The organism is Enterobacter sp. NFIX58 (assembly GCF_900110475.1).
Taxonomy (GTDB): Bacteria; Pseudomonadota; Gammaproteobacteria; order Enterobacterales; family Enterobacteriaceae; genus Enterobacter; species Enterobacter quasiroggenkampii.
In genome coordinates this window covers 93,202-148,700 of sequence record NZ_FODW01000002.1, presented here as the reverse complement: position 1 = coordinate 148,700, position 55,499 = coordinate 93,202, and the positions used below count along the sequence as shown (strand labels likewise).

Genomic DNA, 55,499 nt, shown 5'->3' with positions numbered 1-55,499 from the left:
TCTCGTTCAGGGATCACGGGTAGGAGCCACCTTATGAGTCAGAATACGCTGAAAGTTCATGATTTAAATGAAGACGCGGAATTTGATGAGAACGGAGTAGAGGCTTTTGACGAAAAAGCCTTAGTAGAAGAGGAACCCAGTGATAACGATTTGGCTGAAGAAGAGCTGTTATCGCAGGGTGCCACACAGCGTGTACTGGACGCGACTCAGCTTTACCTTGGGGAGATTGGTTACTCCCCACTGCTAACGGCCGAAGAAGAAGTCTATTTCGCACGTCGTGCTTTGCGTGGTGATGTTGCCTCGCGTCGTCGCATGATTGAAAGTAACCTGCGACTGGTCGTGAAAATTGCCCGCCGTTACGGCAATCGTGGTCTGGCTCTGCTGGATCTGATTGAAGAGGGCAACTTAGGTCTCATCCGCGCAGTTGAGAAGTTTGACCCGGAACGCGGGTTCCGTTTCTCAACCTACGCGACCTGGTGGATTCGTCAGACCATCGAACGGGCTATTATGAACCAGACCCGTACGATCCGCCTGCCGATCCACATTGTCAAAGAGTTGAACGTCTATCTGCGCACCGCACGCGAGTTGTCCCATAAGCTGGACCACGAGCCAAGCGCAGAAGAAATTGCCGAACAACTCGATAAACCGGTTGATGACGTAAGCCGTATGCTGCGTCTCAACGAGCGCATTACCTCCGTTGACACCCCGCTGGGTGGCGACTCCGAAAAAGCGCTGCTGGACATCCTGGCCGATGAAAAAGATAACGGTCCGGAAGACACCACGCAGGACGATGACATGAAACAGAGCATCGTCAAATGGCTGTTCGAACTGAACGCCAAACAGCGTGAAGTGCTGGCACGTCGTTTCGGTTTACTGGGGTATGAAGCTGCGACACTGGAAGACGTCGGCCGTGAAATTGGCCTGACCCGTGAACGTGTTCGTCAGATTCAGGTTGAAGGTCTGCGCCGCCTGCGTGAAATCCTGCAGGGGCAAGGTCTGAATATCGAAGCGCTGTTCCGCGAATAAGCAACCTTTCGTCAAAAAAGGCCCGTCGTGAGACGGGCCTTTTTCTTTTGTGTTACGGCTATGCCGCCGTCTCGTGCAGCAGACGCCACGTTATGTTGTCGCCTTCCTGACTGAGCACCGCGGTCGACCAGCGCACGTTGACGGGCAGGTCTGGACGGATTTGCGTCTCCCGGTAGTGAAGCACTGCACCCCGTTCGCCGCTTTGGATCGTGGTTAATTCGTCAATGACAATTTTCAGCCCGGGACGGCTTCCGCGCTGTTTTTCCAGAAAACTGGCCAGGCCGCGATAGTCGATCTGCACACCGCCCGGCGGGATCATCAAAAAATCGGGACGGAAACGGGCGAGCAGGGCGTCGGGATCGCCTTCACCTTTGCCTAACCAGTCTTCAAGCGCAATGTGGAGGTCGATAATGTCGTGTTCGAAAGGCGTCATGAATTCTCCTGTCGCAGCGGGTTTAGCACCTGCGTATTGTTAAGACGAAAAACGTACAGTACAGGCAGCAAGGTCATGCCTGCAGCAAAAATAAACATCCCGTGCCAGGCGGCGTGAGGTGTCAGCCACGCCTGCGCCAGGTTCAGCACCTGCGCAAGCAGCAGGGCACCGGCAAAAAAGCTCAGCTGACGATTGAGATTCCACAGCGCGCTGGCATCCGGCATCTCGTCCCGGCGCGTTGTCAGAAACGCGCTGCTCTGAGCCGTACTGCTGCACAGGCTTCCTCCCGCGCCCATCAGGGTAAACGCGACGGCAGGCAACAGTGTTGACGAGCTGACGTCAATCAAAAGCAGAATACCCGCCGCCTGCAACAGGCAGCCGATGACGATCAGCGGTCGGGGGCCGATACGGTTAAAATAACGTCCCGTCGCCGTGATGGCGAGAAACGATGCCACAGACCACGGCAGCATGAGCATTCCCGTTGCGGCTGGGCTCATGTTCGCCTCGTGCTGAAGATAAAACATGCCCGTGACGTTCACCCCAATAAATATGCCGGGGACGCATAAATAGACAAGCATGGAAAAACGCAAAAGCGGGTCCGCGAGCAAGGTCAGGTTTAGCAGTCTGGCCGCGTTCATCGTGGGTTTTTCGTGTTTAAGCCACAGACAGGCCAGAATAAAGGTCACGATAGCCAGCGGGAGCGTGGCGAAAAAGATCCATCGCCAGCCCAGCGTCTGCACCAGCATGCCGCCGACAGCCGGGGAGCAGGCCGGGGCAAGCAACGCAACCAGCATCACCGCTGAGGAGAGTCGGGCCCGCTCGTGCGGCCTGAACTGTTGCCAGGTCAGCGCCTGTCCGACCGGGATCAGTAAGCCTCCTCCTACGCCCTGAAGCACTCGCCAGGCGATCAGACTCTCAAGCGTTGCCGACGTGCCTGCCGCAGCAGAGGCGGCACTGAACAGAAAAAGCGAAAACAGGATGACGCGCTTTGGCCCGATGCGGCGCGTGAGCACGCTGCTGAACGGGATCACCAGCGTCAGACCGGCAATATACCCATTACTGACCCAGGCAAGCGCAGAAGGCGTGGCAGTAAAGGCGTGAGCCATTGCCGGAAAGGCGACGCTGGCAATAAACATGTTGATCAAATCAAGAAAAAAGCCCAGCAGATAGACAACGGCAATTTTGCTGCGATACGTCATGGTGGATCCTCCGGTGAGGTGGCGTATCGTATCGGCTCGGGAATCACGGATAAACCTGACAAAGCGCGATATACTGTCAAAAATATTTTGACAGTATCGGGCGTGACGATGATTAACCTACAGCGGACGCAGATGTTTATCGCAGTGGCCGACACCGGCAGTTTTACGGCGGCTGCCGAGTCGATGGGGCTGACAAAAGCGGTCGTCAGCTTCAATATTCGCCAGCTTGAAGATGAGCTGGGTGTTACGCTGCTGCTGCGCTCTACCCGCCGCCTGACGTTAACCGAGGCGGGCGCGCTGTTTCATCAGCGCAGCGTGGCGCTTCTGAAGGACGCCGAACGGCTGCAGGAAGATATCCGCGCGAACCATGCGGGGCTCACCGGCGAACTGCGGATCACGACTACGCCGGAATATGGCGCCCGGGTCGTGGTGCCGCTGCTGGCCAGGTTTAGCCACCAACACCCGGATCTTCGCGTACGACATGCTTCGTCGTCACTGCATGCTGACCTTATCTCGGAGCGCTTTGACGTGGCCATCCGGCTGGGCATGCTTGTCGATTCGCGCAACCATGCCGCACTGATTTCTCACTTTTCTATTCTCCCCGTCGCAACGCCCGAGTGGCTTGCGCGAAACCCGATCGAATCGCTTGCGCAGCTGGCGCAAGCCGACTGGATCATCCACGAGCGATTAGCCTCGCCGCTGCGCTGGCAGGTGAAAGATGCCCGCGGTGTGCCTGACATGCTGGAGATAAAAAAAGCGCCGCGTTTGTTTGCTGACAGCGCTCAGTCGCTAATGGCTTTTGCGCTCGCAGGCGGTGGCGTGGCGTTACTGCCGGAATGGCTGGTGCGCGATGCGCTTGATGCGGGAACGCTGGTGACGGTTTTACCGGGGTATACTTTTGCGCGGCAGGGCATCTATGCGGTCTATCCTGATGCCCGGCATGTGTCAGCGAAAGTGCGCACCTTTATCGATTTTATGCGCACCAGCGTGAATTAATCGTGCATCATCTTTTTGATGAGAGCCGAGAACTGCTCCCGCTCGGCCTTGTTTAGACGGCCTAAAAAGGCCTCATCAACCTCATTGCCTACCGGCTTACAGTCTGCAAGCAGGGCCTCACCTTCTGGCGTGAGGAACACAAAGCGACGGCGCTTATCCGCAGGGTCGTGCTCGCGTTTGACCAGCCCGCGCGCCTCCATGCGGCTGAGCATTTCCGCCAGGGTCGCTTTCGTGCTGACCGCGACTTCAGTCAATGCCACCTGTTCGATGCCTGGATGCTCGGCAATGGAGCGCATCACCGCATACTGCGGCTTGGTCAGCTCCGGTAATGCATGTTGCCACTGGGCGGTATGCTGTTGAAAAAGCTGACGTAACAGGTGGAACGCCTCTTGTCTTAGTTCCATGAACACTCCGACAGAAAAAATCTCCCTCTATGATAGCCGCTCTTGCTCTGGATTTTAACGCGGCATTTTTTAGCAATTCGTGTGATCGTATGCGAACAATCTTGTCAGGAAATCGATCCGGGAGTAGTTTACTCATAATGTTCGTGTACGAACAAATTGATTGAGGTGCTGAATGAGATTAATCGTGGGAATGACGGGAGCAACGGGTGCTCCGCTGGGCGTGGCGCTGCTGCAGGCGCTGCGGGAAATGCCGGAAGTAGAGACGCATCTGGTGATGTCGAAGTGGGCAAAAACCACCATTGAACTGGAAACCCCTTACACCGCGCAGGACGTTGCTGCGCTGGCTGACGTCGTCCACAGCCCGGCTGACCAGGCCGCCACCATCTCCTCCGGTTCATTTCGTACCGACGGCATGATCGTCATTCCCTGCAGCATGAAAACGCTGGCCGGGATCCGCGCGGGCTATGCCGAAGGGCTGGTGGGCCGTGCGGCGGATGTGGTGCTGAAAGAGGGGCGCAAGCTGGTGCTGGTGCCCCGTGAAACGCCGCTCAGCACCATTCATCTGGAGAATATGCTTGCGCTCTCCCGCATGGGTGTGGCGATGGTGCCGCCTATGCCTGCGTATTACAACCACCCGCAAACCGCCGATGACATTACCCAGCATATTGTGACCCGCGTGCTCGACCAGTTTGGCCTGGAGCATAAAAAGGCGCGTCGCTGGAACGGGTTGCGGGAGGCGAAACATTTTTCACAGGAGAATAAAGATGGCATTTGATGATTTGAGAAGCTTCCTGCAGGCGCTCGATGAGCAAGGGCAACTGCTGAAAATTGAGGAAGAGGTAAACGCCGAGCCGGATCTGGCGGCGGCAGCCAACGCGACCAGCCGCATCGGTGACGGCGCGCCCGCGCTGTGGTTCGACAACATTCGCGGGTTTACCGATGCCCGCGTGGTGATGAACACCATCGGCTCCTGGCAGAACCATGCCATCTCGATGGGGCTGCCTGCGAACACGCCGGTGAAAAAGCAGATCGACGAGTTTATTCGCCGCTGGGATAAATTCCCGATTGCGCCAGAGCGCCGCGCCAATCCGGCCTGGGCGCAGAATACGGTGGACGGTGAAGACATTAACCTGTTCGATATTCTGCCGCTGTTCCGTCTGAACGACGGCGACGGGGGTTTCTATCTCGATAAAGCATGCGTCGTCTCGCGCGATCCGCTCGACCCGGATCACTTCGGCAAGCAGAACGTCGGCATCTACCGCATGGAAGTGAAGGGCAAGCGCAAGCTCGGCCTGCAGCCGGTACCGATGCACGATATCGCTCTGCATCTGCACAAAGCCGAAGAGCGCGGCGAAGACCTGCCGATTGCCATTACCCTCGGCAACGATCCGATCATTACCCTGATGGGCGCGACGCCGCTGAAATACGATCAGTCAGAGTATGAAATGGCCGGCGCGCTGCGTGAAAGCCCATATCCGATTGCCACCGCGCCGCTGACCGGCTTCGACGTGCCGTGGGGTTCTGAAGTGATCCTGGAAGGGGTGATTGAAGGCCGTAAGCGCGAAATTGAAGGGCCGTTCGGCGAGTTTACCGGGCACTACTCCGGTGGCCGTAACATGACGGTTGTGCGTATTGACAAAGTTTCTTACCGCACCAAACCGATTTTCGAATCCCTTTATCTCGGTATGCCGTGGACCGAGATTGATTATCTGATGGGGCCAGCCACCTGCGTGCCGCTCTACCAGCAGCTGAAAGCGGAGTTCCCGGAAGTGCAGGCGGTGAACGCGATGTACACTCACGGCCTGCTGGCGATTATCTCCACCAAAAAGCGTTACGGCGGTTTTGCCCGCGCGGTCGGCTTGCGCGCCATGACCACGCCGCACGGCCTGGGCTACGTGAAGATGGTGATCATGGTGGATGAGGATGTCGACCCGTTCAACCTCCCGCAGGTGATGTGGGCGCTGTCGTCAAAGGTCAACCCGGCAGGCGATCTGGTGCAGTTGCCGAATATGTCGGTGCTGGAACTGGATCCCGGATCCAGCCCGGCGGGCATTACCGACAAACTGATTATCGATGCCACCACGCCTGTCGCACCGGATACCCGGGGCCACTATAGCCAGCCGGTACAGGATCTCCCCGAAACCAAAGCCTGGGCTGAAAAACTGACCGCGATGCTGGCAGCACGCCAATAAGGAGGAAAAGATGATTTGTCCACGTTGTGCCGATGAGCATATTGAAGTGATGGCGACGTCACCGGTGAAAGGGGTCTGGACCGTTTATCAGTGCCAGCATTGTCTGTATACCTGGCGCGATACCGAACCGCTGCGCCGTACCAGCCGCGAACATTACCCGGAAGCGTTCCGCATGACGCAGAAGGATATCGATGAGGCGCCGCAGGTACCGACAATCCCGCCGCTACTGTAAAAAAAGCCCGGTGGCGCTGCGCTTACCGGGCAATAACATCGTGCGGTCTTTTTTGCCGGGTGACGGCTTCGCCTTACCCGGCCTACAAAAACCGTTGGCCCGGTAAGCGCAGCGCCACCGGGCAAAGATCGCAGAAAACTAAACCAGACTCTTCAAGCGATAAATCCACTCCAGCGCCTGACGCGGCGTCAGCGAATCCGGATCGAGGTTTTCCAGCGCTTCCACGGCAGGCGATGTCTCTTCCGCCGGTACCAGCAGCGACATCTGCGTACCGTCAATCTGCGTCGCCGCCGCATTCGGTGACAGGCTTTCCAGTTCACGCAGTTTCTGACGCGCGCGCTTGATCACCTCTTTCGGTACACCAGCCAGCGCCGCAACGGCCAGACCATAGCTCTTGCTTGCCGCGCCATCCTGCACCGTGTGCATGAAGGCGATGGTGTCGCCGTGCTCCAGCGCATCAAGGTGGACATTAGCCACCCCTTCCATTTTCTCCGGCAGCTGCGTCAGCTCGAAGTAGTGGGTGGCGAACAGCGTCATGGCCTTGATTTTATTCGCGAGGCTTTCCGCACAGGCCCATGCCAGCGACAAACCGTCATAGGTTGATGTTCCGCGTCCGACTTCGTCCATCAGCACCAGGCTGTGCTCCGTCGCGTTATGCAAAATGTTAGCCGTTTCAGTCATTTCAACCATGAAGGTTGAGCGACCACTCGCCAGATCGTCCGCAGCTCCAACACGGGTAAAGATACGGTCGATGGGGCCAATCTCCACGTTTTGCGCCGGAACGTAGCTGCCGATATAGGCAAGCAGGGCAATCAGCGCCGTCTGACGCATATAGGTACTCTTACCGCCCATGTTCGGACCGGTAATGATCAGCATTCTTCGCTGCGGCGACAGGCTCAGCGGGTTGGCGATGAACGGTTCGTTCAGCACCTGCTCGACCACCGGATGACGGCCTTCGGTAATACGAATGCCGGGCTTGTCGGTAAAGGTCGGGCAGGTGTAGTTCAGCGTTTCCGCGCGCTCTGCCAGGTTCACCAGCACGTCCAGTTCCGCCAGTGCGCTGGCGCTCAGCTGCAGGTCGGCCAGGTGCGGCATCAGCATGTCGAACAGCTCTTCATAGAGCTGTTTTTCCAGCGCCAGCGCTTTCCCTTTCGAGGTGAGGACTTTGTCTTCGTACTCTTTCAGCTCGGGAATGATATAGCGTTCAGCGTTTTTCAACGTCTGGCGGCGCACGTAGTGAATCGGCGCCAGGTGGCTCTGCCCGCGGCTGATTTGAATGTAGTAACCGTGAACCGCGTTATAACCCACCTTCAGGGTGTCGAGCCCAAGACGCTCGCGCTCGCGGATCTCCAGCTTATCAAGGTAGTCTGTCGCACCGTCGGCCAGCGCGCGCCATTCGTCCAGCTCCTCGTTGTAGCCCGGGGCAATCACGCCGCCATCACGCACGAGAACCGGAGGCGCATCAATAATGGCGCGTTCAAGCAGCTCGCGGAGTTCGGTAAATTCACCCATGGTTTCGCGGAGTTTCTGTACCGGCGCGCTGTCAACGTCGCTCAGCTGCGCACGGAGTTCCGGTAACTGCTGGAAAGCATGACGCATCCGCGCGAGGTCGCGCGGTCGCGCCGTGCGCAGCGCCAGACGGGCCAGGATTCGTTCCAGATCCCCCACCTGGCGCAGGACAGGCTGCAGCTCGGTATACCGATCCTGCAGGGCGGCAATCGTCTGCTGACGGCAAACCAGCGTTGCGGTATCGCGAATCGGCATATGCAGCCAGCGTTTCAGCATACGGCTGCCCATTGGCGTGACCGTACTGTCCAGGACCGACGCAAGCGTATTTTCTACACCTCCCGCCAGGTTCTGCGTGATCTCCAGGTTACGGCGCGTGGCGGCATCCATGATGATGCTGTCCTGCTGGCGCTCCATGGTGATAGAGCGAATGTGCGGCAGGGCAGTGCGCTGGGTATCTTTCACGTACTGCAGGAGGCAACCTGCCGCGCACAGACCGCGAGGGGCATTTTCAACGCCAAAGCCAATCAGATCGCGGGTGCCAAACTGCAGATTCAGTTGCTGGCGCGCGGTATCAATTTCGAATTCCCACAGCGGACGGCGGCGCAACCCGCGACGACCTTCAATCAGCGCCATTTCGGCGAAATCTTCGGCGTAGAGCAATTCTGCCGGGTTGGTGCGCTGCAGTTCGGCTGCCATCGTTTCACGATCGGCCGGTTCACTCAGACGAAAACGCCCGGAGCTGATGTCCAGCGTCGCGTAGCCAAACCCTTTGCCGTCCTGCCAGAGCGCGGCCAGCAGGTTATCCTGGCGCTCCTGAAGCAGGGCTTCATCACTGATGGTACCTGGCGTGACGATGCGCACGACTTTGCGTTCCACCGGACCTTTTGAGGTCGCGGGGTCGCCGATCTGTTCGCAGATGGCGACAGATTCACCCTGATTCACCAGTTTCGCCAGGTAGTTTTCTACCGCGTGGTGCGGAATGCCTGCCATCGGGATGGGCTCACCTGCCGATGCGCCACGTTTGGTCAGCGAGATGTCGAGCAGCTGCGATGCACGCTTAGCATCGTCATAAAACAGCTCGTAAAAATCGCCCATACGGTAAAACAGCAGGATTTCCGGATGCTGTGCCTTCAGCTTCAGATACTGCTGCATCATCGGCGTATGTGCGTCGAAATTGTCGAGTGTGCTCATGGAGTTATGATGTCCATTTCTTTGAATATAAACCGTTTTGAGCGGCTCAGTGGCCGTTTGTTCCTTCTATTGTCGCATGAAAAAAAGGTACGGCGCAGAAAAATGTCGTCGCTTTACGAGGCATCTTCCGACATTAACTCAATGACTATTTTTCCATGCTCAACGCCTACGCGAACCCGGGAGTGGGTGGTAAACCCTGCCTGTTCAAGCCAGTCTCCTTTTAAGCTCAGCGCCGCATGCACGCTGTAGCGCTTCGGTATCTTGGTATTGCGGTCTTCATGGCGCTTTCTGAAATATCCCACTGTTAAATGGCGATAGGGTTTGTTGATAGCAAGTTCTTGCATAGGGTCTCCCGATAACACGGATAAAAGTCATTACTAATGCCTGTATAAAATACCAGTGATTGTTGGGCGGTGCAGGGCTAAAGCTGGAATCAGGCTTCAGAAAACCGCATGCAAAAACTGAAATTCAGCATTGAAAGGTGTATTATTTTTGCACTTTATTGTTCGGTAAGTCGCTATGTCCGGTAAACGAATTTCACGCGAAAAAGAGACCATCGCGAAAATGATCGCGCTGTATCAGAAGCAGTGTCCTCAGGCCTCTGCGGAAGAGGGGCACTATCAGGCGCTAAATGCCTATGCCGATAAGCGCCTGGATAAATGCGTTTTCGGGGAGGAAAAGCCTGCCTGTAAACAGTGTCCGGTCCACTGCTACCAGCCTGCCAAACGCGAAGAGATGAAGCAAATTATGCGCTGGGCAGGCCCGCGAATGCTCTGGCGTCACCCCATTCTGACCGTCCGTCATCTGATGGATGATCGTCGTCCCGTACCGGAACTGCCGGAAAAGTATCGTCCGAAAAAGTGACCGGTTCAGCTTCTGAGCGGGCGGCAAATCACGTTCATGGCCAGCGCGCTGCAGAGCGGGAAGAGGGCCAGCAGCAGCCAGGGGAGCATCGCCTGCGTGGAGGGCACCAGAGCGCGATCCAACAGACTGCCAAACAGCAAATTCCCCGTCAGGACCGCGACTCCGCCAGCGGTGGCGAGTGCGCCATAGTGCGCCCCCAGCGTGGACTCTTCGGCAAACCTTGGGATCAGATCCTTTGCCGAGGGGACCAGCAGCATCTGCCCCAGCGTCAACAGCGTCACGAAACAGACCGACGGCAGCAGGCGCAGCCAGCCCTCTGGCGGTGCCGTCGACGCAAACATTGCCACGCTTGCAAAGGCGGCGGAGAGCAGCAAAAAGCCCACCGGCAGGATCTTCACCGCGCCCACGCGCCGGGCGAAACGTGCCAGCGGCAGTTGTAAAGTGATGATCAGAATGGAGGCCAGCATAAAAAGCGGGCCGAGATCTTTCTCGTTACCGCCGGAACGCTGGATCTCTACCGGCAGCGCCAGATAGAGCTGGTTATAGCTCAAAAGCCACGAGCTATAGGCAATGATAAAGGCGACAAAGCGGGGCTGGCGGAACGTCGTCCACCAGGGAACGAGCTTCAGCGTCCGCGAGGCGTGGCGTGACGCGGGCAGGCAAAAGTAGAGCACCACCAGCGCAACGATAAAGACCCCTGCGCCCGCCAGCGCCACCTGGCGAAAGCCCAGGCCGGTGAGCAGGGCGCCGGCAACCGGGCCCAGTACCGCACCGAGTTCCCCGCAGACCGCAAAGAGCGCGAACCACTCCGCCCGGCTTCGTTTACCTTTCGCCTCGCTGTGCGTGCCCGCTTTCGCCAGCAATGCTTCAATCGACGGAGAAAACAGCGCGCCGCCCACGCCTGTCAAACATGCGCCCAGAATAATCGGCCACAGCGATCCTCCGAACGCCAGCAGCAGATACCCCGCAACGCGAACAATACAGCCGCTCAGGATAACGACTTTCGCGCCAAACCTGTCCGAGAGCGCACCGCCGACGATAAACATCCCCTGCTGAGAGAAGGTGCGCAGGCCGAGGATCAGCCCGATCAGCCCGCCGGAGAGCAGCATGTCGTCGCGCAGGAATATCGCCAGGAAGGGAACAACGGCGTAAAAGCCGATGTTAAAAACAAACTGGCTACCCAGTAAGACGGGCGGCCAGAGCGTGGTGGCAGGGCGAAGGGGCATCGTTGTTCACTCGCCCCTAAACGATAAAGTGAATGTGCTTTTTGCCATGGAACGGTGAGATCTCAATTTTGGTTTTGACCCGGAAGACGTCCCAGAGCAGCGACTCGGACAGGATGTCCTGCGGTGTTCCCGTCGCCACAATGTGCCCTTTCTGCATCACAATCAGCGAGTCGCAGAACATCGAGGCGTGGTTGAGATCGTGGATGGCGACAATGCTGGTGACTGGTAATTCGCTGATCAACTGCATCAGCTGCATCTGATGATGAATGTCCAGGTGGTTGGTCGGTTCATCCAGCAGGATTTCCGTCGGGGTCTGGGCCAGTGCGCGGGCAATGTGGACGCGCTGACGCTCGCCGCCGGAGAGGCTCAGCCAGCCCTGGTCACTTTTATCCAGCATATCCACGCGCTGCAGAGCGGCGGTGACGGTCTCGTCATCGTGCGTGCTCCAGTTGGAAAAGGCGGAGTGGTGCGGAATACGTCCAAGTTTCACCACGTCGCGCACGCGCATATTGGCGTCAGTCATGCCGTGCTGTTCCACGAAGGCGACCCGGCGGGCAAGCTGTTTTTTGGCGATGCGGGTAATGTCCTGTCCGTCCAGGGTGACGCAGCCAGCATCCGGGCGACGCAGCCCCGCGAGGATACGTAAAAGAGAGGATTTACCGCAGCCGTTAGGGCCAAGCAGTCCTACCGTTTCGCCCCGTGACACCTTCAGCGAGACGTCATTAACGATGACTTTTTTGCCGACCTTCCAGGTAATATTTTCCGCGCAGATGCTCATCACTTATTCCTTGAACGGTAGATAATCACGGCAAAGAAGGGGACGCCAACCAGCGCGGTGACCACGCCGACGGGCAGGCTTTGCGGTGCAATCAGCATGCGTGAGGCAATGTCTGCCAGCACCATCAGGATCGCGCCTGCCAGCGCGCTGGCAATCAGCAGCGTGCGGTGCAGCGGCCCGAACAGGAAACGCATCACGTGCGGCACCACCAGCCCGACAAAGCCGATTGACCCCGCCATGCTGACGATGGTTGCGGTAATCAGCGCGGTGGTGGTAAAGAGCGCCAGGCGCACCCAGGGAACGGCAATGCCCAGCGACGCGGCGGCGTCGTCACCGAACGTAAAGGCATCCAGCGCCCGGGAATAGTAGAGGCAAATGGCTAACCCAATCAGCACCACGACCAGTGCCAGCTGGAATTCAGGCCAGCGTACGCCGCTGAAGCTGCCCAGCAGCCAGAACATCACGTCGCGCGCCTGCTGGGCGCTGGCGGAGGTGCTGATGGTGTAGGCGGTAATGGCGTTGAAAAGCTGCGAGGCGGCGACGCCTGCCAGAATAGTACGTTCATTCCCGCCGCGCGCGCCGTTCGTCAGAAACGCGACAAACGCAAACGCGGCGAATGCCCCGGCGAAGGCACCGGCAGAAAGGGAGACCGCACCGGTGCCGATCCCCAATACGACAACAGAAACCGCCCCGGTCGACGCGCCCGCGGACACGCCGAGCACGTAGGGTTCCGCCAGCGCGTTCTTCAGCAAGCTCTGCAATACGGCACCGCAGATGGCCAGCCCCGCGCCGCAGCAGGCCGCCACCAGCGCGCGGCTCAGGCGAAAGTCCCAGATGACGCTTTCATAGATGCGAGTGAGCGGAACCTCGGTGAGCCCCATTTTATTGCTGATGGCGTAAAACACGTTATCCAGCGGGATGGACAGCTCGCCGACGCTGACGCTCAGGGCGATCACCAGAAATAGCAGTACCAGGGCGAGCAAAGCCGAGGTCGTCAGAACCAGGCTCTGCCGGGCCTGAAGAACGGCGATTGTCATCAGTTCAGCCCCAGCTTTCTGAGCTGTTCGCCGACCTGCTCAGCCCCGTAAATTGTGCGAATCGTCGGGTTCATGGCCTGACCGTCCATCACCACGATGTGGCCTTTTTTCACGGCGTCCAGCTGGCTGACGGCCGGATCGCTCTTCAGGAATTTGATTTTCTCTTCCGCGTTATCCAGCGCCCAGCGGTTGCGGTCCAGGCTGGAGACCACAATCACATCCGGATTGGCGGCAATAATGCTCTCCCAACCCACGGTTGGCCATTCGGTCTCGGAGGTGATGGCGTTATGCCCGCCCATCAGGCTCGCAATAAACCCGGAGGGGCTATTTTTACCGCCTACGTAGGCGTCCGCAGAGGGGGATGAGCTGGAGAACCAGAAGACAAACGAGAGGTCTTTTTTGTTCTTGCCGAATTCCTTATGCAGGTCGGCCTCACGTTTTTTGAAATCGGCAATCACGGCCTGACCGCGGTCTTCAACGTTAAAGATTTTGGCGAAATCCTCAATCTCCTGATAGAGATACGTCATATCCCACAGTTTCTGGCGGCTGCCGTACATATCGCCCGTGGCTTTTTTGGTCGCGCACATGCCCGGTGACACGTAGCTGTTCACGCCCAGGGTCATCAGATCGTCGCGTTTTGCGACCTTGCTTTCCGGCCCCAGCAACAGCGGCGTTTGGGCGGGGACAAAGTCGGGATTCTGCGCAAGCACGGATTCAAGGGTAGGGATTTCAACCGTCAGGGTTTTGATTTTTGCGTTCTGTTCAGCGAGCTGCGGCAACACTTTCGTCGGCCAGAAGGCGCTGGCCTTCACCTTATCTTCCAGCCCCAGCAGGAGCAAGATTTCGACGGTATTCTGACCCAGGGCCACGACGCGTTCCGGCGCTTTGGTGAATGTCTCTTTATAGCCACAGTTTTCAATGGTCAGAGGATATGTGGTTGCCAGAGCAGAACTGACCGACGCAACCGCCAGGCCTAACGCGCAGATGACCTTCTTCATGAAACGCTACCCTTGATTAATATTATTATTGATGCAAATGAAACTCATTATTAAGGCGGAATTTTATACAGAGGAAACGATTTTGTGTCAATGAGGGACAATTGCGCAGGGTAACGAAAGGCGGTGTCAGAGCAACACCGCCGGATTGGGGGGCTTAAACCAGGCTCTCTTTATCGATCCCGAGGCGTTTCATGCGCGACAGCAGGGTAGTGCGTTTTAACCCTAAACGCTGGGCGGCACCTTTTGGCCCGGCGACCACGCCGTTGGTCTCTTTGAGTACGCGCATAATGAGTTGATATTCATCTTCTCCCTCTTTCGCTGTCTCGGCGGCGGGCACGGTCACGTCAGGCAGCGTCACTTCAGGCAGGGAGAGCTGCAGGACATTCCCGCGCGTCAGCAGCACCGCACGCTCGATGACGTTTTCCAGCTCGCGCACATTGCCGGGCCACTCCATCGATGAAAGGGTACGTAACGTCTCGGCAGGAATGCTGTCGATATTTCGACCCATCCGACGCGCGATCTTGGCAGTAAACGCTTTGACCAGCAGGGGAATATCTTCCGGGCGCTCGCGCAGCGGCGGCAGGAAGATCGGGAAGACGTTCAGGCGATAGTAGAGATCGCTGCGGAACTCGCGGTCGGCGACCATCTTTTTCAGGTCGCGGTTGGTCGCGGCAATCAGCCGCACGTCAGTCTGGATAAGCTTGTTGCTGCCAAGACGTTCAAACTCCTGCTCCTGCAGGACGCGCAGCAGTTTCGGCTGTAGCTCCAGCGGCATATCGCCCACTTCGTCGAGGAACAGCGAGCTTTTGTCCGCCAGCTCAAACCGGCCCAGCCGCTGGCTGCTTGCCCCGGTAAAGGCACCTCGTTCGTGGCCGAACAGGTCGCTTTCCAGCAGCCCTGCGGGCATCGCGGCGCAGTTCATCTTCACCATCCGACGGCTGTTGCGGTTGCTCAGGTTGTGGATGGCGCGGGCAATCAGCTCTTTACCCGTACCGGTTTCGCCCAGAATCAGTACCGTGCTGTCGCTTTGCGCCACCATCTCAACCTGCTTGAGCACGTTGTACATGGCGTCGCTACGTCCGATGATTTCACCAAACTCGCTGTCCACGTTGTTGAGCTGTTCGGTCAGGGCCAGGTTCTCATCCACCAGCCGCTCCTTCAGACGATGAATTTCCTGATAGGCGAGGGCGTTATCCAGGGCGATGGAAATACGCTCGGCGATCTGTCGCAGCAGCTTCAGGTTGGCGGTGGTAAAGACGCCTTCCTCGCACTGCGCCAGCTTAAGCACGCCCAGCATGGTGTTGCCGGACATCAGCGGCAACAGGCACAGGGTCTGAATTTTATTGCCCCAGGTGTTAAACAGCATCCGCTCGTACGGTGCGACCGGATCCTGTTCGTTGAGGTTGATCAGGAGGATCTCTTTGCTTTTGAAGACCCGCTCCGAAAGGGTCCCCGCTTCATCCACTTCACTCTGCTCGTGTGCCGGGTTGGCTTCATCGAGATAATGCGTGGAGTAGATATTCAGCTTGCCCTTGCGATGGCCGCGAAGCGCGATGCTGATGGCATCGATTTTGAAATAGTGATGGATCTCTTTCGACACTTCGCTGACCAGCTCGTCCATATCGAGCCGTGACAGTACGGCGTTGGTGATGGCGACCAGAATGCGGAAGTTGTCGCGTTCGCGGCTCAGCAGGTCGTAATCCACATTATTGGTCACGCGGCTTTGGATCTGCTCCGCAACGACGGCCACAATCTGGGTAAAGGTGTGCAGGCGTTCGTATTCCGCCTCCCGCCACGGCTGATCGGTCGTGCGGATAAACTCGCAGCCGCCAAAAATCTGACCCTCTGCTGCCAGCGGCAGCATGCAGTAATGCCCGAACGGCTGATAGAGGTTACTCTCCGCGAGTCGCGGCCACGCCTGCCGGAACTCCTCAAAGTTACAGTGCAGCACTTCAGGTCGGGAGAGAATGCGGCGCACCGGGCCATGCGCGAGATACGTTTCGTCTTCGTATTCAAACGTTTTGCCATTGTCACGCGTTGAGTAGTAGCTCGCACGGTGCGTTCCGCTATGCCACAGTACAATCGCGGCGCTGTCGGCCAGCGCCGACTGCCTGACCAGCCGCGTCAGGGCATCGCTCAGCGCACCGAGATCGGGCTGCTGTAAAAGTGTGCGCGTAATGTCAAACAGGCCCTGCTGTCCAAGATCGCTCATCGGTGTATACGGCATAGTGCTTTCCAGTAGAAACGAGCAAAAAATCCATGCTGGCCGCTTGTGGCGCGGCCTAGCAAATACGGGGTAAGGGTTCAGCGTGAGGCAGATCCAGCGTGCGCTTCACGCCATAAAGTCCGGTCAGGCGCACCCCTTTGCGCTCAACCACTTCACCAATTATCGCCGCCTCTTTTCCTGACGGATGAGCCTGCAGCTGTTCAAGAACGGCTTGTGCCGCGGCCCGTTCAACGCCAATCACCAGCTTGCCTTCGTTTGCAAAGTTGAGCGGATCCAGCCCCAGCAGTTCGCAAAGCCCACGAACGGCGGGCTTAACGGGCAGGCTGCGCTCGGTGAGTTCAATCCCGCATCCGCAGCTTGCCGCAAACTCATGGACCACGGCGTTGACACCACCTCGCGTGGCATCCCGCAGGGCCTTCACGCCGGGAATACCGCGCAGCGTCTGAATCAGCGGGGTGAGTACCGCGCAGTCGCTGCGCAGTTCGCCGTCCAGCCCCAGACCTTCGCGCAGGTTCAGGATGGTCGCCCCGTGGCAGCCCAGCGTGCCGGTCACGATCAGCACGTCGCCCGTGCTGAGGCGCTGTGCACCCCAGTGAATATCGGCGGGGATCGCGCCCATGCCGGCGGTGTTGATAAACAGCTTGTCGGCCGCGCCGCGCTGCACCACTTTTGTGTCGCCGGTGACGATAGCTATCCCCGCTTCGCGCGCGGTCTGCGCCATGCTGTTGACCACGGCCGTGAGCGTCTCCATCGGTAATCCCTCTTCAAGGATAAACCCGCAGGAGAGGTAGCGCGGGATGGCGCCGCTGACGGCGACGTCGTTCGCCGTGCCGCAGACGGCGAGCTTGCCGATATCGCCGCCCGGGAAGAACAGTGGGTCAATGACGTAGCTGTCGGTGGAGAAGGCCAGCCTGTCGCCCTGGGCGGTGAGGGTGGCGAGGTCAATGCGCGCCTGGTCTTCCTGTTCGGCGAGCCAGGGGTTGTTAAAGGCCTCCATAAACAGCCGGTTAATCAGCTGCTGCATCGCCTGTCCGCCGCTGCCGTGCGCCATTTCAACCGTATTCATGCTTCACTCTCCTGGTTGCGATACTGATACCACGCGGCACACGCCCCTTCGGAGGAGACCATCAGCGCCCCAAACGCCGTTTGCGGATTACAGGTATTGCCAAATAACGGACACTGATGCGGTTTGCATTTGCCGGTGAGCACCTCGCCACAGCGTGCCCGGGGATCGTCGCAAACCTGCTGCGGCTGCGGGCGGAAATGCGCTTCGGCGTCGAACGCGCGATAGGCTGGCGCCAGGCGCACGCCGGATTCAGCAATCAGCCCCAGGCCTCGCCATTCGCTGTCGCCCTCAACGCTAAACACGTCGGCTATCGCCTGCTGCGCTCGTTCATTTCCCGCATCCGGCACCACGCGGCGGTACTGATTTTCCACGGTACTCAGGGCCGCTATTTTCTGCTCAACCAGCATGGTGACACCTTGCAGTAGATCAAGTGGTTCGAAACCAGCCACCACTAACGGACGATTGTACTGTTCAGCGATAAAACCGTAGGCGTCTGTGCCAATCACCATGCTGACGTGGCCCGGTGCCAGAAAAGCGTCAATGCCGTTGCCTGGCTCTTCAAGCAGGCTGCGTAGGGTGGGGATGAGCGTAATGTGCTGGCAGAAGAAGAAAAAGTTATCGACGCCGCGCGCTTTCGCCTGCTGCAGCGTGATGGCGGTGGCGGGCATGGTGGTTTCAAACCCCAGGCCAAAAAACACCACCTTGCGCCCGGGCTTATCCGCTGCCAGCATCAGGGCATCCATCGGCGAATAGACAATCCGGATGTCTGCGCCGCGCGCTTTCGCCTGCAGCAGCGAACCATTTTTCCCCGGCACGCGCATCGCGTCGCCAAAGGTGCAGAAAATGACGTCGGGCTGGCTGGCAATTTCAATACAGCTGTCGATGCGCCCCATCGGCAGCACGCAGACCGGGCAGCCGGGGCCGTGGATAAACTCAATGTTCTCCGGCAGCAGCTGGTCGAGGCCAAATTTGAAGATCGCGTGCGTGTGCCCGCCGCACACCTCCATGATCCGCAGCGGCCTTTCTTTCGTGTAGTCCAGCCGCGCTGCGCGCGTTTTCAGGAGGCCGATAAGCTGCAGCACCTGCTCCGGCGCGCGGTATTCATCAACGTAACGCATGATTACCGCTCCTCGCCGTACAGCAGCGCGCCCACGTCAGGCTCCACGTCGAACATATTTTGCAGGGCGTCGAGCGTGTCGCGGGCTTCCGCTTCGTTAATCACGCTCATGGCGAACCCCACGTGGACCAGCACCCACTGGCCGAGACGCGAGGCGCCCGTTTCATCGGTGCTGCCCACCAGCGTCAGGTCGACGTCGCGCAGGATGCCGCAAACCTCGACTTTGGCCTGATTACCGTCGATGGCGTGAATTTCTCCCGGTACGCCTATGCACATCGTTCGCTCTCCAGCCAGTGTAGCCAGCCGTCCATGCCGTCGCCGCGCGTGGCGGAGACCAGCAGGATCTCAATCTCCGGGTTCACCTCGCGGGCATACGCCAGGCACTTATCCACGTCGAAATTCAGGTACGGCAGCAGGTCGACTTTGTTCAGCAGCATGACGGACGCGGCGGCAAACATGTGCGGGTACTTCAGCGGCTTGTCTTCGCCTTCGGTCACTGAAAGCACCGCCACCTTGTGTCGTTCGCCGAGGTCGAAGCTCGCCGGGCAGACGAGGTTGCCGACGTTTTCAATAAACAGGATGCCGTTATCTGCCAGCGGCAGGCGCGGGGCCGCGTCGGCAATCATCTGTGCATCAAGGTGGCAGCCTTTGCCGGTGTTGACCTGAATCGCCGGGGTGCCGGTTTCGCGAATGCGCGCCGCGTCGTTAACGGTTTGCTGGTCGCCTTCGATCACCGCACAGGAGACGCGCCCGTTCAGGCGCTTGAGCGTTTCGGTCAGCAGCGTGGTTTTACCGGAACCGGGGCTGGAGACCAGGTTCAGCGCCAGCTGTTTGCGGGTGGCAAAGCGGGCGCGGTTGCGGGCGGCGAGCTGGTTATTTTTGTCCAGCACGTTGATTTCCACCTCCAGCATCTGGCGCTGGCTCATGCCCGGCGCGTGGGTGCCTGCTTCGCCGTGGCCGTAATGCAGGTCGCCCGCATCGGAGCGTTGCGGCGCAAAGGTAATGCCGGTCAGGGCTGCCGCAGGGCGTGGGGCGGGTGAAAAGGGCGCGGAGCGAAACGCGGAGTGGGGGCGGTGTTCATCCCCTTCTATATACAGGTTGCCTTCGGCGCAACCGCAGGTACTACACATACTTTACTCCTTCTCGATTTCGAGGCGTTGGATCTGCATGCCGTCATCCGCCACGATGCGCAGACCGCCGCTCTGACACTGCGGGCAGCGCTGTACCTTCGATGACAGCAGGGTGACGTACTGCTGACACTGCTCGCACCAGCACTCCGCCTGCTGTTCTTCAATATGCAGTTCGCAGCCTTCCGCCAGCGTGCCGCGGCAGACCAGCTCAAAACAGAAGGTCAGGGCGCTGGTCTCGACGCAGGAAAACGCTCCGACCTTCAGCCAGACGCCGGTGACGCGCTTCGCGTGGTTTTGCACTGCCTGCTGTTCGATAAGTTCCAGAGCCCGCTGGCAGAGGGTGATTTCGTGCATGACGCCTCCTCAATGAATTGCCCCGGTAATGCAATAACAGTGCCAGCTTGGTTTTTGTTAAGGCGTGACGATGTCAACGCTGTCGAAATGACACGTCGACACCGCGGTGATGACAGCGGTTTTTCAGTTTAATCCCTTTAAAATCAGCAAAATAAAAACTGGCATGGAATCTGCTTAACAGCCGCTATCTCCATTAAACGGATACCTTCTATGACTATTTGGGAAATCAGCGAAAAAGCGGATTACATCGCGCAGCGTCATCAACAGTTACAGGACCAGTGGCACCTTTACTGCAACTCGCTGGTTCAGGGCATTACCTTGTCGAAAGCGCGTCTTCACCACGCGATGAGCTGCGCGGCGCAGGGGGATATGCGCTTTGTCCTCTTCGGCCATTTCACCATCAACGTGACCCTGGCGGATAACTTCAACAGCCACACCATTGAGTACTACCTCGAGACAAAAGACGGCGAAAAACAGTGTATTGCGAAGGCGCAGCTGATGGCCGACGGCATGGTGGACGGCCACGTCAGCAACCGCGATCGCCAGCAGGTGCTGGAGCACTATCTGGAAAAAATCGCGCCGGTTTATAACGGCCTGTACGCCGCCGTTGAGCACGATCTTCCGGTCAACCTGAAGCAGCTGATGGATGGAAATGCCTCAGCGAACGTGGCCTGACCCATGCGTGTCGAGAAGTGTCGACAAGACAGCTTTTCGACAAAAATGACTATCACCAGAGGATAACCCGGTGAACCGTTTTGTAATTGCTGACTCGACGGTCTGCATTGGCTGTCGAACCTGTGAGGCGGCGTGTTCGGAAACACATCGCCTGCATGGGCTGCAGTCCATGCCGCGCCTGCACGTCATGCGTAATGAAAAAGAGTCTGCCCCGCAGCTCTGCCATCACTGTGAAGATGCCCCGTGCGCGGGTGTCTGTCCTGTAAATGCCATCACCCGCGTGGATGGTGCTGTCCAGCTGAACGAAAGCCTGTGCGTAAGCTGCAAGCTGTGCGGCATTGCCTGCCCGTTCGGCGCAATTGAATTTTCCGGCAGCCGCCCGCTGCATATTCCGGCCAATGCCAACTCGCCTAAAGCCCCGCCCGCGCCGCCGGCGCCTGCACGCGTCAGCACGCTGCTGGACTGGGTGCCCGGCATCCGTGCCGTGGCGGTGAAGTGCGACCTGTGCAGCTTCGATGAACAGGGCCCGGCCTGCGTACGGACCTGTCCGACGAAAGCGCTGATTCTGGTTAACATTCGCGATATCGCCCGTACCAGCAAGCGCAAGCGCGAGCTGACCATCAACAGTGATTTTGGCGACCTTTCTCTGCTACAGGCGCTTAACGAGGGGGCGAAATGAACGCGGCCATGATGATTACCGGCGCGGTAGCTTGTTTTATTGCCGCAGCTATTCTGGCGCCGATCTTCTCCTTCCATAAAACCCTGAGCGGCGGGGTTGCCGGGATTGGCGGGGCGGCAGGTAGCCTGTTGACGCTGGCGGCAGGCGGCGTTGTTCTGCTCGGCGGACAATCCGTTGACACCCTCATACCGCTGGTTCGCCACACCGTTGAGATTACGCCGCTGAACGCCCTCTGGCTGGTGACGTTTGGCCTGTGCGGGCTGTTTATCAGCCTGTTCAATATCGAGTGGCATCGCCACCCGCACGCTAAAGCCAACGGCCTGTTGGTGAACCTGCTGATGGCGACGGCGGTCTGTACCGTTACCGCCAGCAACCTCGGCGCGCTGGTGGTGATGGCGGAGATCATGGCGCTCTGCGGCGTGTTCCTGACGGGCTGCAGCGCCTCCGGGAAATTGTGGTTTGCGCTGGGACGCCTCGGGACGCTGCTGCTGGCGCTGGCCTGCTGGCTGGTGTGGCAGCGCTTCGGCACGCTGGACTTTGCTGCGCTTAACGGGCATCCGCTGGGGAATGACGTCTGGCTGCTGGGCGTGCTCGGCTTTGGCCTGCTCGCCGGAATCATCCCGCTGCACGGCTGGGTGCCGCAGGCGCATGCGAATGCTTCCGCGCCCGCCGCCGCGCTGTTTTCGGTGGTGGTGATGAAGGTCGGTCTGTTTGGGATCCTGGCGATTACGCTGACCGGCGGACAACCGCCGCTGTGGTGGGGCGTGGTGCTGCTGATTGCGGGCATGATCACCGCCTTCGTCGGCGGCCTGTACGCGCTGATGGAGCACAATATCCAGCGTCTTCTGGCGTACCACACGCTGGAGAATATCGGCATCATTCTGCTCGGCATTGGCGCGGGCGTGACCGGGCTGGCGCTGAATCAACCGGCGCTGATTGCGGCCGGTTTTATCGGCGGTCTTTATCACCTGATCAACCACAGCCTGTTTAAAAGCACCCTGTTCCTCGGGGCGGGCAGCGTCTGGTTCCGCACCGGCCATCGGGATATCGAAAAGCTCGGTGGGATTGGCAAAAAAATGCCGGTGATTTCGCTGGCGATGCTGGTCGGGCTGATGGCGATGGCCGCGCTGCCGCCGCTGAACGGCTTTGCCGGGGAGTGGGTGATCTATCAGTCCTTCTTCGCCCTCGGTCAGAGCGAGGCGTTTATCGCCCGTCTGCTGGGGCCGTTGCTGGCGGTCGGGCTGGCGATTACCGGTGCGCTGGCGGTGATGTGCATGGCGAAAGTTTATGGCGTGACCTTCCTCGGCGCACCGCGTACGCGTGAGGCTGAGAACGCCTGCTGCGCACCGCTACTGATGGGCGTAAGCGTGGTCGCGCTGGCGCTGTGCTGCATCGCGGGCGGCGTCGCCGCACCGTGGCTGCTGCCGCTGCTGGGCAATGCCATTCCGCTGCCGCTGACCGCGGCGAACACCACCGTTTCCCAGCCCATGATCGCGCTGCTGCTGATAGGCGCACCGCTGCTGCCGCTGGTGCTGATGCTGTTCTTCAAACGCGACCGGCTCACCTCCCGTTCGCGCGGTGCAGCATGGGCCTGCGGCTACGAACACGAACAGTCGATGGTCATCACCGCCCACGGTTTCGCTATGCCGGTGAAAGAGAACTTTGCCGCCGTGCTGAAGCTGCGCCACTGGCTGAACCCGGTGCGCTGGGTACCCGGCTGGCAGAGCGCTGCCGCACCCGCGCTGTTCCGCCGTCTGGCGGTTATCGAGCTGGCGGTGCTGGTGATCGTTGTGATTTCACGAGGAGCCTGACATGAGTCTGTTACTGGCAATTCTTCAGGCGCTGGTGCTGTTTGCCGCCGCGCCGCTGCTGTCGGGCATCACGCGCGTGGCGCGCGCCCGGATGCACAACCGTCGCGGGCCTGGCGTGCTCCAGGAGTATCGCGATCTCTTCAAGCTGCTTTCTCGCCAGAGCGTGGCGCCGGATGCCGCAGGCTGGGTCTTCCGCCTGACGCCGTTCGTGATGGTGGGCGTGATGCTCACCATCGCCACCGCGCTGCCGGTGGTGACGGTGGCTTCGCCGCTGCCGGCGCTCGGGGATCTGATTACGCTGATCTACCTGTTTGCCATCGCCCGCTTCTTCTTTGCGATTGCGGGTCTCGACACCGGGAGCCCGTTTACCGGCATCGGTGCCAGTCGCGAGGCGATGCTCGGCGTGCTGGTTGAGCCGATCCTGCTGCTGGGGCTGTGGGTCGCCGCGCAGGTTGCGGGTTCCACGCACATCAGCTTTATCACCCACACCGTGTACCACTGGCCGGTTGCCCGCTCCCTTCCGCTGGTGCTGGCGCTGTGCGCCTGCGCGTTTGCCACCTTTATCGAGATGGGCAAACTGCCGTTCGATCTGGCCGAAGCCGAGCAGGAACTGCAGGAAGGACCGCTCACCGAATACAGCGGCTACGGCTTTGCGGTGCTGAAGTGGGGCATCAGCCTTAAACAGCTGGTGATGCTGCAGATGTTTGTCGGCGTCTTCTTCCCGTGGGGGCAGATGATGCACTTCTCCGCGGGCGGTCTGCTGCTGGCCGTCGTGGTTGCCGCCCTCAAGCTGCTGGTCGGCGTGCTGGTCATTGCCCTGTTCGAAAACAGCATGGCGCGTCTGCGTTTTGTGGAAACGTCACGCATTACCTGGGCCGGTTTTGGTTTTGCATTTTTAGCGTTCGTCTCCTTGCTGGTGGCGTGATTAAAGAGAGTGTTTATGTCTGAAGAAAAGAAAGGTCAGCAGTATCTCGCCGCATTGCATCAGGCTTTCCCCGGCGTGGTGCTGGAGGAGTCCTGGCAAACCAAAGACCAGATCACCGTCACCGTAAAGGTGAACTATCTGCCAGAAGTGGTGGAGTTTCTCTACTACCGGCAGGGCGGCTGGCTGTCGGTGCTGTTCGGTAACGACGAGCGCCAGCTGTGCGGCAATTACGCGGTGTACTACGTGATGTCGATGGAGCAGGGCGAGAAGTGCTGGATCACCGTGCGCGTCGAGGTCGACCCGAATAAACCGGAATACCCGTCCGTCACGCCGCGCGTGCCCGCTGCCGTCTGGGGCGAGCGTGAAGTGCGCGACATGTATGGCCTGGTGCCGGTTGGCCTGCCGGATGAGCGCCGTCTGGTGCTGCCGGACGACTGGCCGGACGAACTCTATCCGCTGCGCAAAGACAGCATGGACTACCGCCAGCGTCCGGCCCCGACCACCGACAGTGAAACCTACGAATTCATCAACGAGCTGGGCAGCAAGAAGAATAACGTGGTGCCGATCGGGCCGCTGCACGTCACTTCCGACGAGCCGGGCCACTTCCGCCTGTTCGTCGACGGCGAAAACATTATCGACGCCGACTACCGCCTGTTCTACGTCCACCGCGGCATGGAAAAGCTGGCGGAAACCCGCATGGGCTACAACGAAGTCACGTTCCTCTCTGACCGCGTGTGCGGCATCTGCGGCTTCGCCCACAGCACCGCCTACACCACCTCGGTAGAGAACGGCATGGGGATCGTGGTGCCGGAACGCGCGCAGATGATCCGCGCCATTCTGCTGGAGGTGGAGCGCCTGCACTCGCACCTGCTGAACCTCGGCCTGGCCTGCCACTTTGTCGGCTTTGACTCCGGGTTTATGCAGTTCTTCCGCGTGCGTGAAGCGTCGATGAAGATGGCGGAGATCCTCACCGGGGCGCGCAAAACCTACGGTCTGAACCTGATCGGCGGGATCCGCCGCGACCTGCTGAAGGATGACATGATCCAGACCCGCCAGCTGGCGCAGCAGATGCGCCGCGACGTGCAGGAGCTGGTGGACATGCTGCTCAGCACGCCCAACATCGAGCAGCGCACCGTCGGCATTGGCCGCCTCGATCCTGAGATTGCCCGCGATTTCAGTAACGTCGGCCCGATGGTGCGCGCCAGCGGCCACGCCCGCGACACGCGTGCCGATCACCCGTTCGTCGGCTACGGCCTGCTGCCGATGACCGTGCACAGCGAGCAGGGCTGCGACGTCATCTCCCGCCTGAAGGTGCGCATCAACGAGGTGTTCACCGCGCTGAATATGATCGACTTTGGTCTGGACAACCTGCCGGGTGGCCCGCTGATGGTGGAGGGCTTCACCTACATTCCAAACCGCTTTGCCCTCGGCTTTGCCGAAGCGCCGCGCGGGGACGACATTCACTGGAGCATGACCGGCGACAACCAGAAGCTCTACCGCTGGCGCTGCCGTGCGGCGACCTACGCCAACTGGCCAACCCTGCGCTACATGCTGCGCGGTAACACCGTGTCTGATGCGCCGCTGATCATCGGCAGCCTCGACCCGTGCTACTCCTGCACCGACCGCATGACCGTCGTGGACGTGCGCAAGAAGAAAAGCCAGGTGGTGCCGTATAAAGAGCTTGAGCGCTACAGCATCGAGCGTAAGAACTCGCCGCTGAAATAAGGATTCGTCATGTTTACCTTTATCAAAAAAGTGATCAAAACCGGCACGCAGACCAGCCGCTATCCGCTGGAGCCGATGCCGGTCGACAAAAACTTTCGCGGCAAGCCGGAACACAACCCGCAGCAGTGCATCGGCTGCGCGGCCTGCGTCAACGCCTGTCCGTCGAACGCCTTAACGGTGGAAACGGATCTCAAAACCGGCGAGCTGGCCTGGCAGTTTAACCTCGGGCGCTGCATCTTCTGCGGCCGCTGCGAAGAGGTCTGCCCGACGGTCGCCATCCGCCTGTCGCAGGAGTACGAGTTGGCGGTGTGGAAGAAAGAGGATTTCCTGCAGCAGTCGCGCTTTGACCTGTGCCACTGCCGCGTCTGCCAGCGCCCGTTCGCCGTGCAGAAAGAGATCGACTACGCCATTGCGCTGCTGCAGCACAACGGCGACGCCCGCGCGGAGCATCACCGTGAAAGCTTTGAAACCTGCCCGGCGTGCAAGCGACAGAAGTGCCTGCTGCCGTCCGACCGCATTGATATCACCCGCCACATGAGAGAGGCCAGCTGATGGACAATTTACTTGGCCCACGCGACGCTAACGGCATTCCGGTGCCGATGACGGTGGATGAATCCATCGCCAGCATGAAGGCGTCGCTGCTGAAAAAAATCAAACGCTCGGCCTACGTCTACCGCGTGGATTGCGGAGGCTGCAACGGCTGCGAGATTGAGATCTTCGCTACGCTGTCGCCGCTGTTTGATGCCGAGCGCTTCGGCATCAAAGTGGTGCCGTCCCCGCGTCATGCGGACATCCTGCTGTTCACCGGGGCCGTCACCCGCGCCATGCGCTCGCCCGCGCTGCGCGCCTGGCAGTCCGCGCCGGACCCGAAAATCTGCATCTCGTACGGCGCCTGCGGCAACAGCGGCGGCATCTTCCATGACCTCTACTGCGTCTGGGGCGGCACCGACAAAATCGTGCCGGTGGACGTCTACATTCCGGGCTGTCCGCCGACCCCCGCCGCCACGCTGTACGGCTTTGCGATGGCGCTCGGCCTGCTGGAGCAGAAAATCCACGCCCGCGAGCCGGGCGAGCTCGACAACCAGGCTGCGGCCATTCTGCACCCGGACATGGTGCAGCCGCTGCGGGTGAAGGTAGACCGCACGGCGCGCAGGCTGGCGGGCTATCGCTACGGCCGTCAGATTGCCGACGGCTATCTGCGCCTGCTGAGCCAGGGCGAGCATCAGGTCGCACGCTGGCTGGAGGCGGAAAACGATCCGCGCCTCAATGAGATTGTGGCGAACCTGAACAGCATCGTCGATGAGGCGCGTATCCGATGAGTGAAACGGTGGTGTTCAGCCAGCTGAGCCGTAAGTTTATTGATGAGAACGATGCCACGCCGGATGCGGCGCAGCAGGTGGTCTATTACAGCCTGGCGATTGGGCATCACCTCGGGGTGATTGACTGCCTGGAGGCCGCACTGAGCTGTCCGTGGCCGGAATACCTGGCGTGGATTGCCACGCTGGAGGAGGGCAGTTCGGCGCGGCGCAAAATGGAAGGCGTGCCGAAGTACGGTGAGATCGTGATCGATGCGAACCACATTGCCATGCTCGCCAACGCCTTTGACGCGGCGCTCGGCAGACAAACCCCGAAGCAGCAGGCGTGGAGCAAAACGCTGCTCGGTATGCTGCATGATATTCATCAGGAGAGCGCCATCTACCTGATGGTGAGGAGATTACGTGACTGACGTTTTACTGTGTGTCGGCAACAGCATGATGGGCGACGACGGCGCGGGTCCGCTGCTGGCGGAGATGTGCGCCGCGAACCCGCAGGGCAGTTGGGTGGTGATTGACGGCGGCAGCGCGCCGGAAAACGACGTGGTTGCCATCCGCGAGCTGCGTCCGGACAGGCTGTTAATCGTCGATGCCACCGATATGGGACTCAACCCCGGCGAGATCCGCCTGATTGACCCGGACGACATCGCCGAGATGTTTATGATGACCACCCACAATATGCCGCTGAACTACCTGGTGGATCAGATCAAAGGTGACGTGGGCGAGGTGCTGTTTTTGGGCATTCAGCCGGACATTGTCGGGTTTTATTACCCGATGACGCCGCCGGTGAAGGAGGCGGTGGAGGTGGTGTATTCACGACTAGCCGGGTGGGCTGGAGACGGAGGGTTTTCTCAGCTCTGAGCAGTGCCGGGTGGCGGCTTCGCCTTACCCGGCCTACCAAACCCATCTCCCTCTCCCTGTGGGAGAGGGCTGGGGTGAGGGCAACAGGCTACTCGAGATCCCCCCCGTTACTCGCAATCACCTTCTTATACCATCCGAACGATTTCTTGCGTTTCCGCTCCAGCGTGCCATTCCCGGCGTCGTCGCGGTCAACGTACACAAACCCGTAACGCTTGCTCATCTCACCGGTTGAGGCCGAGACAAGGTCAATGCAGCCCCAGGTGGTGTAACCCATCAGCGGCACGCCGTCCTCAATCGCGTCGCCCATCGCGCGGATATGCTCGCGCAGATAGCTGATGCGGTAGTCGTCGTTAATCTCGCCGTTTTCATCAACGACATCTTTCGCTCCCAGGCCGTTTTCCACCAGGAACAGCGGCTTCTGGTAGCGGTCGTACATCATGTTCATGGTGATGCGCAGGCCGAGCGGGTCGATGCCCCAGCCCCATTCGCTCACCTGAATGTGCGGGTTGCGCAGAGATTTAACGATGTTCGCCGCATTGGTGTTGTTCGCGTTCATATCCGCCGAGGCGCAGCGCGAGGCGTAATAGCTGAAAGAGACAAAATCGACGGTATTTTTCAGCAGTTCGTCATCGCCCGGGTCTTTAACAATCACGACGCCTTTCTCGCGGAACACGCGGGCAGAATAGGCCGGATAGCTGCCGCGCGCCTGCACGTCGATAAAGAACAGGTTCTCGCGGTCTTTCTCCAGCGCCATCCACACGTCTTCCGGCTTGCAGGAGTAGGGGTAGAAGTTACCGCCCGCCAGCATGCAGCCGACCTGGTTTTCCGGGTTCACCTCGTGAGCAATTTTAGTCGCCAGCGCGCTCGCCACCAGCTCGTGGTGAGCGGCCTGGTATTTCACCTGGTCTTCATTTTCGCCTTCCTCAAACACCAGCCCCGCGCCGGAGAACGGGCTGTGCAGCATGATGTTGATTTCGTTGAAGGTCAGCCAGTATTTCACCAGCCCGTTAAACTCCTCGAAGCAGGTGCGGGCGTAGCGGGCAAAGAAATCCACCATTTTGCGGTTGCGCCAGGAGCCGTACTCCGTCACCAGGTGCATTGGCACGTCGAAGTGGCAGAGGGTTACCAGCGGCTCGATGTTGTACTTTTTGCACTCCTCGAACACCGCGCGGTAAAAGGCAATGCCCTCTTTGTTCGGCAGCGGCTCGTCGCCATTCGGATAGAGGCGGCTCCAGGCGATCGAGGTGCGGAACACCGTAAAGCCCATCTCCGCCATCAGAGCGATGTCCTCTTTATAGCGATGGTAAAAATCAATCGCCTCGTGGCTCGGGTAGAATTCGTCGTCACGCAGCGAAAAACGCTTTTCCTTACCGAGCTTCACCGCCAGGCGGTTCGCGCCGTGGGGGATCATATCGACCGTCGTCAGCCCTTTGCCGCCCTCACGGTAAGCGCCTTCACTCTGGTTGGCGGCAAGCGCGCCGCCCCATAAAAATCCTTGTGGAAAAACAGACATTCTTACCTCGCTTTCAATTTATGCTTTTGCTGCGTTGTTCTGTACCGGTGCGGTCTGCAGGGCGCGCGCTTTTTCGGCGTCGTCTTCGACCGGAATATCCTCAAAGCCCAGTATCAGGGTCAGAACAAACGACAGCACCACTGCCAGACCCATCACGCCAAACACCCAGACGATGGTCATCGGGTTCGCCGGGTCGAAGAACTGTACGCTGGTAAACAGCCCCGGTGCCGCCATCGAGTGGCTGGCAAGACCCGCGATACCGGCAACCGCGCCGCAGATAAAGCCGCTGATCAGGCTTGCAATCAGCGGGCGTTTCAGACGTATTGCGACGCCGTACAGGGCCGGTTCAGAGATCCCCGCCATGATGGCGGAGGCCGCCGCCGCCAGCGCCGTCTGGCGCAGCTCCGGGTTTTTGGTTTTCCACGCCACCGCCAGCGACGAACCGCCGAGCGACAGGTTGGCGCCAATTTCCGACGGCATCACCATCCCTTCCTTGCCCGTCTCGGCAATGGTCTGAATGATGGTTGGCGTAAACACGCGGTGCATGCCGGTCATGACCAGCAGCGGCCACAGCGCGCCCATGATGGCCACGGAGAGCCAGCCCAGATAGCCGTGAATGGTGTAGACCAGCGCGGAGATCGCGCTACCGATCCAGATGCCCAGCGGCCCAATCAGCACGATGGCGAGCGGGGCGGCAATCAGCACGATCAGCATCGGCTTGAGGAAGTTTTTCGTCACCGCCGGGGTAATGCGATCCACCCAGCGCTCGATGTACGACAGGCACCAGGTCATCACCAGCGCGGGGATGACGGTGTAGGTGTATTTCACCGCCGTCACCGGGATAAACGCGAACTCAACGTGCTCGCCCTGCGCGGCTTTCGCCATCAGCTCGATAAAGCTCGGGTGCACCAGCACGCCCGCAATGGCTATCGCCAGCGACATGTTGGTTTTGAATTTCACCGCCGCCGAGGCCGCCACCATCAGCGGCAGGAAGAAGAACGCGCCGTCGCCGATGACGGTCAAAATGGTGAGCGTCGGCGCGCCTTTGGGCAGCACGCCGGTCATCTCAAGGATCATCGCCAGCAGCTTGACCATCGAGCCGCCGATGATCGCCGGGATCAGCGGGGACATGGTGCCGATCAGCGCGTCGAGGATCCCGGCGCCAATGCGGCGCAGCGTCAGCTTTTGCGGGCCTTCCGGCACCGCGGGCTGCAGGTCAGCGGGCAGCAGGCTTACCACCTCGCGGTACGCCTGGGAGACGGTATTGCCAATAATCACCTGGCACTGGTTGTCGTTGCGCACCACGCCGAGCACGCCGCTGATGCTTTTCAGGCGGGCGGCGTCGGTGAGGGTTTCGTCTTTCAGAACGAAACGCAGTCGCGTCATGCAGTGGGTGACGGCGACGATGTTCTCTTTGCCGCCCAGCGCGCTGATAACGTCGTTCGCCAGCGCAGCGTAATTTTTGGCCATCGGATGTGATCCTGTTATCGTTGTGTGAAATGTAGGAAACCGGTTCCACATAATCATCATGAGTTTTTATGAATGAAACAAGATCGCTTTTTAACCATTTTTTTATTTCGTGACGCCGATCACCAGCAGGAACCCAAAGCGTGATGTCGCCGCTGCGACAATTTTTCTGCAGTGCAGTACACTGCGCTCCATCAGATTCAGACGGAATAACAACATGACCACGATGCTTGAAGTGGCGAAGCGGGCAGGCGTTTCGAAAGCGACGGTATCCCGGGTGCTGTCGGGCAATGGCTATGTCAGCCAGGAGACCAAAGATCGGGTGTTTCAGGCCATTGAAGAGAGCGGCTATCGCCCAAATTTGCTGGCGCGCAACCTGGCGACCAAACGTACCCAGACGCTGGGCCTGGTGGTGACCAACACCTTGTATCACGGCGTCTACTTTAGCGAGCTGCTGTTTCACGCCGCGCGCATGACGGAGGAGAAAGGGCGGCAGCTGATCCTCGCGGACGGCAAGCACAGCGCCGATGAAGAGCGCGAGGCGATCCAGTATCTGCTCGATATGCGCTGCGACGCGGTGATCATCTATCCGCGTTTTCTGAGCGTGGAAGAGATGGATGAGATCGTCGAGAAGTGCGAGCAGCCCATTATGGTGCTCAACCGCCGCCTGCGGAAAAACAGCAGCCACAGCGTGTGGTCCGATCATAAAGCCTCCAGCCAGGACGCGGTGTCACAACTGATTGCGAAAGGGCATCGTGAGATCGCCTTTATCACCGGCTCGCTGGATTCTCCCACCGGGGTTGAGCGTCTCTCCGGCTATAAGGACGCGCTGGCGCAGCACGGTATTTCGCTGCGCGAGGGGCTGATTGCGCAGGGGAAGTGGAACCCCGCCAGCGGCGCGGCGGCGGTGTCCGAACTGCTTGCTCGGGGTGAGCGCTTTACGGCGCTGGTGGCGAGCAATGACGATATGGCCATCGGTGCCATGAAGCAACTGCACGACAGCGGCGTGGCCACGCCGGACGCGGTGTCGGTGATCGGTTTCGACGATGTGGCCATCGCGCCTTACATTGTACCGTCGCTCTCCAGCGTCCGCATTCCGGTAACGGAGATGATCAAAGAGACCATCAGCCGCCTGATCTTTATGCTCGACGGCGGTGAGTTTAAATATCAGCAAATTTTCTCCGGCGAGCTTGTCCTGCGCGACTCGGTTATTGACGGCCCGCACCGCTGATGTCGACAGCTGTCATCGTCATAAGTGACGATGACGGCACCGCTTTAATTTTTAAAATGAAATAAAATCAATAAGTTAATTATTGGCACGGTTTATGAATATCTCCGCGCATAACTGTAATGCTGGAGAAGCAGATGAACCGTTTTATTATGGCCGATGCCAGTAAGTGTATTGGTTGCCGTACCTGTGAAGTGGCGTGCGTGGTTTCCCATCAGGCGGAGCAGGACTGCGCGTCGCTTACCCCTGACACCTTCCTGCCGCGCATCCACGTCATCAAAGGCGTGAATATTTCCACCGCCGCCATCTGTCGCCAGTGCGAAGACGCACCGTGCGCGAACGTCTGCCCGAACGGGGCGATTAAACGCGAGAAAGGCTTTGTACACGTGATGCAGGAGCGCTGCATTGGCTGCAAAACCTGCGTTGTCGCCTGCCCGTATGGCGCGATGGAGGTGGTGGTTCGTCCGGTAGTGCGCAACAGCGGTATGGGGCTGAGCGTGCGCGCGGACAAAGCCGAAGCCAACAAATGTGACCTGTGCTACCACCGCGACGCCGGCCCGGCCTGTATGGAAGCCTGCCCGACGCACGCGCTGGTCTGCGTGGATCGCGACAAGCTTGAGCAGATGAGCGCCGAAAAGCGCCGTCGCGCGGCGTTCGACACCTCGTCATCACTGCTGTTCTGAGCCGTATGAGCAGCAACGGCGTTCAGCTGCGGGTGCGCGGCAAAGTGCAGGGCGTCGGGTTTCGTCCCTTCGTCTGGCAGCTGGCGCAGGCGCTTCAGTTGACCGGTGACGTCTGCAATGACGGAGAGGGCGTGCTGGTGCGCCTCGCGGGTAATGGGGGGGCCTTTACCGCGAGGCTGCATCAGGACTGCCCGCCGCTGGCACGCATTGACCGCGTGGAAGCACAGCCGTTTACCTGGGCGCGCGTGCCGGAGGACTTTACCATCCGCCACAGCGCGGCCGGGACGATGGACACCCAGATTGTCCCCGATGCGGCGACCTGCCCGGCGTGTCTGGCTGAGATGGGCGACCCACGCGAACGCCGTTATCGCTATCCGTTTATCAACTGCACCCACTGCGGGCCGCGGTTTACCATTATCCGCGCCATGCCCTACGACCGCCCGGCCACGGCAATGGCGCCGTTCCCGCTCTGCGGGCCGTGTGAAGCCGAGTACCGCAATCCTGCCGACCGCCGTTTTCACGCCCAGCCGGTCGCCTGCCCGGACTGCGGGCCCGCGCTTATGTGGCATGCGGGCGACATGACCGCTGAGCGCGAGGCTGCGCTGCGCGCGGCGGTCGCGATGCTGAAAAGCGGCGGTATTGTCGCCGTCAAAGGGCTAGGGGGCTTTCACCTCGTCTGTGACGCGCGTAACCCGCAGGCGATCGCGATGCTTCGGTCACGCAAGCAGCGGCCCGCGAAGCCGCTGGCGGTGATGATCCCGCATGCGGATGACCTGCCGGAGACGGTTCAGACGCTGCTACGCTCACCCGCCGCACCCATTGTGCTCACGCCAAAAGCCTGGCTGCCCGCGTTCCCGGAAGGTATCGCACCCGGTCTGGATTCCGTGGGCATCATGCTTCCTGCGAACCCGCTGCAGCACCTTCTGATGATGGACTGCCAGCGCCCGCTGGTGATGACCTCCGGCAACCTCAGCGGCAGACCACCTGCCATCACCAACCGGCAGGCGCTGGATGAGCTCAGCGGCATCGCGGACGGTTTCCTGCTGCATAACCGTGACATTCTGCAGCGGATGGACGATTCGGTGATGGATTGGGACGGTGCGATGCTGCGCCGCGCGCGCGGTTTTGTGCCCGATGCCATCACGCTGCCTGCCGGGTTCGACAATATCCCCGCCATGCTGTGCACCGGGGCGGAGATGAAAAACACCTTCTGCCTGGTGCGTGGGAATCAGGCGGTGCTGAGCCAGCATTTTGGCGATCTCGGTGACGAGGGGGTGGAAGCGCAGTGGCGTTCCGCGCTGTCGGTGATGCAGGACATTTACGCCTTCCAGCCGGCGCGCGTGGTGTGTGATGCCCATCCGGGATATCGCGCTCGTCAGTGGGCGCAGGCGCAGGCGTTGCCCCTTGAAGAGGTACACCACCATCATGCCCACGCCGCGGCGTGCCTGGCCGAAAACGGCTGGCCGCGCGATGGCGGAGACGTTATCGCCCTGACGCTGGACGGGATCGGCATGGGGGAAAACGGCGCGCTGTGGGGCGGAGAGTGCCTGCGGGTCAGCTATCTCGACTATGCGCATTTGGGTGGTCTGCCTGCTGTTGCGCTGCCGGGCGGCGATCTGGCGGCCATGCAGCCGTGGCGTAATCTGCTCGCCCACTGTCTGGCGTTTGTACCCGACTGGCAGCAGTACCCGGAAACCCATGCGGTTCAGCACCAGAACTGGCCGTTGCTGGCGATGGCGATCCAGCGTGGCATCAACGCGCCGCGAGCTTCTTCCTGTGGTCGCCTGTTTGACGCGGTTGCCTGTGCGCTCGGCATCGACACGCTGCGTTACGAAGGGGAAGCGGCCTGCCGGCTGGAAGCCCTGGCATCGCAGTGCGCGGGTGTCGACCATCCGGTGACGCTGGAAGTGGATAACCTCGCGCTTTTCTGGCAGCAGTGGCTGAGCTGGCAGGCGGAACCCTGCGCGCGCGCCTGGGCGTTTCACGATGCGCTGGCAAAAGGGCTGGCGGAGCTCGCCGCGTTTCATGCCCGGCGCCTGTCGCTTTCGACAATCTGTCTCAGCGGCGGGGTATTACACAACCGTCTGCTGTGCGCGCGTCTGCGTCATTATCTTTCTGACTTTACGCTTCTTTTTCCTTCGCGCCTGCCCGCAGGTGACGGAGCGATCTCCTTCGGACAGGCGGTGGTCGCCGCTGCCCGGTCATGTTTACAAAGGACTAAAAATGTTACGACTGTTACGCAATGAACCTCGCGCCGCGCTTCTGCTGCTGGCTCTGGTAATGGCAAACCTGCTGGCCTGGGGATGGGCATGGCACACTTTTAGCGGCAGCACGGCGCTGATGGCGGCAAGCCTGCTGGCGTGGTGCTACGGACTGCGTCATGCGGTGGACGCTGACCACATTGCAGCCATAGATACCGTGACGCGTAAGATGATGCAGCAGGGCAAACGCCCGTCCGGCGTGGGAGCGTGGTTCTCGCTGGGCCACTCCACCATCGTGGTGCTGGCCTCCATTGCCATCGCCGCTACCGCCACGGCGTTTCAGAAGAACATGGCGTGGTTCCACGAAACCGGCAGCCTGATTGGTACCGCCGTTTCCGCGACCTTCCTGCTGGCGATGGCGCTGGTGAATATGGTGATCCTGCGCGGCGTCTGGCGCAGTTTTCAGGCGCTGAAACACGGCAGGCCGGTGCAGGATGACATCACGCTACCTGCTCAGGGCGGGGTAATGAACTGGCTGTTTGGCAAGACCTTCCGCCTCGTCAATAAAAGCTGGCAGATGTACCTGGTTGGCTTCCTGTTTGGTCTCGGCTTTGATACGGCCACCGAGATCGGCGTGCTGGGGATCTCTGCCGCCAGCGCGTCCAGCGGGATGTCGGTGTGGTCAATCATGATCTTCCCGGCACTCTTCGCCAGCGGCATGGCGCTGGTAGATACCCTCGACAACCTGCTGATGGTCGGCGCCTACGGCTGGGCGTTTAACAAGCCGCAGCGCAAGCTCTACTACAACATGACCATCACCGGCACCTCCGTGGTGGTGGCGCTGTTTATCGGCGGGCTGGAAGCGCTGGGTCTGCTGATGGATAAATTTGCCCTCAGCGGCGGCCTCTGGGATCTGATTGGCACGGTGAACGACAATCTGGGCAACGCCGGGTTTGTCGTCGTGGGTCTGTTTGTCGCCTGCTGGCTGATTTCCATGGCGAATTACCGCTGGCGCGGCTACGACGCGCTGGTGGTACGTTCCTGAACGACCCAGCCCGGCGGCGCTACACTTGCACGGGTCTGCATGTAGGCCGGGTAAGCGGAGCGCCACCCGGCATTACGAGGGTTAAGCAGGGAGCGATTTCAGCAGGGCGAAGGCCTCTTTCATCCTGTCTTCACTGACGACAAAGGCGCGCATCTGACCGTCAGCATCGATGCCGCGCGCCACCATGCCCTGCGGCGAAAGGGCAATCTGCCAGTCCAGATCCTGACGCTGCGTTTCGCCGGCGAGATGCAGCGGTAATTCCGGCGTTTTCACTTTGACCAGCATGGCGGGTAATTTCACCGGCGTAGTGCCGCCGAGCAGGTTTTTCGCCAGAGACAGCGCGCTTAATTGAATCGGCTGTAAAAAGGGCAGCACCTGGCCGTTAATTTCCGCGCAGTCGCCCAGGGCATAAATGTCCGGCTGAGTAGTTTGCAGGTAGCAGTCCACCTTCACGCCGCGGTTGATTTCGGCGCCTGCGCGATGCGCCAGTGCCGTTTCCGGGCGCAACCCTGTCGCCGCAATCACCACATCCACTTCCACGCTGCGGTTGCGGTCGAGCGTTGCACGTATGCCGGTGCCGGTTTTGCTCAGGCTCTGCAGCTGCGATTTCAGCAGCAGATGGACGCCCATGTCGGTCAGACGATGCTGTAAGCGGCTGCTCACTTCAGCGGGCATCAGCGCTGACAGAATGCTCGCCGCGTGGTCGACCAGGGTGACGGATTTACCCGCACGGCAGAAATCCATCGCCAGTTCGGTGCCGATCAGCCCGCCGCCGACAATCATCACCCGCGTGGCGTCGCGAAGCTCCGTTTCGCTGGCCTGATACGCCTGCTGGCTGTTGAGCGTGACCATCAGCTCGCGGCCCTCAACCGGCGGCACAAACGCAGAGGCACCCGTGGCCAGCACCAGCTTGTCGTACTGCCAGGTTTTATCTTTCGCTTTCACCAGACGGGCGTCGGCGTCGATATCGGTGACCCAGGTGTACGGAAACAGACGCAGGTTAAACTGTTCTGCGAACGCCCCCGCCGTCTGGCGGGTGAGATCGTCGGCGCGCTGGTTCTGGCTAATGACGTGGCTTAAATCAGGCTTGTTGTACTCGTCCATGCTGTCGGCGGCGATCAGCGTCAACGGCACGTTAGCATCCTGTTTGCGGATATTTTTCACCAGCTGACGGGCGGCAAAGCCCGAGCCGATAATGACGATACCGTGGCTCATTTTGCCTCCGTTGCCAGTTCATCAAAGACGTCTTTCCCGAGAGAACATTCCGGGCAGAGGAAGTTGTCCGGCACCTCACTCCACGGCGTGCCCGGGGCGACATCCTGCAGCGGCTCGCCCCGTTCCGGGTCGTAAATCCACTGGCAAACGCTGCACTGCATGCATGGACCGAGGTCGGCAGCGGCGGCTTCAGCTATGGCTTCCGGCGCAACCGCCGCGGCGGGGGCGGTTTCCGGCAGCGGTGCGAGCGCCCACTGACGGGCGATGTCACGGCCGTGCTGGCGACAGATTTCCAGGGCGTCGATATCCGGCCGCCATTTCGCTTTCAGGCTCATCGACATCTCAAACCCTGCATCCTGTAAACGGGTGGAAAGGCGGTCTACCGCGCCGCCGCTCCAGCCGTGGGAGCCAAAGGCGCTGGCGCGCTTGTTGCGAAAACGCAGGCCGGTCATCTCTTCGACCAGACCGGCAATCTTCGGCATCATCACGTTATTCATGGTGGAGGTGCCCACCAGCACGCCCTTAGAGCGGAAAACGTTGGTTAATACCTCGTTCTTATCGCTGCGCGCCACGTTGAAGATTTTCACCGCCACGTTCGGGTCCACTTCGTTGATGCCCTGGGCAATGGCGTCCGCCATCATGCGGGTGTTGTTGGACATGGTGTCGTAGAAGATCGTGATGCGGTCTTCCTGATAATCCGCCGCCCATTTCAGGTACAGCTCGACGATCTGGGTGGGATTTTCACGCCACACCACGCCGTGAGAGGTGGCAATCATCTCTACCGGCAGGTTGAAGCCAAGGAGCTCGGTGATTTTTGGCGTGACCAGACGGCTGAACGGGGTCAGGATGTTGGCGTAGTACCGTTGGCACTGCTCGAAAAGCTCGGTCTGATCCACTTCGTCATTAAACAGGCGTTCGTCGCAGTAGTGCTGGCCGAAGGCGTCGTTGCTGAACAGCACCGCGTCGCCGGTCATGTAGGTCATCATGCTGTCCGGCCAGTGCAGCATGGGCGTTTCCACGAAGATCAGCTGCTTGCCATTGCCGATATCCAGCGCGTCGCCCGTTTTCACGGTGTGGAAGTTCCACTCCGGATGGTGGTGATGACCGTTGATCGAGTCGATGGCGTTGGTGGTGCAGTAGATCGGAGTGTCCGGAATATACGACATCAGCTCGGTCAGGGCACCGGCATGATCCTCCTCCGCATGGTTGATGATGATGTAGTCGATGGCATTCAGGTCGATTTCACCGCGCAGGTTCTGCACGAACTCGCGGCTGAACTTGTGATCGACGGTATCGATCAGCACGTTTTTTCCTTCGCGGATGAGATAGCTGTTGTAGCTGCTGCCGCGCAGCGTTTTATATTCCGTCCCGTGGAAATCGCGCACTTCCCAGTCACGTTGACCCACCCAATGAATGTTATTTTTAACCAGAATAGACATAGCAAACCTCAGCGTAATATCGCGTTTTTCAAAATAGGATGGTTTGCTTATATCAAGCTGCGTGCCAACTTTTAATTTATTGATTTTTATATATTTATATTTTAATGATCCGTAATGGGTAGTCATTTTGACTATCAAAAGCAGTGTCACTATGACAATATGCATTGTCAAAATGACAGCGAGGCAGACATGAGCTTTTCCGTAGATGTGCTGGCGAAGATCGCCATTGAGCTGCAAGCCGGTATCGGCCATCAGGACCGCTTTCAGCGGCTGATCTCCACGCTGCGCCACGTGCTGGCGTGCGACGCTTCGGCGCTGCTGCGCTACGAAGGGCGGCAGTTTATCCCCCTGGCAATCGACGGCCTGGCGAAGGACGTGCTCGGGCGGCGCTTTACCCTTGAAGGTCATCCACGTCTGGAGACCATTGCCCGCGCGGGTGACGTGGTGCGTTTCCCGGCGGACAGCGACTTGCCCGACCCGTACGACGGGCTGATTCCCGGACAGGAGAGCCTGAAGGTGCATGCCTGTATCGGCCTGCCGCTGTTTGCCGGGCAAAACCTGATTGGGGCGCTGACCCTCGACGGCATGTCGCCGGACCAGTTCGACACCTTCAGCGACGAGGAGCTGCGCCTCATTGCGGCGCTGGCCGCCGGGGCGCTTAACAACGCGCTGCTGATTGAACAGCTGGAGAGCCAGAATATCCTTCCCGGCAGCCCGGCGGCGTTTGAGCAGGTCACGCACACGGAGATGATTGGCCTCTCGCCGGGCATGGCGCAGCTCAAAAAAGAGATTGAGATTGTTGCCGCGTCCGATTTGAACGTGCTGATCTTCGGGGAGACCGGCACCGGCAAGGAGCTGGTGGCGAAGTCGATTCATGAAGCGTCGCCGCGCGCGGTCAATCCGCTGGTGTACCTCAACTGCGCCGCGCTGCCGGAAAGCGTGGCGGAAAGCGAATTGTTTGGTCACGTCAAAGGAGCGTTTACCGGCGCCATTAGCAACCGCAGCGGCAAGTTCGAAATGGCCGATAACGGTACGCTGTTTCTGGATGAAATAGGCGAGCTTTCCCTGTCGCTACAGGCCAAACTTCTGCGCGTATTGCAGTACGGCGATATCCAGCGCGTGGGGGATGACCGCAGCTTAAGAGTGGATGTGCGCGTGCTGGCGGCGACCAACCGCGACCTGCGTGAGGCGGTGCTGGCCGGGCAGTTCCGCGCCGACCTGTTCCACCGCCTGAGCGTGTTCCCGCTTACCGTGCCGCCGCTGCGCGAGCGCGGGGACGACGTGGTACTGCTGGCGGGCTATTTCTGCGAACAGTGCCGTCTCAGGATGGGGCTTTCCCGCGTGGTGTTAAGCCCGGGGGCGAGGGCCCATCTGCTGAGCTACGGCTGGCCGGGCAACGTGCGCGAGCTGGAGCATGCGATCCACCGCGCGGTGGTGCTGGCGCGAGCGACGCGTTCGGGTGATGAAGTGGTTATACATGCCCGGCATTTTGCGCAGCATGATGAAACCGCACCCACGATTGCCCATGCAGCTCCGGAGATAACGAGCGAAAACCTGCGTGACGCGACAGAGGCATTTCAGCGTCAGAAGATTATCCGCGCGCTGGATCAGAACAACCGCAACTGGGCGGCGTGCGCCCGGGCGCTGGAGATGGACGTCGCCAACCTGCACCGGCTGGCGAAGCGTCTCGGGCTGAAGGGTTAGATAATCCCGGCCTGATAGAAATCCTGCAGGTTGATGGCGCCGCACAGCCTGCCAGTGTCATCCACCACCGGTGCGGCGGTGATTTTGCGCTTCATCAGCACCTCTTTGGCTTCAATGGCGCGGCTCTCGGCGTTCAGCGTCAGCCCGCCCTGGGTCATGGCGTCCGACACGTTTGTGTCCAGCTTGCCGCCGCCCACCAGCCAGCGGCGCAGGTCGCCGTCGGTGAATACGCCTTTGACGTACCCGTCGTCATCGCACACCGCCACCAGCCCCAGACCGGTGCGGCTGAGCTCCAGCATCGCGTCCATGACGCTGGTATTGAGTTTGACCTGCGGAATCGCATCGTCAGTGCGCATCAGGTGGTGAACCTTGTTGAGCAGGCGTGCCCCGAGCGCCCCCGCCGGATGCGAGCGGGCGAAATCTTCTTCGTTAAACCCACGCGCCTGCATCACCGCCATCGCCAGCGCGTCGCCCATCATCAGGGTATTCACGGTGCTGGAGGTCGGGGCGAGGTGCATCGGACAGGCTTCACGCTCAACGGAAATATCCAGCGTTGCTTTGGCGGCCAGCGCCAGCGGCGAGCGGGATTTCCCGGTCATCGCCAGCAGGGCAACCGATTTTTCCTGCAGACGCGGAATGATGAGATCCAGCTCTTTTGCCGAACCGGAGTAGGAGATAAACAGCATCACGTCGCGGCTCTCAATCATTCCCAGATCGCCGTGCAGCGCCTCTGCAGGATGCACGAAGAAGGCCGGGGTGCCGGTGCTGGCCAGCGTCGCGGCAATCTTTTTGCCGATGTGGCCGGATTTACCGATGCCCGCCACGATCACTTTGCCTTCGCAGTGGATAATGGTGTTGGCGGCGCGGACAAAATCCTCGCCCAGACGTTCCGGCAGGCGGCTGGCTTCCTGCAGCTCCAGCATCAGCGTCTGGCGGCCCGTTTCTAACAGAAAATCACTCATCTCTCTCTCCGGTTACGATCACGTCGATGCCTTTCTCTTCCAGCGCTTTTTTGAACGCCGGATCGATACCCGCGTCGGTAATCAGCTTGTCGACGCTTTCCAGGCTACAGACAATGTTGGGGCTTTTGCGGCCAAACTTCGACGAGTCTGCCATCAAAATCACTTCCCGCGCGGCGTTGCACATGGCTTTACTGACGCTGAACACTTCGTTGAACGTCGTGACGCCCGCGTTCAGATCGATGCCGTCGGTGCCCATGAACAGTTTATCAAAGCTGAAGTGGTCGAAGGCGTTCTCCGCCAGCTGTCCGTGAAATGAGGCGGATTTTTTGCGGAAGGTCCCGCCGGGCATCAGGATGGTCTGCTCGCTGTCGAACTCCGACAGGGCGTTGACGATGTGCAGGCTGTTGGTCATCACCGTGATGTTGTTAAAGCGGCTGAGCAGCGGGATCATCTGCAGGACGGTGCTGCCGGCATCCAGAATGATGGAGTCGCCATCGTGGATAAATTTTACGGCGGCTTCGGCAATCAGCGCTTTCTGGTGGGTATTGATCAGCGTTTTGTGGTCGATAGGCGGATCGGCTTCGTCTTTATTGAGCACCACGCCGCCGTAGGTTCGAATAACGGCGCCAGAGTTTTCGAGCAATACGAGGTCCTTGCGTATCGTTGTGCCGGTGGTGTCAAAGTAGTGGGCCAGATCCTCTACCGAGCATTTTCCCTGCTTTTGCAGATGCTCAAGAATGGCCGCCTGGCGCTGACGAGGTTTCATAGGCGCTTCGTTCCTTAGGTTGCGAAATGATAATTTCGCAAGTCTATATCTTTCACAACGAAATTATCCATGTTTCAGATTAAGCGCTAATGATAGTGCATTCTGACAGAGTGGATCATGGGGAAAGATCACATCAGGCTGTAATTCCTGCAGCGAAATGCCGTTGATTGCCTGGATTTTCACCGGACGGGCAAAGACGGTCATGCCGCGCATGATGAGGGAATCGCAGACGTTATTGTTTTCATCCAGCGCAATAGCCACGACGACGCGTGGTTTAAAGCGTCCGCCGGAACGTCCGACGCCCACGCGGCCTTTCTGGCACAGGGCGTCAAACGCGCGGTTAAACTGGTGGATTTGCCAGCCGCCGAAAGCCATCTGGCAGAGCCAGGCGAGGGCGGCGACGGTGATGAGTGCGGTAACCATATCTGCTCCTTTAATGGCCGGGTGGCGGCTGCGCCTTACCCGGCCTACGGGGATGGTAGCCCCGGTAAGCGCAGCGCCACCGGGGAATGAACTCAGAACATCACCTGCCCGCCGGTGACGTTAATCGACTGTCCGGTGCAGTACGAGGCTTTCGGGCTGGCGTAAAACAGCAGCATGTTCAGCACGTCCTGGTAATCGCACCCGCGCTTGAGCGGCACTTTATCGATGTAGTACTGCTCCACTTCTTCCGCTTTGATGCCGAGCTTGGTGGCGTACTGCGGCAGCAGGGACTGGAACATCGGCGATTTCAGCAGGTTGCCGAGCATCAGCGAGTGAACGGTAATGCCGTATTCGGCCAGATCCAGCGCCAGAGACTGCGTCAGCCCCACGCCGCCAAACTTCGCCGCGCTGTAGCCGGAGTTATGCTTGCTGCCCACTTTTCCCGATTTAGAGTTGATCTGAATGATGCGCCCCTGAATGCCGTCGCGGATCATCAGACGGGAAAACTCGCGGGCACAGAGGAAATAGCCCACCAGATTGACCTGCAGCGAGCGGTCAAAATCCCCCAGCTCGAAATCGCTGATAAAGGCCGCTTTCGCAATTCCCGCGCTGTAGACCAGCAGGTCGGTACGGCCAAAAATCTCGTCCACGCCGCGGGCCAGCGCCATCACGCTCTGCTCGCTGGTGGCGTCGGCGCCAAACCCGTACGCCATTCCTTCACCAAACTCGGTGTTGATGGTGTCCGCCACGCGGGCGGCTTTTTCACTCTGGATGTCCACTACCGCCACGCGGTAACCCTCTGCGGCAAGCCCACGGCAGAGGAACTCGCCTAAGGTTTGTCCCCCACCAATGACAACGGCAACCTGACTCATGTCTATCTCCTTAATTACGCAACAAATTTTAACGTGCAGCCTGGGGTGACAGCCTGCGGAACCGGGCCCGTTACGTGAACCGTGCCGGGATACTCCGCCTGCGGCTGGCCGTCGAAACGCAGGGTGATGTGGCCCAGCTCGCGCAGGTTTTGTTCAGCGACGTCGCCGACGGCGGTCACGGCATAGCGCGCCTCGCCCAGCTCCAGCTGGCTCCCGGCCTTCAGCTCACCGTTCAGCTCGCCGTGGCAGTGGATGAAGCAAAACTCTTCGATATCAGCAGGCGCCCCTTCGCGAAAGGTGATCAGCATCTGGTCGCTCAGCGCGTCGGCGGCGCTCTGGCCGATGCGGGTAATAGTGGTCTGGTAAATCACGGTCATAGCAGGCACCTCTTATTGATAAATAAAGCCGGAAACAAACCAGGCAATCAGCACCGTCGGCGCGCCCGTCAGGAAGCGGCTGACCAGCACGGACGGCACGCCCACGCGCACGGTGTCCTGGCGTGCTTCCGCCAGCGACAGCCCCACAGGGATAAAGTCGCACGCCGCCTGGGCGTTAATGGCAAACAGGGCGGGCAGGGCGAGGTGCGGGGGAATGTTCCCCAGACCAATCTGCACGCCAATCAGCACGCCGATGACCTGAGCAATCACCGCGCCCGGGCCGAGGAACGGCGACAGCAGCGGGAAGGAGCAGATCAGCGCCAGCGTCACCAGCCCAAGCGGGTGGCTGGCAAGCGGGGCGAGGCCGTGGGCAATCCAGTCGCCCAGGCCGGAGGCCATGATGATGCCGATCAGCGCCGAGACGAACGCCATAAACGGCAGAATGGTCTTCAGCACCGTGTCGATGGTGTCGCGCCCGGACTGGAACAGCACCGCCACGGCGGAACCCATGCCCATCCCGACTTTCGCCAGCAGGCCATCGCTCTGCTCGGTAATTTTCTTGCTGGTGTCGTACTCGCGCGGAGCCGCTTTTTGCGGTGCAGACGTCCCCTTCACCAGGGTGATGTTGTCTTCCTTAACGCCCGAGACATAAATGTCTTCGAGGATGTACTGCGCCAGCGGGCCGGATTTCCCGGTGGAGTGAATATTTACCGTTGGAATGCGGCGCTTCGGGTAGATGCCGCAGCGCAGCGTGCCGCCGCAGTCGATCACCGCCACACCGATTTCCGCTTCCGGCGGTTCGCCTTCCTTGAAGCCGTCGACCGCTTCCCAGCCCGTCAGCTCGCGCAGCCTGTCGACGATCGCCGGGCGGGTACCCGCGGTGATGTAAACAATCTTTTTGCCTTCGGTGGCGTCGAACTCCAGCGGGCCGCCCCAGCCGCCCGTGCCTTTCTCAATGCGGATCCGGTTCATGCTGTGGCTCCTGAAAGATGGACCTTCTGTTCAAGCTGGATGCCCATTTTTTTCTCGAAAATAGCGGTGGTGAGGTCGGTCACCCAGCCGCGGAAGAAGTTGGTGACCAGACCGACCAGCAGGTAGCTCACCGCAAGCGGGCCGAGCGGCAGGCCAAGCGTGGTAAGGCCGCTGGCGATCCCGAGATAAACAAACAGCTCGCCGGGGTTGATGTGCGGGAACAGGCCGTTCATCGAATGGCAGCTGTAGGAGGCGGCGGCGTAATAGCTCGGCTTGTACTTCTCAGGCATAAAGCGGCCGAGGCTTAAGGTCATCGGGTTGCAGAACACGAAGGTGCCGATAAAGGGCAGTATCAGGTAGCGGGACAGCGGGTTTCCGGCGCAGCGCTGGGCGAAGCGTTCAATACGCTGCTGCCCGATAAAGTTAATCAGCGCGTTCATGATAACCAGCAGGCTGATCAGCAGGGGCAGGATCCCGGTCACCATGCCGGTGAACACTTCTCCGCCTTTCTGAAACAGCCCGATGAACCACTCGGCGCCGTGGGTGATGGTTTCTATCATTCTTCTCTCCTGTAGGGCGTTTGTTTTTGTCTATCTGCGGTTAATAATAATCACTTTGAAAGGTTTTAAAGTGTTAGTTGGATCTCACAATGAAAGAAAAATGTATTATTTTGAAAGTTAATTGACGTGGTGAATGATTTTCGGGGGAAAAAAGCACGGATTTGCGTTGGGGAGGTGCGTACCGCTTCCTTGAGGTGTTGCGGATGCTTTACCATACTGGGTTCTTATCGAACCCGTTAAATGGATGTCTCATGTTCAAGCGTCGTTATGCAGCGCTGTTGCCTGCGCTTATTCTGCTGTCTGCCTGTAGTAGCAAACCTAAGACCGAAGCCGTTCAGCAAACGGCGGGCGCGCCTTCCGGAGGATTCCTGCTGGAGCCGCAGCACAATATGATGCAGATGGGCGGCGACTTCGCGAATAACCCGGCGGCCGAGCAGTTCATCGATAAAATGGTGAGCAAACACGGCTTTGATAGACAGCAGCTGCACGAAATTTTGTCTCAGGCCAAGCGTCTGGACTACGTGCTGCGCCTGATGGACAGACAGGCGCCGACGGCCCAGGTGCCGAGCGGGCCAAACGGGGCGTGGCTGCGCTATCGCAAACAGTTCATTACCCCGGACAACGTGCAAAACGGCGTGGCGTTCTGGAATCAGTATGAAGAGGCGCTCAACCGCGCGTGGCAGGTGTACGGCGTACCGCCTGAAATCATCGTCGGGATTATCGGTGTGGAAACCCGCTGGGGCCGCGTGATGGGCAAAACCCGCATCCTGGACGCGCTGGCGACGCTCTCCTTTAACTACCCGCGCCGCGCGGAGTATTTCTCTTCCGAGCTGGAAACCTTCCTGCTGATGGCGCGTAACGAACAGGACGATCCGCTCGATCTGAAAGGGTCGTTTGCCGGCGCGATGGGTTACGGCCAGTTTATGCCGTCGTCCTATAAACAGTATGCCGTCGACTTTAACGGCGATGGCCATATCAACCTGTGGGATCCGGTGGATGCCATCGGCAGCGTGGCGAACTACTTCAAAGCGCACGGCTGGGTGCCGGGCGGCCAGGTGGCGGTGCAGGCTAACGGTCAGGCGCCGGGGCTGGAAAATGGCTTCAAAACTAACTACAGCATTTCGCAGCTGACCGCGGCAGGCTTAACGCCAACGCAGCCGCTGGGCAATGCACAGCAGGCGAGCCTGCTGCGTCTGGATGTTGGAACGGGCTATCAGTACTGGTACGGACTGCCGAACTTCTACACCATCACCCGCTATAACCACAGCACCCACTATGCGATGGCCGTATGGCAGCTGGGGCTGGCGGTATCGCAGGCCCGCGTGCCGGCGGCGTCACCGTTTAGTCAGTAAGTTACCCCGACGGGTAGGCCGGGTAAGGCAACGCCGCCACCCGGCATGGCTGCGCACACAGTGCGGCCTGATGCCCTCTCCCATGGGAGAGGGCGTTTTGCAGAAACATTTCGCCACACTCCCTTTTCAAACCTGCCATTTACATCTTAACCACCTTTCATTATTGTTATGTTATAACATTTAAACTGGTATCGAGATGTCAACGTCCCTTTTTTCTCTGTCTGCTCCGGTTCGGCTTTTGCTGGCGCTGGTGCTTATTGTCGTTCTCGGGCTGGCCGTGCGCTGGGCGGTGGCGTTGCCATGATTGTGATGAATGAACTGGTCGCGGGTTATGAACGCCAGCCCGTTACGCGGCCCCTCTCGGGCACGATTGCGCGTGGAAGTATGACCGCGATTGTCGGCGCTAACGGCTGCGGGAAATCTACCTTACTGAAAACGCTCGCCGGGTTTATCCCGCCCGTAAGCGGCAGTTTTCGCTGGCAGGGAAAGCGTCCGGTAATCGGCTGGCTGGCACAGCGCCACGCGCTGGAGGCGCAGTTTCCGCTGACCGTTCGGGACGTGGTAAGCATGGGCTGCTGGCCTGGCATTTCGCTGTTTTCCGGGTTTCGCCGCGAAACGCGGCTGCGCATTGCCAGCGCGCTTGAGCGCGTCGGGCTGGAATCCATGGCGTTATCCACCATCGATGAGCTCTCCGGCGGCCAGTTCCAGCGCATGCTGTTCGCCCGCGTCCTGGTGCAGCAGGCGCCGCTGGTGATGCTGGATGAGCCCTTTACCGGGGTCGATGAGGCCACCTGCAACGTGCTGATGGATGTGATGCTGGAGATGTATATGCAGGGGCAAACGCTGCTCGCGGTACTGCACGACAGCGAGCGCGTGTCGCGCCACTTCCCGCAGACGTTACGGCTGGATGCTGACGTTCCTCAATGGAAAACCGAGCGGGTGAGGGTGGCATGATCTGGCATCTCTTTTTTCAGCCGTTTATCGAGTACGGCTTTATGCGTCGCGCGCTGGTGGTTTGCCTGGCGCTCTCGGTCAGCACCACCGCGCTTGGCGTGTTTCTTCAGCTGCGCCGGATGAGCCTGATGGGCGACGCCCTTTCTCACGCCATTTTACCGGGCGTCGCCGTGGGATACTTGCTCAGCGGCATGTCACTGCTGGCGATGAGTATCGGCGGTTATATCGCGGGCATTACCGTGGCGCTGCTGGCCGGTCTGGTCAGTCGCCGCACGCCGCTTAAGGAAGATGCCAGCTTTGCCGGGTTTTATCTTGGCTCACTGGCCCTGGGGGTTACGCTGGTGTCGCTTCGTGGGTCGAATGTCGATCTGCTGCATTTGCTGTTTGGCTCCATCCTCGCCGTGGACAACGACGCCGCGCTGTTTGTCACGGGCGTGTGCATGTTCACCCTTATTGTGCTGGCGATGTTCTATCGCGGCCTGGTTACCGAAGCGTTTGACACCGCCTGGCTACAGGTGAACGCCCGCTGGCTGCCCGGCCTGTTGCACGGACTGTTTCTGGCGCTGCTGGTCCTTAACCTGGTGGCCGGTTTTCAGGTGCTCGGCACGCTGATGGCCGTTGGTCTGATGATGCTGCCGGCTGTGGCAGCTCGCTGCTGGGTACGCACGCTACCGGCGTTACTCCTGATGGCGGGCATCAGCGGTATTTTCTGCGCATGGCTGGGGCTGAGCCTCTCCTGGGCGATGAGTCTTCCGGCCGGGCCATCCATCGTGCTCACTGCCAGCGCGCTGTTCTTTATTTCCATTTTATTGGGTACGCGAAGCAGGCTCGCTGGCAGTCTGCGGGCGTATTTTTAACGCAAGGGGAAACGATGAAACGTACAGGATTAGCAGTGGCGCTCGCGCTGGGGATGATGTCGCACGGCGTGATGGCGAAAACGCTGAATGTGGTCACCAGCTTTTCGATACTGGGGGATATCACTCAGGAGGTGGGCGGTGACCATGTGAAAGTGACGACGCTGGTGGGGCCGGACGGCGATCCGCATACCTTCGAGCCGTCGCCGAAAGACAGCGCGGCGCTGAGCAAGGCCGATGTGGTAGTGGTAAACGGCCTGGGGCTGGAGGGCTGGCTTGACCGTCTGGTGAAAGCCTCCGGGTTCAAAGGACAACTGGTCGTTGCCTCAACCGGGGTGAAAACCCACACGCTTGAGGAAGATGGAAAGACCGTGACCGATCCACACGCGTGGAACAGCGCGGCGAACGGGGCGCTGTATGCACAAAATATTCTGAACGGGCTGGTGAAAGCCGATCCGCAGGACAAAGCCGCGCTGGAAGCCTCCGGTAAACCCTATATCACGCAGCTTAACCAGCTGGATAGCTGGGCCAAAACGCGCTTAAGCCAGATCCCGCAGGCGAAGCGTAACGTGTTGACCAGCCATGACGCGTTCGGCTATTTCAGCCGTGCCTACGGCGTGAGGTTTATGGCGCCGCAGGGACTGTCCTCCGAGAGCGAGGCCAGCGCGGCGCAGGTTGCTGAGATTATCAATCAGATCAAAGCCGACGGCGTAAAAACCTGGTTTATGGAAAATCAGCTCGATCCGCGTCTGGTGAAGCAAATTGCATCGGCGACGGGTGCGCAGCCAGGGGGCGAGCTTTACCCCGAAGCGCTGTCGGCCAAAGGCGGGGTGGCAGACACCTACGTTAAGGCGTTTCGCCACAATGTGAATACGCTCGCCAACAGCATGAAATAACCTTTCCACGGCCGGTGCGCCCGCACCGGCTTTTTTCTGAAGCACCCTCGTAAAACCCGAAGCGCATCCCCACATCTGACGAGAAAGTGCTATCTTGTGCAGCACGTTTTTCTGATGCCTGGAGCGAGAATGACTGACCATGAATTGATGCAGCTTAGCGAGATAGTTGGCCTTGCGCTTAAGCAACGTGGGGCGACCCTTACCACCGCTGAGTCCTGCACCGGCGGCTGGGTGGCGAAAGCGATTACCGATATTGCCGGCAGTTCCGCCTGGTTTGAACGCGGATTTGTGACCTACAGTAACGAAGCTAAAGCACAGATGATTGGTGTGCGCGAATCCACGCTGGAACAGCACGGCGCGGTCAGCGAACCGGTGGTCATCGAGATGGCGATTGGCGCGCTCAAAGCGGCGCGTGCAGATTTCGCCATTTCCATTAGCGGCATCGCGGGGCCGGACGGCGGCAGCGACGTGAAGCCTGTCGGTACCGTCTGGTTTGGTTTTGCCACCGCGAAAGGTGAAGGGATCACCCGGCGGGAGTGCTTTAGCGGCGATCGCGAAAGCGTGCGTCGTCAGGCAACCGTTTATGCGTTAAAAACGCTCTGGCAACAATTTCTACAAAACACTTGATACTGTATGACCATACAGTATAATTGCACCAACAGAACAGAAATCCACGGTGAAGCACAGTCGCTTCTCCCGGCATGACAGGAGTAATAATGGCTATCGACGAAAACAAACAGAAAGCGTTGGCGGCAGCACTGGGCCAGATCGAAAAGCAATTCGGTAAAGGCTCCATCATGCGCCTGGGTGAAGACCGTTCCATGGATGTGGAAACCATCTCCACCGGTTCGCTTTCTCTGGATATCGCGCTGGGCGCTGGCGGTCTGCCTATGGGCCGTATCGTAGAGATCTACGGGCCAGAGTCCTCCGGTAAAACCACCCTGACGCTGCAGGTCATTGCCGCAGCACAGCGCGAAGGTAAAACCTGTGCGTTTATCGATGCCGAGCACGCGCTGGACCCTGTGTATGCCCGTAAGCTGGGCGTCGATATCGACAACCTGCTGTGTTCTCAGCCGGACACTGGTGAGCAGGCGCTGGAAATTTGTGACGCGCTGGCGCGTTCTGGTGCTGTTGACGTTATCGTGGTCGACTCCGTGGCTGCATTGACGCCAAAAGCGGAAATCGAAGGTGAAATCGGCGACTCTCACATGGGCCTCGCGGCACGTATGATGAGCCAGGCGATGCGTAAGCTGGCGGGTAACCTGAAGCAGTCCAACACGCTGCTGATCTTCATCAACCAGATCCGTATGAAAATCGGCGTGATGTTCGGTAACCCGGAAACCACGACCGGGGGTAACGCCCTGAAATTCTACGCCTCTGTCCGTCTGGATATCCGCCGTATTGGCGCGGTGAAAGAGGGTGAGAACGTGGTGGGTAGTGAAACCCGCGTCAAGGTTGTGAAGAACAAAATCGCTGCGCCGTTCAAGCAGGCTGAGTTCCAGATCCTCTATGGTGAAGGGATCAACTTCTTCGGTGAGCTGGTTGACCTGGGCGTGAAAGAGAAGCTGATTGAAAAAGCGGGCGCCTGGTACAGCTACAACGGTGACAAGATTGGTCAGGGTAAAGCGAATGCCATCTCCTGGCTGAAAGAGAACCCGGCTGCGGCGAAAGAGATCGAGAAGAAAGTGCGTGAGCTGCTGCTGAACAACCAGGACTCCACGCCAGATTTCGCGGTTGATAGCGCGGATGCTGAAGAAACTAACGAAGACTTTTAATTCTTTCGTTTAACAATGAAGGGCTGCTGATGCGGCCCTTTTTGCATTTCTGAATCAGCAGGTTTTTTTATGAGTGAACCGACAACACGTCGACCCGCGTATGCACGCCTACTGGATCGCGCGGTGCGCATCCTGGCCGTTCGTGACCACAGTGAACAGGAGCTGCGGCGAAAACTGTCGGCACCGGTGATGAGTAAAAATGGCCCGGAAGAGATTGATGCCACCGCGGAAGATTATGACCGCGTCATCGCATGGTGCTATGAGCATCGCTATCTTGATGACGAGCGTTTTGCCTCGCGGTTTCTCGCCAGCCGTGGCCGCAAGGGATACGGGCCCGGGCGCATCCGGCAGGAGCTAAACCAGAAAGGGGTGGCCCGGGAGTCCATCGAAAAAGCGATGCGCGAATGCGACATTGACTGGTGCGAGCTGGCAAAAGAGCAGGCCATTCGTAAGTACGGCGAACCGCTGCCGCGTGAATTTTCAGAAAAAGTCAAAATCCAGCGCTTTTTGCTCTACCGCGGCTTCCTGATGGAAGATATTCAGGATATCTGGCGTAATTTTGCCGATTGAACGCATGCGGGATTTTACTTCCCACCAAAGAAAACTTATCTTATTCCCACTTTTTCCAGTAGCTGGTCTGTCCAACGGTTTACCGATACAGGCTGGCTACGACATTTCGTTAGCTTGATTTCAGGATAATTATGAGCAAGAGCACCGCTGAGATCCGTCAGGCGTTTCTCGATTTTTTCCATAGTAAGGGACACCAGGTTGTTGCCAGCAGCTCCCTGGTACCGAACAACGATCCGACTCTGCTGTTTACCAACGCCGGGATGAACCAGTTCAAGGATGTGTTCCTTGGTCTCGACAAGCGTAATTATTCCCGCGCCACAACCTCACAGCGTTGCGTGCGTGCGGGCGGTAAACACAACGACCTGGAAAACGTCGGTTACACCGCGCGTCACCACACCTTCTTCGAAATGCTGGGTAACTTCAGCTTCGGCGACTACTTTAAACACGATGCTATTCAATATGCGTGGGAACTGCTGACCGGTGAAAACTGGTTCAACCTGCCGAAAGAGCGTCTGTGGGTTACCGTCTATGAAACCGATGACGAAGCCTACGAAATCTGGGAAAAAGAAGTCGGGATCCCGCGCGAGCGTATTATTCGCATCGGCGATAACAAAGGCGCGCCTTACGCGTCCGACAACTTCTGGCAGATGGGTGACACCGGTCCTTGCGGTCCGTGCACCGAGATCTTCTACGATCACGGCGACCACATCTGGGGCGGCCCTCCTGGCAGCCCGGAAGAAGACGGCGATCGCTACATTGAGATCTGGAACATCGTCTTCATGCAGTTTAACCGTCAGGCCGACGGTACGATGGAGCCGCTGCCGAAGCCGTCCGTTGATACCGGTATGGGTCTGGAGCGTATTGCCGCGGTACTGCAGCACGTTAACTCCAACTATGAGATTGACCTGTTCAGCACCCTGATCAAAGCCGTTGCCGAAGTGACCGGCGCGACCGATCTGAACAACAAATCGCTGCGCGTTATCGCGGACCACATTCGTTCCTGCGCGTTCCTGATTGCCGATGGCGTTATCCCGTCAAATGAAAACCGTGGCTACGTGCTGCGTCGTATCATTCGTCGTGCTATCCGTCACGGCAACATGCTGGGCGCGAAAGACACCTTCTTCTATAAACTCGTTGGGCCACTGATTGGCGTGATGGGGTCAGCCGGTGACGAGCTGAAACGCCAGCAGGCGCAGGTAGAGCAGGTTCTGAAAACCGAAGAAGAGCAGTTTGCCCGTACGCTGGAGCGTGGTCTGGCGCTGCTGGACGAAGAACTGGCGAAGCTTAAGGGCGACACGCTGGATGGCGAAACTGCTTTCCGCCTGTACGATACCTACGGCTTCCCGGTTGACCTGACGGCGGACGTTTGCCGCGAGCGTAACATCAAAGTTGACGAAGCGGGCTTCGAAGCCGCGATGGAAGAGCAGCGCCGTCGTGCGCGCGAGTCCAGCGGCTTCGGTGCAGACTACAACGCGATGATCCGCGTTGATAGCGCGTCTGAATTCAAAGGCTATGAGGCGCTGGAACTGACCGGCAAAGTGACCGCTCTGTTTGTTGACGGTAAAGCCGTAGACAGCATCAGCGCGGGCCAGGAAGCCGTAGTCATTCTGGACAAAACGCCGTTCTACGCCGAATCCGGCGGCCAGGTTGGCGATAAAGGCGAACTGAAGGGCAATGGCTTTAGCTTCAGCGTGACCGACACCCAAAAATACGGTCAGGCGATTGGTCACCAGGGCAAACTGGTTTCCGGTTCTCTGAAAGTGGGCGAGGGCGTCCAGGCTAACGTTGATGAAGCTCGCCGCGCGCGCATTCGTCTGAACCACTCGGCAACCCACCTGATGCACGCTGCCCTGCGCGACGTACTCGGTACCCATGTTGCACAGAAAGGTTCTCTGGTTAACGACAAAGTGCTGCGCTTCGACTTCTCGCATTTTGAAGCGATGAAGCCGTCTGAAATCCGTGCGGTGGAAGATCTGGTGAACGCGCAGATCCGTCGTAACCTGCCAATCGAGACCCATATCATGGATCTCGAAGACGCGAAGAAAAAAGGTGCGATGGCGCTGTTTGGCGAGAAATACGACGAGCGCGTTCGCGTGCTGAGCATGGGCGACTTCTCTACCGAGCTGTGCGGCGGTACGCACGCCTCGCGCACCGGTGATATCGGCCTGTTCCGCATTGTTTCCGAGTCGGGAACGGCGGCAGGTGTGCGTCGTATTGAAGCGGTGACCGGTGAAGGTGCGATTGCCAGCCTGCATGCGCAGAGCGATCAGCTGCACGACATCGCGCAGCTGCTGAAAGGCGATAGCCAGAACCTGGGCGAGAAAGTGCGCGTTGCGCTGGATCGCACGCGTCAGCTGGAAAAAGAGCTGCAGCAGCTGAAAGAGCAGGCTGCGGCGCAGGAGAGTGCAAACCTCTCCAGCAAGGCTGTAGACATTAAGGGCGTCAAACTGCTGGTCAGCGATCTGGCGGGCGTTGAGCCTAAGATGCTGCGTACTATGGTCGACGATCTCAAGAACCAGCTTGGTTCGACCGTTATCGTGCTGGCGACAGTGGCAGAAGGTAAGGTTTCTCTGATTGCGGGCGTCTCTAAGGATGTGACTGACCGCGTAAAAGCAGGGGAACTGATTGGTATGGTCGCTCAGCAGGTGGGCGGCAAGGGTGGCGGTCGTCCGGACATGGCGCAAGCCGGTGGTACGGATGCGGCGGCACTTCCTGCGGCATTAGCCAGCGTTGAAAGCTGGGTAAGCGCGAAACTGTAATAACTACAAAGCACAAGCAGACGCCATAGCGGTAACGTTATGGCGTCTTGTTCACTGTGCTATCGATAACGATAAAGTCAGGTTGAGTTTGTGTATATCGGCTAAACTTACGTTTAACAGAATGTGATGCCGTGACTGCTTACACTTTACGTGTTTGTCATCGCTTACTTTTTGGCGTTATATGATGGATAATGCCGGGATACAAGAGACCCGACTCTTTTAATCTTTCAAGGAGCAAAGAATGCTGATTCTGACTCGTCGAGTTGGTGAGACCCTCATGATTGGGGATGAGGTCACCGTGACAGTTTTAGGGGTAAAGGGTAACCAGGTACGTATTGGTGTTAACGCTCCTAAAGAAGTATCTGTCCACCGTGAAGAGATCTACCAGCGTATCCAGGCTGAAAAATCCCAGCAGTCCAGTTACTGATATTGTCGCGTCTCGCTGTCGGGCGAGACGCAACCCTCCCGCTATTTTTCCTGCTCAAAGTTACCGTTTAATTTCAATCGCTCTCTTTTTAACCACTCCGCTACCCTTATCTCGTCCCAACACTGTCCTTTCTGCATCAGTTTTCTGTGAAGATGCCTGCAAAATCCGCTTATAAAACACCCTCTTTGCGGCTTTTACATGCGAATTGCGTGTGATTTGTGCAAACGATAAAAGCTTTTGGAAAATTGTTTGACTTATAAGTCCCAGAAAGTAATATATGCGCCACGCAGCGACGAGAAGCTCTTAACGAGTTGCTCGAAGCACTCGAAAGAGGCGTTGTGTGGTGAGGTGGCCGAGAGGCTGAAGGCGCTCCCCTGCTAAGGGAGTATGCGGTCAAAAGCTGCATCCGGGGTTCGAATCCCCGCCTCACCGCCATTTTGCATCCGTAGCTCAGCTGGATAGAGTACTCGGCTACGAACCGAGCGGTCGGAGGTTCGAATCCTCCCGGATGCACCAT

The 55,499-nt window shown here is 59.1% G+C and carries 55 protein-coding genes and 2 tRNA genes; 31 read left to right on the top strand and 26 right to left on the bottom strand.

The window, feature by feature from the left end:
- Window positions 1-33 precede the first annotated feature (33 nt).
- Complete coding sequence (gene rpoS, locus BMW97_RS10330; RefSeq protein WP_008499600.1) at window positions 34-1,026, top strand: RNA polymerase sigma factor RpoS; 993 nt, start codon at window positions 34-36, stop codon at window positions 1,024-1,026.
- Window positions 1,027-1,084: 58 nt separating this feature from the next.
- Here rpoS and BMW97_RS10325 read toward each other — a convergent pair whose 3' ends face one another.
- Both BMW97_RS10325 and BMW97_RS10320 read right to left on the bottom strand, forming a co-directional pair.
- Complete coding sequence (locus BMW97_RS10325; protein ID WP_045908489.1) at window positions 1,085-1,459, bottom strand: DUF4440 domain-containing protein; 375 nt, start codon at window positions 1,457-1,459, stop codon at window positions 1,085-1,087.
- The gene (locus BMW97_RS10320) at window positions 1,456-2,658 is read right to left on the bottom strand and encodes an MFS transporter (protein ID WP_045908490.1); all 1,203 of its coding nucleotides are present in this window, start codon (window positions 2,656-2,658) and stop codon (window positions 1,456-1,458) included. Before BMW97_RS10320 ends, BMW97_RS10325 begins: the two co-directional genes overlap by 4 nt.
- A 108-nt stretch (window positions 2,659-2,766) precedes the next feature.
- Here BMW97_RS10320 and BMW97_RS10315 point away from each other — a divergent pair, with 108 nt between their 5' ends.
- On the top strand, window positions 2,767-3,654 hold the full coding sequence (locus BMW97_RS10315; protein WP_045908491.1) for a LysR family transcriptional regulator: 888 nt from the start codon (window positions 2,767-2,769) through the stop codon (window positions 3,652-3,654).
- On the opposite strand, the gene BMW97_RS10310 is transcribed toward BMW97_RS10315, so the two are convergent.
- On the bottom strand, window positions 3,651-4,058 hold the full coding sequence (locus tag BMW97_RS10310) for a MarR family winged helix-turn-helix transcriptional regulator (RefSeq protein ID WP_023294441.1): 408 nt from the start codon (window positions 4,056-4,058) through the stop codon (window positions 3,651-3,653). The genes BMW97_RS10315 and BMW97_RS10310 overlap by 4 nt on opposite strands.
- A gap of 172 nt (window positions 4,059-4,230) precedes the next feature.
- On the opposite strand from BMW97_RS10310, the gene BMW97_RS10305 reads away from it, so the two are divergent.
- Genes BMW97_RS10305 through BMW97_RS10295 form a run of 3 tightly spaced genes read left to right on the top strand, consistent with a single transcriptional unit; the run spans window position 4,231 to window position 6,482 of the window.
- Window positions 4,231-4,833, top strand: a complete 603-nt coding sequence (locus BMW97_RS10305; RefSeq protein WP_008499595.1) for a non-oxidative hydroxyarylic acid decarboxylases subunit B — start codon at window positions 4,231-4,233, stop codon at window positions 4,831-4,833.
- Window positions 4,823-6,250 carry a non-oxidative hydroxyarylic acid decarboxylases subunit C gene (locus BMW97_RS10300; RefSeq protein WP_045908492.1) on the top strand — a complete coding sequence of 476 codons (1,428 nt, stop codon included), beginning with the start codon at window positions 4,823-4,825 and terminating at the stop codon, window positions 6,248-6,250. Before BMW97_RS10305 ends, BMW97_RS10300 begins: the two co-directional genes overlap by 11 nt.
- A 10-nt stretch (window positions 6,251-6,260) precedes the next feature.
- The gene (locus tag BMW97_RS10295; protein ID WP_003862116.1) at window positions 6,261-6,482 is read left to right on the top strand and encodes a non-oxidative hydroxyarylic acid decarboxylases subunit D; all 222 of its coding nucleotides are present in this window, start codon (window positions 6,261-6,263) and stop codon (window positions 6,480-6,482) included.
- A 138-nt stretch (window positions 6,483-6,620) separates the two neighbouring features.
- On the opposite strand, the gene mutS is transcribed toward BMW97_RS10295, so the two are convergent.
- Complete coding sequence (gene mutS, locus BMW97_RS10290) at window positions 6,621-9,182, bottom strand: DNA mismatch repair protein MutS (protein WP_023616757.1); 2,562 nt, start codon at window positions 9,180-9,182, stop codon at window positions 6,621-6,623.
- A 113-nt stretch (window positions 9,183-9,295) separates the two neighbouring features.
- Window positions 9,296-9,526, bottom strand: a complete 231-nt coding sequence (locus tag BMW97_RS10285) for a SymE family type I addiction module toxin (protein ID WP_045908493.1) — start codon at window positions 9,524-9,526, stop codon at window positions 9,296-9,298.
- A gap of 175 nt (window positions 9,527-9,701) precedes the next feature.
- On the opposite strand from BMW97_RS10285, the gene BMW97_RS10280 reads away from it, so the two are divergent.
- Window positions 9,702-10,046 (top strand): nitrous oxide-stimulated promoter family protein, encoded by a 345-nt coding sequence (locus BMW97_RS10280; protein WP_045418265.1) that lies wholly within the window; start codon window positions 9,702-9,704, stop codon window positions 10,044-10,046.
- Between the two features lie 5 nt (window positions 10,047-10,051).
- Here the strand turns inward: BMW97_RS10280 and BMW97_RS10275 are convergent, their stop codons facing one another.
- From BMW97_RS10275 to hypA, 10 genes are all read right to left on the bottom strand, one after another.
- Window positions 10,052-11,272, bottom strand: a complete 1,221-nt coding sequence (locus BMW97_RS10275) for an MDR family MFS transporter (RefSeq protein WP_045908494.1) — start codon at window positions 11,270-11,272, stop codon at window positions 10,052-10,054.
- Between the two features lie 16 nt (window positions 11,273-11,288).
- The gene (locus BMW97_RS10270) at window positions 11,289-12,050 is read right to left on the bottom strand and encodes a siderophore ABC transporter ATP-binding protein EitC (protein ID WP_045908495.1); all 762 of its coding nucleotides are present in this window, start codon (window positions 12,048-12,050) and stop codon (window positions 11,289-11,291) included.
- Complete coding sequence (locus BMW97_RS10265; protein ID WP_045908496.1) at window positions 12,050-13,087, bottom strand: FecCD family ABC transporter permease; 1,038 nt, start codon at window positions 13,085-13,087, stop codon at window positions 12,050-12,052. Before BMW97_RS10265 ends, BMW97_RS10270 begins: the two co-directional genes overlap by 1 nt.
- Complete coding sequence (locus BMW97_RS10260; protein ID WP_045908497.1) at window positions 13,087-14,085, bottom strand: siderophore ABC transporter substrate-binding protein EitA; 999 nt, start codon at window positions 14,083-14,085, stop codon at window positions 13,087-13,089. Before BMW97_RS10260 ends, BMW97_RS10265 begins: the two co-directional genes overlap by 1 nt.
- A 154-nt stretch (window positions 14,086-14,239) precedes the next feature.
- Window positions 14,240-16,312, bottom strand: coding sequence for a formate hydrogenlyase transcriptional activator FlhA (flhA, locus tag BMW97_RS10255; RefSeq protein WP_045908498.1), 2,073 nt, complete (start codon window positions 16,310-16,312; stop codon window positions 14,240-14,242).
- 55 nt (window positions 16,313-16,367) lie between these two features.
- Complete coding sequence (gene hypE, locus BMW97_RS10250; RefSeq protein WP_045908499.1) at window positions 16,368-17,378, bottom strand: hydrogenase expression/formation protein HypE; 1,011 nt, start codon at window positions 17,376-17,378, stop codon at window positions 16,368-16,370.
- A complete protein-coding gene (gene hypD / locus BMW97_RS10245; RefSeq protein WP_045908500.1) occupies window positions 17,375-18,496 on the bottom strand; it encodes a hydrogenase formation protein HypD in 1,122 nt (373 codons plus the stop codon). The genes hypE and hypD overlap by 4 nt, the downstream gene beginning before the upstream one ends.
- A gap of 2 nt (window positions 18,497-18,498) precedes the next feature.
- A complete protein-coding gene (locus BMW97_RS10240; RefSeq protein ID WP_045908501.1) occupies window positions 18,499-18,771 on the bottom strand; it encodes a HypC/HybG/HupF family hydrogenase formation chaperone in 273 nt (90 codons plus the stop codon).
- The gene (gene hypB / locus BMW97_RS10235) at window positions 18,762-19,625 is read right to left on the bottom strand and encodes a hydrogenase nickel incorporation protein HypB (protein ID WP_045908502.1); all 864 of its coding nucleotides are present in this window, start codon (window positions 19,623-19,625) and stop codon (window positions 18,762-18,764) included. The genes BMW97_RS10240 and hypB overlap by 10 nt, the downstream gene beginning before the upstream one ends.
- 3 nt (window positions 19,626-19,628) lie before the next feature.
- Window positions 19,629-19,979 carry a hydrogenase maturation nickel metallochaperone HypA gene (gene hypA / locus BMW97_RS10230; protein ID WP_039265546.1) on the bottom strand — a complete coding sequence of 117 codons (351 nt, stop codon included), beginning with the start codon at window positions 19,977-19,979 and terminating at the stop codon, window positions 19,629-19,631.
- A 210-nt stretch (window positions 19,980-20,189) separates the two neighbouring features.
- On the opposite strand from hypA, the gene hycA reads away from it, so the two are divergent.
- From hycA to hycI, 9 genes are all read left to right on the top strand, one after another.
- The gene (hycA, locus tag BMW97_RS10225) at window positions 20,190-20,654 is read left to right on the top strand and encodes a formate hydrogenlyase regulator HycA (RefSeq protein WP_032653166.1); all 465 of its coding nucleotides are present in this window, start codon (window positions 20,190-20,192) and stop codon (window positions 20,652-20,654) included.
- 70 nt (window positions 20,655-20,724) lie between these two features.
- The gene (locus BMW97_RS10220; RefSeq protein WP_023308971.1) at window positions 20,725-21,333 is read left to right on the top strand and encodes a 4Fe-4S dicluster domain-containing protein; all 609 of its coding nucleotides are present in this window, start codon (window positions 20,725-20,727) and stop codon (window positions 21,331-21,333) included.
- The gene (gene hycC, locus BMW97_RS10215) at window positions 21,330-23,144 is read left to right on the top strand and encodes a formate hydrogenlyase subunit 3 (RefSeq protein WP_045908503.1); all 1,815 of its coding nucleotides are present in this window, start codon (window positions 21,330-21,332) and stop codon (window positions 23,142-23,144) included. Before BMW97_RS10220 ends, hycC begins: the two co-directional genes overlap by 4 nt.
- A 1-nt stretch (window position 23,145) precedes the next feature.
- Window positions 23,146-24,069 (top strand): respiratory chain complex I subunit 1 family protein, encoded by a 924-nt coding sequence (locus BMW97_RS10210; protein WP_090392711.1) that lies wholly within the window; start codon window positions 23,146-23,148, stop codon window positions 24,067-24,069.
- Between the two features lie 15 nt (window positions 24,070-24,084).
- Entirely contained in the window at window positions 24,085-25,794 is a 1,710-nt protein-coding gene (gene hycE / locus BMW97_RS10205; protein ID WP_045908505.1) for a formate hydrogenlyase subunit HycE, read from the top strand.
- Between the two features lie 9 nt (window positions 25,795-25,803).
- Window positions 25,804-26,346, top strand: coding sequence for a formate hydrogenlyase complex iron-sulfur subunit (locus BMW97_RS10200; RefSeq protein WP_008499573.1), 543 nt, complete (start codon window positions 25,804-25,806; stop codon window positions 26,344-26,346).
- Entirely contained in the window at window positions 26,346-27,113 is a 768-nt protein-coding gene (locus BMW97_RS10195; RefSeq protein ID WP_045908506.1) for an NADH-quinone oxidoreductase subunit B family protein, read from the top strand. The genes BMW97_RS10200 and BMW97_RS10195 overlap by 1 nt, the downstream gene beginning before the upstream one ends.
- The gene (locus BMW97_RS10190; RefSeq protein WP_045908507.1) at window positions 27,110-27,520 is read left to right on the top strand and encodes a formate hydrogenlyase maturation HycH family protein; all 411 of its coding nucleotides are present in this window, start codon (window positions 27,110-27,112) and stop codon (window positions 27,518-27,520) included. The genes BMW97_RS10195 and BMW97_RS10190 overlap by 4 nt, the downstream gene beginning before the upstream one ends.
- Window positions 27,513-27,968, top strand: coding sequence for a hydrogenase maturation peptidase HycI (hycI, locus tag BMW97_RS10185; protein WP_045908508.1), 456 nt, complete (start codon window positions 27,513-27,515; stop codon window positions 27,966-27,968). The genes BMW97_RS10190 and hycI overlap by 8 nt, the downstream gene beginning before the upstream one ends.
- Before the next feature lie 88 nt (window positions 27,969-28,056).
- Here hycI and BMW97_RS10180 read toward each other — a convergent pair whose 3' ends face one another.
- Together BMW97_RS10180 and ascF are read right to left on the bottom strand one after the other, a co-directional pair.
- Entirely contained in the window at window positions 28,057-29,481 is a 1,425-nt protein-coding gene (locus BMW97_RS10180; protein WP_045908509.1) for a 6-phospho-beta-glucosidase, read from the bottom strand.
- Between the two features lie 18 nt (window positions 29,482-29,499).
- Window positions 29,500-30,951, bottom strand: a complete 1,452-nt coding sequence (gene ascF, locus BMW97_RS10175; protein ID WP_024907719.1) for a PTS cellobiose/arbutin/salicin transporter subunit IIBC — start codon at window positions 30,949-30,951, stop codon at window positions 29,500-29,502.
- A gap of 214 nt (window positions 30,952-31,165) precedes the next feature.
- On the opposite strand from ascF, the gene BMW97_RS10170 reads away from it, so the two are divergent.
- The 4 genes from BMW97_RS10170 (at window position 31,166) to BMW97_RS10155 (ending at window position 36,105) form a co-directional block, all read left to right on the top strand.
- The gene (locus BMW97_RS10170; RefSeq protein WP_045908510.1) at window positions 31,166-32,179 is read left to right on the top strand and encodes a LacI family DNA-binding transcriptional regulator; all 1,014 of its coding nucleotides are present in this window, start codon (window positions 31,166-31,168) and stop codon (window positions 32,177-32,179) included.
- A 134-nt stretch (window positions 32,180-32,313) separates the two neighbouring features.
- Entirely contained in the window at window positions 32,314-32,859 is a 546-nt protein-coding gene (gene hydN, locus BMW97_RS10165; protein ID WP_029739520.1) for an electron transport protein HydN, read from the top strand.
- 5 nt (window positions 32,860-32,864) lie between these two features.
- Window positions 32,865-35,105, top strand: coding sequence for a carbamoyltransferase HypF (hypF, locus tag BMW97_RS10160; protein WP_045908511.1), 2,241 nt, complete (start codon window positions 32,865-32,867; stop codon window positions 35,103-35,105).
- The gene (locus BMW97_RS10155) at window positions 35,083-36,105 is read left to right on the top strand and encodes a HoxN/HupN/NixA family nickel/cobalt transporter (RefSeq protein ID WP_045908512.1); all 1,023 of its coding nucleotides are present in this window, start codon (window positions 35,083-35,085) and stop codon (window positions 36,103-36,105) included. Before hypF ends, BMW97_RS10155 begins: the two co-directional genes overlap by 23 nt.
- Window positions 36,106-36,186: 81 nt before the next feature.
- Here the strand turns inward: BMW97_RS10155 and norW are convergent, their stop codons facing one another.
- Window positions 36,187-37,320 carry an NADH:flavorubredoxin reductase NorW gene (gene norW, locus BMW97_RS10150; RefSeq protein ID WP_045908513.1) on the bottom strand — a complete coding sequence of 378 codons (1,134 nt, stop codon included), beginning with the start codon at window positions 37,318-37,320 and terminating at the stop codon, window positions 36,187-36,189.
- Window positions 37,317-38,759 carry an anaerobic nitric oxide reductase flavorubredoxin gene (norV, locus tag BMW97_RS10145; protein ID WP_090392904.1) on the bottom strand — a complete coding sequence of 481 codons (1,443 nt, stop codon included), beginning with the start codon at window positions 38,757-38,759 and terminating at the stop codon, window positions 37,317-37,319. Before norV ends, norW begins: the two co-directional genes overlap by 4 nt.
- Window positions 38,760-38,948: 189 nt before the next feature.
- Here norV and norR point away from each other — a divergent pair, with 189 nt between their 5' ends.
- Complete coding sequence (norR, locus tag BMW97_RS10140) at window positions 38,949-40,463, top strand: nitric oxide reductase transcriptional regulator NorR (protein WP_045908523.1); 1,515 nt, start codon at window positions 38,949-38,951, stop codon at window positions 40,461-40,463.
- On the opposite strand, the gene gutQ is transcribed toward norR, so the two are convergent.
- The 7 genes from gutQ to srlA form a co-directional block, all read right to left on the bottom strand.
- Entirely contained in the window at window positions 40,460-41,425 is a 966-nt protein-coding gene (gene gutQ / locus BMW97_RS10135; protein ID WP_045908514.1) for an arabinose-5-phosphate isomerase GutQ, read from the bottom strand. The two genes, norR and gutQ, sit on opposite strands and share 4 nt — an antisense overlap.
- On the bottom strand, window positions 41,418-42,191 hold the full coding sequence (locus BMW97_RS10130) for a glucitol operon DNA-binding transcriptional repressor SrlR (RefSeq protein ID WP_032640855.1): 774 nt from the start codon (window positions 42,189-42,191) through the stop codon (window positions 41,418-41,420). Before BMW97_RS10130 ends, gutQ begins: the two co-directional genes overlap by 8 nt.
- A 63-nt stretch (window positions 42,192-42,254) precedes the next feature.
- Complete coding sequence (gutM, locus tag BMW97_RS10125) at window positions 42,255-42,614, bottom strand: transcriptional regulator GutM (RefSeq protein WP_045908515.1); 360 nt, start codon at window positions 42,612-42,614, stop codon at window positions 42,255-42,257.
- 92 nt (window positions 42,615-42,706) lie between these two features.
- Entirely contained in the window at window positions 42,707-43,486 is a 780-nt protein-coding gene (gene srlD / locus BMW97_RS10120) for a sorbitol-6-phosphate dehydrogenase (RefSeq protein ID WP_023294411.1), read from the bottom strand.
- Between the two features lie 14 nt (window positions 43,487-43,500).
- A complete protein-coding gene (gene srlB, locus BMW97_RS10115; RefSeq protein ID WP_045908516.1) occupies window positions 43,501-43,863 on the bottom strand; it encodes a PTS glucitol/sorbitol transporter subunit IIA in 363 nt (120 codons plus the stop codon).
- A gap of 12 nt (window positions 43,864-43,875) precedes the next feature.
- The gene (locus tag BMW97_RS10110; protein WP_039025237.1) at window positions 43,876-44,835 is read right to left on the bottom strand and encodes a PTS glucitol/sorbitol transporter subunit IIB; all 960 of its coding nucleotides are present in this window, start codon (window positions 44,833-44,835) and stop codon (window positions 43,876-43,878) included.
- Window positions 44,832-45,395, bottom strand: a complete 564-nt coding sequence (gene srlA / locus BMW97_RS10105; RefSeq protein WP_003862164.1) for a PTS glucitol/sorbitol transporter subunit IIC — start codon at window positions 45,393-45,395, stop codon at window positions 44,832-44,834. The genes BMW97_RS10110 and srlA overlap by 4 nt, the downstream gene beginning before the upstream one ends.
- Before the next feature lie 251 nt (window positions 45,396-45,646).
- Between srlA and mltB the strand changes: the two genes are divergently transcribed.
- From mltB to BMW97_RS10050, 11 genes are all read left to right on the top strand, one after another.
- The gene (mltB, locus tag BMW97_RS10100; RefSeq protein WP_045908517.1) at window positions 45,647-46,747 is read left to right on the top strand and encodes a lytic murein transglycosylase B; all 1,101 of its coding nucleotides are present in this window, start codon (window positions 45,647-45,649) and stop codon (window positions 46,745-46,747) included.
- Window positions 46,748-47,047: 300 nt separating this feature from the next.
- Entirely contained in the window at window positions 47,048-47,701 is a 654-nt protein-coding gene (locus BMW97_RS10095) for a metal ABC transporter ATP-binding protein (protein ID WP_045908518.1), read from the top strand.
- The gene (locus tag BMW97_RS10090) at window positions 47,698-48,558 is read left to right on the top strand and encodes a metal ABC transporter permease (protein WP_090392709.1); all 861 of its coding nucleotides are present in this window, start codon (window positions 47,698-47,700) and stop codon (window positions 48,556-48,558) included. The genes BMW97_RS10095 and BMW97_RS10090 overlap by 4 nt, the downstream gene beginning before the upstream one ends.
- A 14-nt stretch (window positions 48,559-48,572) precedes the next feature.
- A complete protein-coding gene (locus BMW97_RS10085; protein ID WP_045908519.1) occupies window positions 48,573-49,451 on the top strand; it encodes a metal ABC transporter substrate-binding protein in 879 nt (292 codons plus the stop codon).
- Window positions 49,452-49,580: 129 nt separating this feature from the next.
- The gene (gene pncC, locus BMW97_RS10080; RefSeq protein ID WP_045908520.1) at window positions 49,581-50,078 is read left to right on the top strand and encodes a nicotinamide-nucleotide amidase; all 498 of its coding nucleotides are present in this window, start codon (window positions 49,581-49,583) and stop codon (window positions 50,076-50,078) included.
- An 89-nt stretch (window positions 50,079-50,167) separates the two neighbouring features.
- A complete protein-coding gene (recA, locus tag BMW97_RS10075) occupies window positions 50,168-51,226 on the top strand; it encodes a recombinase RecA (RefSeq protein WP_024907698.1) in 1,059 nt (352 codons plus the stop codon).
- A gap of 69 nt (window positions 51,227-51,295) precedes the next feature.
- On the top strand, window positions 51,296-51,796 hold the full coding sequence (recX, locus tag BMW97_RS10070; protein WP_045908521.1) for a recombination regulator RecX: 501 nt from the start codon (window positions 51,296-51,298) through the stop codon (window positions 51,794-51,796).
- 131 nt (window positions 51,797-51,927) lie between these two features.
- Window positions 51,928-54,555, top strand: coding sequence for an alanine--tRNA ligase (alaS, locus tag BMW97_RS10065; RefSeq protein ID WP_008499543.1), 2,628 nt, complete (start codon window positions 51,928-51,930; stop codon window positions 54,553-54,555).
- Window positions 54,556-54,796: 241 nt separating this feature from the next.
- Complete coding sequence (gene csrA / locus BMW97_RS10060) at window positions 54,797-54,982, top strand: carbon storage regulator CsrA (protein WP_000906486.1); 186 nt, start codon at window positions 54,797-54,799, stop codon at window positions 54,980-54,982.
- Window positions 54,983-55,324: 342 nt separating this feature from the next.
- Window positions 55,325-55,417 (top strand) — tRNA-Ser (locus BMW97_RS10055).
- Window positions 55,418-55,421: 4 nt separating this feature from the next.
- Window positions 55,422-55,498 (top strand) — tRNA-Arg (locus tag BMW97_RS10050).
- Window position 55,499 lies beyond the last annotated feature (1 nt).

Coding starts and splice junctions, on each gene's coding strand:
- rpoS (WP_008499600.1), top strand. CDS start 34: ATGAGTCAGAATACGCTGAAAGTTCATGATTTAAATGAAGACGCGGAA.
- BMW97_RS10325 (WP_045908489.1), bottom strand. CDS start 1,459: ATGACGCCTTTCGAACACGACATTATCGACCTCCACATTGCGCTTGAA.
- BMW97_RS10320 (WP_045908490.1), bottom strand. CDS start 2,658: ATGACGTATCGCAGCAAAATTGCCGTTGTCTATCTGCTGGGCTTTTTT.
- BMW97_RS10315 (WP_045908491.1), top strand. CDS start 2,767: ATGATTAACCTACAGCGGACGCAGATGTTTATCGCAGTGGCCGACACC.
- BMW97_RS10310 (WP_023294441.1), bottom strand. CDS start 4,058: ATGGAACTAAGACAAGAGGCGTTCCACCTGTTACGTCAGCTTTTTCAA.
- BMW97_RS10305 (WP_008499595.1), top strand. CDS start 4,231: ATGAGATTAATCGTGGGAATGACGGGAGCAACGGGTGCTCCGCTGGGC.
- BMW97_RS10300 (WP_045908492.1), top strand. CDS start 4,823: ATGGCATTTGATGATTTGAGAAGCTTCCTGCAGGCGCTCGATGAGCAA.
- BMW97_RS10295 (WP_003862116.1), top strand. CDS start 6,261: ATGATTTGTCCACGTTGTGCCGATGAGCATATTGAAGTGATGGCGACG.
- mutS (WP_023616757.1), bottom strand. CDS start 9,182: ATGAGCACACTCGACAATTTCGACGCACATACGCCGATGATGCAGCAG.
- BMW97_RS10285 (WP_045908493.1), bottom strand. CDS start 9,526: ATGCAAGAACTTGCTATCAACAAACCCTATCGCCATTTAACAGTGGGA.
- BMW97_RS10280 (WP_045418265.1), top strand. CDS start 9,702: ATGTCCGGTAAACGAATTTCACGCGAAAAAGAGACCATCGCGAAAATG.
- BMW97_RS10275 (WP_045908494.1), bottom strand. CDS start 11,272: ATGCCCCTTCGCCCTGCCACCACGCTCTGGCCGCCCGTCTTACTGGGT.
- BMW97_RS10270 (WP_045908495.1), bottom strand. CDS start 12,050: ATGAGCATCTGCGCGGAAAATATTACCTGGAAGGTCGGCAAAAAAGTC.
- BMW97_RS10265 (WP_045908496.1), bottom strand. CDS start 13,087: ATGACAATCGCCGTTCTTCAGGCCCGGCAGAGCCTGGTTCTGACGACC.
- BMW97_RS10260 (WP_045908497.1), bottom strand. CDS start 14,085: ATGAAGAAGGTCATCTGCGCGTTAGGCCTGGCGGTTGCGTCGGTCAGT.
- flhA (WP_045908498.1), bottom strand. CDS start 16,312: ATGCCGTATACACCGATGAGCGATCTTGGACAGCAGGGCCTGTTTGAC.
- hypE (WP_045908499.1), bottom strand. CDS start 17,378: ATGAATACGGTTGAAATGGCGCACGGCAGCGGCGGACAGGCGATGCAG.
- hypD (WP_045908500.1), bottom strand. CDS start 18,496: ATGCGTTACGTTGATGAATACCGCGCGCCGGAGCAGGTGCTGCAGCTT.
- BMW97_RS10240 (WP_045908501.1), bottom strand. CDS start 18,771: ATGTGCATAGGCGTACCGGGAGAAATTCACGCCATCGACGGTAATCAG.
- hypB (WP_045908502.1), bottom strand. CDS start 19,625: ATGTGTAGTACCTGCGGTTGCGCCGAAGGCAACCTGTATATAGAAGGG.
- hypA (WP_039265546.1), bottom strand. CDS start 19,979: ATGCACGAAATCACCCTCTGCCAGCGGGCTCTGGAACTTATCGAACAG.
- hycA (WP_032653166.1), top strand. CDS start 20,190: ATGACTATTTGGGAAATCAGCGAAAAAGCGGATTACATCGCGCAGCGT.
- hycC (WP_045908503.1), top strand. CDS start 21,330: ATGAACGCGGCCATGATGATTACCGGCGCGGTAGCTTGTTTTATTGCC.
- BMW97_RS10210 (WP_090392711.1), top strand. CDS start 23,146: ATGAGTCTGTTACTGGCAATTCTTCAGGCGCTGGTGCTGTTTGCCGCC.
- hycE (WP_045908505.1), top strand. CDS start 24,085: ATGTCTGAAGAAAAGAAAGGTCAGCAGTATCTCGCCGCATTGCATCAG.
- BMW97_RS10200 (WP_008499573.1), top strand. CDS start 25,804: ATGTTTACCTTTATCAAAAAAGTGATCAAAACCGGCACGCAGACCAGC.
- BMW97_RS10195 (WP_045908506.1), top strand. CDS start 26,346: ATGGACAATTTACTTGGCCCACGCGACGCTAACGGCATTCCGGTGCCG.
- BMW97_RS10190 (WP_045908507.1), top strand. CDS start 27,110: ATGAGTGAAACGGTGGTGTTCAGCCAGCTGAGCCGTAAGTTTATTGAT.
- BMW97_RS10180 (WP_045908509.1), bottom strand. CDS start 29,481: ATGTCTGTTTTTCCACAAGGATTTTTATGGGGCGGCGCGCTTGCCGCC.
- ascF (WP_024907719.1), bottom strand. CDS start 30,951: ATGGCCAAAAATTACGCTGCGCTGGCGAACGACGTTATCAGCGCGCTG.
- BMW97_RS10170 (WP_045908510.1), top strand. CDS start 31,166: ATGACCACGATGCTTGAAGTGGCGAAGCGGGCAGGCGTTTCGAAAGCG.
- hydN (WP_029739520.1), top strand. CDS start 32,314: ATGAACCGTTTTATTATGGCCGATGCCAGTAAGTGTATTGGTTGCCGT.
- hypF (WP_045908511.1), top strand. CDS start 32,865: ATGAGCAGCAACGGCGTTCAGCTGCGGGTGCGCGGCAAAGTGCAGGGC.
- BMW97_RS10155 (WP_045908512.1), top strand. CDS start 35,083: ATGTTACGACTGTTACGCAATGAACCTCGCGCCGCGCTTCTGCTGCTG.
- norW (WP_045908513.1), bottom strand. CDS start 37,320: ATGAGCCACGGTATCGTCATTATCGGCTCGGGCTTTGCCGCCCGTCAG.
- norV (WP_090392904.1), bottom strand. CDS start 38,759: ATGTCTATTCTGGTTAAAAATAACATTCATTGGGTGGGTCAACGTGAC.
- norR (WP_045908523.1), top strand. CDS start 38,949: ATGAGCTTTTCCGTAGATGTGCTGGCGAAGATCGCCATTGAGCTGCAA.
- gutQ (WP_045908514.1), bottom strand. CDS start 41,425: ATGAGTGATTTTCTGTTAGAAACGGGCCGCCAGACGCTGATGCTGGAG.
- BMW97_RS10130 (WP_032640855.1), bottom strand. CDS start 42,191: ATGAAACCTCGTCAGCGCCAGGCGGCCATTCTTGAGCATCTGCAAAAG.
- gutM (WP_045908515.1), bottom strand. CDS start 42,614: ATGGTTACCGCACTCATCACCGTCGCCGCCCTCGCCTGGCTCTGCCAG.
- srlD (WP_023294411.1), bottom strand. CDS start 43,486: ATGAGTCAGGTTGCCGTTGTCATTGGTGGGGGACAAACCTTAGGCGAG.
- srlB (WP_045908516.1), bottom strand. CDS start 43,863: ATGACCGTGATTTACCAGACCACTATTACCCGCATCGGCCAGAGCGCC.
- BMW97_RS10110 (WP_039025237.1), bottom strand. CDS start 44,835: ATGAACCGGATCCGCATTGAGAAAGGCACGGGCGGCTGGGGCGGCCCG.
- srlA (WP_003862164.1), bottom strand. CDS start 45,395: ATGATAGAAACCATCACCCACGGCGCCGAGTGGTTCATCGGGCTGTTT.
- mltB (WP_045908517.1), top strand. CDS start 45,647: ATGTTCAAGCGTCGTTATGCAGCGCTGTTGCCTGCGCTTATTCTGCTG.
- BMW97_RS10095 (WP_045908518.1), top strand. CDS start 47,048: ATGATTGTGATGAATGAACTGGTCGCGGGTTATGAACGCCAGCCCGTT.
- BMW97_RS10090 (WP_090392709.1), top strand. CDS start 47,698: ATGATCTGGCATCTCTTTTTTCAGCCGTTTATCGAGTACGGCTTTATG.
- BMW97_RS10085 (WP_045908519.1), top strand. CDS start 48,573: ATGAAACGTACAGGATTAGCAGTGGCGCTCGCGCTGGGGATGATGTCG.
- pncC (WP_045908520.1), top strand. CDS start 49,581: ATGACTGACCATGAATTGATGCAGCTTAGCGAGATAGTTGGCCTTGCG.
- recA (WP_024907698.1), top strand. CDS start 50,168: ATGGCTATCGACGAAAACAAACAGAAAGCGTTGGCGGCAGCACTGGGC.
- recX (WP_045908521.1), top strand. CDS start 51,296: ATGAGTGAACCGACAACACGTCGACCCGCGTATGCACGCCTACTGGAT.
- alaS (WP_008499543.1), top strand. CDS start 51,928: ATGAGCAAGAGCACCGCTGAGATCCGTCAGGCGTTTCTCGATTTTTTC.
- csrA (WP_000906486.1), top strand. CDS start 54,797: ATGCTGATTCTGACTCGTCGAGTTGGTGAGACCCTCATGATTGGGGAT.